The 56,291-nt window shown below is 70.6% G+C and carries 54 protein-coding genes, 6 tRNA genes and 1 pseudogene; 36 read left to right on the forward strand and 25 right to left on the reverse strand.

Translation table 11 applies throughout. The features are described 5' to 3' along the window. On the forward strand, positions 1–583 hold a 583-nt coding region (locus tag ACWC1K_RS43970), incomplete at its 5' end, for a DUF1349 domain-containing protein (RefSeq protein WP_450839115.1). Between the two features lie 494 nt (positions 584–1,077). Here the strand turns inward: ACWC1K_RS43970 and ACWC1K_RS43975 are convergent. The 5 genes and pseudogenes from ACWC1K_RS43975 to ACWC1K_RS43995 all read right to left on the reverse strand — a co-directional run bounded on the left by ACWC1K_RS43975 (position 1,078) and on the right by ACWC1K_RS43995 (position 7,194). Further along, on the reverse strand, positions 1,078–1,701 hold the full coding sequence (locus ACWC1K_RS43975; RefSeq protein WP_450839186.1) for a hypothetical protein: 624 nt from the start codon (positions 1,699–1,701) through the stop codon (positions 1,078–1,080). 795 nt (positions 1,702–2,496) lie between these two features. Next, a pseudogene (locus tag ACWC1K_RS43980) lies at positions 2,497–2,937 on the reverse strand (TniQ family protein); the annotation flags it as partial. A gap of 14 nt (positions 2,938–2,951) precedes the next feature. Further along, positions 2,952–4,235: a TniB family NTP-binding protein gene (locus ACWC1K_RS43985; RefSeq protein WP_450839117.1), complete on the reverse strand. Its 1,284-nt coding sequence runs from the start codon at positions 4,233–4,235 to the stop codon at positions 2,952–2,954. Then, on the reverse strand, positions 4,232–6,517 hold the full coding sequence (locus tag ACWC1K_RS43990; protein WP_450839119.1) for a transposase: 2,286 nt from the start codon (positions 6,515–6,517) through the stop codon (positions 4,232–4,234). Before ACWC1K_RS43990 ends, ACWC1K_RS43985 begins: the two co-directional genes overlap by 4 nt. Beyond that, positions 6,517–7,194, reverse strand: a complete 678-nt coding sequence (locus ACWC1K_RS43995; RefSeq protein ID WP_450839120.1) for a TnsA-like heteromeric transposase endonuclease subunit — start codon at positions 7,192–7,194, stop codon at positions 6,517–6,519. Before ACWC1K_RS43995 ends, ACWC1K_RS43990 begins: the two co-directional genes overlap by 1 nt. Positions 7,195–7,547: 353 nt before the next feature. Between ACWC1K_RS43995 and argC the strand changes: the two genes are divergently transcribed. Genes argC through ACWC1K_RS44020 form a run of 5 tightly spaced genes read left to right on the forward strand, consistent with a single transcriptional unit; the run spans position 7,548 to position 12,372 of the window. Next, positions 7,548–8,576: an N-acetyl-gamma-glutamyl-phosphate reductase gene (gene argC, locus ACWC1K_RS44000; protein WP_450839122.1), complete on the forward strand. Its 1,029-nt coding sequence runs from the start codon at positions 7,548–7,550 to the stop codon at positions 8,574–8,576. Then, positions 8,573–9,724, forward strand: a complete 1,152-nt coding sequence (argJ, locus tag ACWC1K_RS44005; protein ID WP_450839124.1) for a bifunctional glutamate N-acetyltransferase/amino-acid acetyltransferase ArgJ — start codon at positions 8,573–8,575, stop codon at positions 9,722–9,724. The genes argC and argJ overlap by 4 nt, the downstream gene beginning before the upstream one ends. After that, positions 9,721–10,635, forward strand: a complete 915-nt coding sequence (gene argB / locus ACWC1K_RS44010) for an acetylglutamate kinase (protein ID WP_450839126.1) — start codon at positions 9,721–9,723, stop codon at positions 10,633–10,635. The genes argJ and argB overlap by 4 nt, the downstream gene beginning before the upstream one ends. Then, positions 10,632–11,825, forward strand: a complete 1,194-nt coding sequence (locus ACWC1K_RS44015) for an acetylornithine transaminase (protein WP_450839127.1) — start codon at positions 10,632–10,634, stop codon at positions 11,823–11,825. Before argB ends, ACWC1K_RS44015 begins: the two co-directional genes overlap by 4 nt. A gap of 7 nt (positions 11,826–11,832) precedes the next feature. Next, a complete protein-coding gene (locus tag ACWC1K_RS44020; RefSeq protein ID WP_115909266.1) occupies positions 11,833–12,372 on the forward strand; it encodes an arginine repressor in 540 nt (179 codons plus the stop codon). A gap of 87 nt (positions 12,373–12,459) precedes the next feature. Here ACWC1K_RS44020 and ACWC1K_RS44025 read toward each other — a convergent pair whose 3' ends face one another. The 5 genes from ACWC1K_RS44025 to ACWC1K_RS44045 all read right to left on the reverse strand — a co-directional run bounded on the left by ACWC1K_RS44025 (position 12,460) and on the right by ACWC1K_RS44045 (position 17,413). After that, positions 12,460–13,200, reverse strand: a complete 741-nt coding sequence (locus ACWC1K_RS44025; RefSeq protein WP_450839183.1) for an FAD:protein FMN transferase — start codon at positions 13,198–13,200, stop codon at positions 12,460–12,462. A 55-nt stretch (positions 13,201–13,255) separates the two neighbouring features. Next, positions 13,256–14,074, reverse strand: coding sequence for an FMN-binding protein (locus ACWC1K_RS44030; protein WP_450839129.1), 819 nt, complete (start codon positions 14,072–14,074; stop codon positions 13,256–13,258). A gap of 30 nt (positions 14,075–14,104) precedes the next feature. Then, entirely contained in the window at positions 14,105–15,487 is a 1,383-nt protein-coding gene (locus ACWC1K_RS44035) for a ferredoxin reductase family protein (protein ID WP_450839131.1), read from the reverse strand. A gap of 75 nt (positions 15,488–15,562) precedes the next feature. Beyond that, positions 15,563–16,042: an FMN-binding protein gene (locus ACWC1K_RS44040; RefSeq protein WP_450839132.1), complete on the reverse strand. Its 480-nt coding sequence runs from the start codon at positions 16,040–16,042 to the stop codon at positions 15,563–15,565. A gap of 18 nt (positions 16,043–16,060) precedes the next feature. After that, on the reverse strand, positions 16,061–17,413 hold the full coding sequence (locus ACWC1K_RS44045) for a ferredoxin reductase family protein (protein ID WP_450839133.1): 1,353 nt from the start codon (positions 17,411–17,413) through the stop codon (positions 16,061–16,063). Between the two features lie 151 nt (positions 17,414–17,564). Here ACWC1K_RS44045 and ACWC1K_RS44050 point away from each other — a divergent pair, with 151 nt between their 5' ends. Both ACWC1K_RS44050 and ACWC1K_RS44055 read left to right on the forward strand, forming a co-directional pair. Then, entirely contained in the window at positions 17,565–18,305 is a 741-nt protein-coding gene (locus ACWC1K_RS44050) for a response regulator transcription factor (protein WP_450839134.1), read from the forward strand. Beyond that, a complete protein-coding gene (locus tag ACWC1K_RS44055; RefSeq protein ID WP_450839135.1) occupies positions 18,302–19,762 on the forward strand; it encodes a sensor histidine kinase in 1,461 nt (486 codons plus the stop codon). Before ACWC1K_RS44050 ends, ACWC1K_RS44055 begins: the two co-directional genes overlap by 4 nt. Here ACWC1K_RS44055 and ACWC1K_RS44060 read toward each other — a convergent pair. The 3 genes from ACWC1K_RS44060 to ACWC1K_RS44070 form a co-directional block, all read right to left on the reverse strand. Beyond that, the gene (locus ACWC1K_RS44060) at positions 19,749–20,459 is read right to left on the reverse strand and encodes a L,D-transpeptidase family protein (protein ID WP_450839137.1); all 711 of its coding nucleotides are present in this window, start codon (positions 20,457–20,459) and stop codon (positions 19,749–19,751) included. The genes ACWC1K_RS44055 and ACWC1K_RS44060 overlap by 14 nt on opposite strands. A 3-nt stretch (positions 20,460–20,462) precedes the next feature. Next, complete coding sequence (locus ACWC1K_RS44065; protein WP_450839138.1) at positions 20,463–21,050, reverse strand: pyridoxamine 5'-phosphate oxidase family protein; 588 nt, start codon at positions 21,048–21,050, stop codon at positions 20,463–20,465. Positions 21,051–21,176: 126 nt separating this feature from the next. Further along, complete coding sequence (locus ACWC1K_RS44070) at positions 21,177–22,055, reverse strand: hypothetical protein (RefSeq protein ID WP_450839140.1); 879 nt, start codon at positions 22,053–22,055, stop codon at positions 21,177–21,179. A gap of 281 nt (positions 22,056–22,336) precedes the next feature. Between ACWC1K_RS44070 and argH the strand changes: the two genes are divergently transcribed. From argH to ACWC1K_RS44095, 5 genes are all read left to right on the forward strand, one after another. Then, a complete protein-coding gene (argH, locus tag ACWC1K_RS44075) occupies positions 22,337–23,767 on the forward strand; it encodes an argininosuccinate lyase (protein WP_450839141.1) in 1,431 nt (476 codons plus the stop codon). Positions 23,768–23,962: 195 nt separating this feature from the next. After that, on the forward strand, positions 23,963–24,781 hold the full coding sequence (locus ACWC1K_RS44080) for an alpha/beta fold hydrolase (RefSeq protein WP_450839143.1): 819 nt from the start codon (positions 23,963–23,965) through the stop codon (positions 24,779–24,781). A 94-nt stretch (positions 24,782–24,875) separates the two neighbouring features. Beyond that, a complete protein-coding gene (locus tag ACWC1K_RS44085) occupies positions 24,876–25,847 on the forward strand; it encodes an aldo/keto reductase (protein ID WP_450839145.1) in 972 nt (323 codons plus the stop codon). Positions 25,848–25,927: 80 nt separating this feature from the next. Beyond that, complete coding sequence (locus tag ACWC1K_RS44090; RefSeq protein ID WP_450839146.1) at positions 25,928–26,476, forward strand: TetR/AcrR family transcriptional regulator; 549 nt, start codon at positions 25,928–25,930, stop codon at positions 26,474–26,476. After that, complete coding sequence (locus ACWC1K_RS44095) at positions 26,473–27,996, forward strand: MFS transporter (RefSeq protein ID WP_450839147.1); 1,524 nt, start codon at positions 26,473–26,475, stop codon at positions 27,994–27,996. The genes ACWC1K_RS44090 and ACWC1K_RS44095 overlap by 4 nt, the downstream gene beginning before the upstream one ends. A 56-nt stretch (positions 27,997–28,052) precedes the next feature. Here ACWC1K_RS44095 and ACWC1K_RS44100 read toward each other — a convergent pair whose 3' ends face one another. Further along, a complete protein-coding gene (locus ACWC1K_RS44100) occupies positions 28,053–28,727 on the reverse strand; it encodes a lysophospholipid acyltransferase family protein (RefSeq protein WP_361259634.1) in 675 nt (224 codons plus the stop codon). Positions 28,728–29,101: 374 nt separating this feature from the next. Between ACWC1K_RS44100 and ACWC1K_RS44105 the strand changes: the two genes are divergently transcribed. The 3 genes from ACWC1K_RS44105 (at position 29,102) to ACWC1K_RS44115 (ending at position 31,390) form a co-directional block, all read left to right on the forward strand. Then, positions 29,102–30,265, forward strand: coding sequence for a glycerophosphodiester phosphodiesterase (locus ACWC1K_RS44105; RefSeq protein WP_450839149.1), 1,164 nt, complete (start codon positions 29,102–29,104; stop codon positions 30,263–30,265). Positions 30,266–30,339: 74 nt separating this feature from the next. Beyond that, positions 30,340–30,846: a sigma-70 family RNA polymerase sigma factor gene (locus ACWC1K_RS44110; protein WP_450839150.1), complete on the forward strand. Its 507-nt coding sequence runs from the start codon at positions 30,340–30,342 to the stop codon at positions 30,844–30,846. A gap of 46 nt (positions 30,847–30,892) precedes the next feature. After that, on the forward strand, positions 30,893–31,390 hold the full coding sequence (locus ACWC1K_RS44115; RefSeq protein WP_450839152.1) for a GNAT family N-acetyltransferase: 498 nt from the start codon (positions 30,893–30,895) through the stop codon (positions 31,388–31,390). Here the strand turns inward: ACWC1K_RS44115 and ACWC1K_RS44120 are convergent. Together ACWC1K_RS44120 and ACWC1K_RS44125 are read right to left on the reverse strand one after the other, a co-directional pair. Continuing rightward, the gene (locus tag ACWC1K_RS44120) at positions 31,380–31,802 is read right to left on the reverse strand and encodes a hypothetical protein (RefSeq protein WP_450839153.1); all 423 of its coding nucleotides are present in this window, start codon (positions 31,800–31,802) and stop codon (positions 31,380–31,382) included. The genes ACWC1K_RS44115 and ACWC1K_RS44120 overlap by 11 nt on opposite strands. A gap of 1 nt (position 31,803) precedes the next feature. Next, entirely contained in the window at positions 31,804–32,163 is a 360-nt protein-coding gene (locus ACWC1K_RS44125; RefSeq protein ID WP_450839155.1) for a hypothetical protein, read from the reverse strand. A 380-nt stretch (positions 32,164–32,543) separates the two neighbouring features. On the opposite strand from ACWC1K_RS44125, the gene ACWC1K_RS44130 reads away from it, so the two are divergent. The 9 genes from ACWC1K_RS44130 to ACWC1K_RS44170 all read left to right on the forward strand — a co-directional run bounded on the left by ACWC1K_RS44130 (position 32,544) and on the right by ACWC1K_RS44170 (position 44,645). Continuing rightward, positions 32,544–33,581, forward strand: a complete 1,038-nt coding sequence (locus tag ACWC1K_RS44130; protein ID WP_450839157.1) for a methionine ABC transporter ATP-binding protein — start codon at positions 32,544–32,546, stop codon at positions 33,579–33,581. After that, a complete protein-coding gene (locus ACWC1K_RS44135) occupies positions 33,578–34,315 on the forward strand; it encodes a methionine ABC transporter permease (protein WP_450839159.1) in 738 nt (245 codons plus the stop codon). The genes ACWC1K_RS44130 and ACWC1K_RS44135 overlap by 4 nt, the downstream gene beginning before the upstream one ends. Before the next feature lie 66 nt (positions 34,316–34,381). Then, on the forward strand, positions 34,382–35,218 hold the full coding sequence (locus ACWC1K_RS44140) for a MetQ/NlpA family ABC transporter substrate-binding protein (protein ID WP_450839160.1): 837 nt from the start codon (positions 34,382–34,384) through the stop codon (positions 35,216–35,218). A gap of 142 nt (positions 35,219–35,360) precedes the next feature. After that, positions 35,361–35,999 carry a GNAT family N-acetyltransferase gene (locus ACWC1K_RS44145; protein ID WP_450839161.1) on the forward strand — a complete coding sequence of 213 codons (639 nt, stop codon included), beginning with the start codon at positions 35,361–35,363 and terminating at the stop codon, positions 35,997–35,999. Between the two features lie 84 nt (positions 36,000–36,083). Beyond that, positions 36,084–37,304: a precorrin-6y C5,15-methyltransferase (decarboxylating) subunit CbiE gene (cbiE, locus tag ACWC1K_RS44150; protein ID WP_450839162.1), complete on the forward strand. Its 1,221-nt coding sequence runs from the start codon at positions 36,084–36,086 to the stop codon at positions 37,302–37,304. Positions 37,305–37,695: 391 nt separating this feature from the next. Then, a complete protein-coding gene (gene cobT / locus ACWC1K_RS44155) occupies positions 37,696–41,862 on the forward strand; it encodes a nicotinate-nucleotide--dimethylbenzimidazole phosphoribosyltransferase (protein ID WP_450839164.1) in 4,167 nt (1,388 codons plus the stop codon). 270 nt (positions 41,863–42,132) lie between these two features. Next, positions 42,133–43,365: a uroporphyrinogen-III C-methyltransferase gene (gene cobA / locus ACWC1K_RS44160; protein WP_450839165.1), complete on the forward strand. Its 1,233-nt coding sequence runs from the start codon at positions 42,133–42,135 to the stop codon at positions 43,363–43,365. 64 nt (positions 43,366–43,429) lie between these two features. Beyond that, positions 43,430–44,248, forward strand: a complete 819-nt coding sequence (locus ACWC1K_RS44165; protein ID WP_450839167.1) for a TrmH family RNA methyltransferase — start codon at positions 43,430–43,432, stop codon at positions 44,246–44,248. A 4-nt stretch (positions 44,249–44,252) separates the two neighbouring features. Beyond that, the gene (locus tag ACWC1K_RS44170) at positions 44,253–44,645 is read left to right on the forward strand and encodes an NUDIX domain-containing protein (RefSeq protein WP_450839169.1); all 393 of its coding nucleotides are present in this window, start codon (positions 44,253–44,255) and stop codon (positions 44,643–44,645) included. 4 nt (positions 44,646–44,649) lie between these two features. Here ACWC1K_RS44170 and ACWC1K_RS44175 read toward each other — a convergent pair whose 3' ends face one another. Beyond that, complete coding sequence (locus ACWC1K_RS44175; protein WP_450839185.1) at positions 44,650–46,020, reverse strand: protein kinase domain-containing protein; 1,371 nt, start codon at positions 46,018–46,020, stop codon at positions 44,650–44,652. A 196-nt stretch (positions 46,021–46,216) separates the two neighbouring features. Between ACWC1K_RS44175 and ACWC1K_RS44180 the strand changes: the two genes are divergently transcribed. From ACWC1K_RS44180 to ACWC1K_RS44195, 4 genes are all read left to right on the forward strand, one after another. After that, the gene (locus ACWC1K_RS44180) at positions 46,217–46,492 is read left to right on the forward strand and encodes a hypothetical protein (protein WP_344405710.1); all 276 of its coding nucleotides are present in this window, start codon (positions 46,217–46,219) and stop codon (positions 46,490–46,492) included. Positions 46,493–46,690: 198 nt separating this feature from the next. Then, positions 46,691–46,885, forward strand: a complete 195-nt coding sequence (locus tag ACWC1K_RS44185; protein ID WP_450839171.1) for a hypothetical protein — start codon at positions 46,691–46,693, stop codon at positions 46,883–46,885. 790 nt (positions 46,886–47,675) lie between these two features. Then, positions 47,676–48,611: a phosphotransferase family protein gene (locus ACWC1K_RS44190; protein WP_450839172.1), complete on the forward strand. Its 936-nt coding sequence runs from the start codon at positions 47,676–47,678 to the stop codon at positions 48,609–48,611. 80 nt (positions 48,612–48,691) lie between these two features. Then, entirely contained in the window at positions 48,692–48,994 is a 303-nt protein-coding gene (locus tag ACWC1K_RS44195) for a TFIIB-type zinc ribbon-containing protein (RefSeq protein WP_450762913.1), read from the forward strand. 49 nt (positions 48,995–49,043) lie between these two features. On the opposite strand, the gene ACWC1K_RS44200 is transcribed toward ACWC1K_RS44195, so the two are convergent. The 5 genes from ACWC1K_RS44200 to ACWC1K_RS44220 all read right to left on the reverse strand — a co-directional run bounded on the left by ACWC1K_RS44200 (position 49,044) and on the right by ACWC1K_RS44220 (position 49,514). Further along, positions 49,044–49,118 (reverse strand) — tRNA-Val (locus ACWC1K_RS44200). Between the two features lie 29 nt (positions 49,119–49,147). Then, positions 49,148–49,219, reverse strand: a tRNA-Val gene (locus ACWC1K_RS44205). Between the two features lie 36 nt (positions 49,220–49,255). Then, positions 49,256–49,327, reverse strand: a tRNA-Val gene (locus ACWC1K_RS44210). Between the two features lies 1 nt (position 49,328). After that, positions 49,329–49,402 (reverse strand) — tRNA-Cys (locus ACWC1K_RS44215). 39 nt (positions 49,403–49,441) lie between these two features. Further along, positions 49,442–49,514, reverse strand: a tRNA-Gly gene (locus tag ACWC1K_RS44220). A gap of 178 nt (positions 49,515–49,692) precedes the next feature. Here ACWC1K_RS44220 and ACWC1K_RS44225 point away from each other — a divergent pair. From ACWC1K_RS44225 to ACWC1K_RS44235, 3 genes are read left to right on the forward strand one after another with little or no spacing between them, the layout of a single operon-like run. Continuing rightward, positions 49,693–50,739: a chorismate-binding protein gene (locus tag ACWC1K_RS44225; protein ID WP_450839173.1), complete on the forward strand. Its 1,047-nt coding sequence runs from the start codon at positions 49,693–49,695 to the stop codon at positions 50,737–50,739. Beyond that, the gene (locus ACWC1K_RS44230; protein WP_450839175.1) at positions 50,736–51,557 is read left to right on the forward strand and encodes an aminotransferase class IV; all 822 of its coding nucleotides are present in this window, start codon (positions 50,736–50,738) and stop codon (positions 51,555–51,557) included. The genes ACWC1K_RS44225 and ACWC1K_RS44230 overlap by 4 nt, the downstream gene beginning before the upstream one ends. A 54-nt stretch (positions 51,558–51,611) precedes the next feature. Next, positions 51,612–52,436: a GNAT family N-acetyltransferase gene (locus ACWC1K_RS44235; RefSeq protein WP_450839176.1), complete on the forward strand. Its 825-nt coding sequence runs from the start codon at positions 51,612–51,614 to the stop codon at positions 52,434–52,436. A 190-nt stretch (positions 52,437–52,626) separates the two neighbouring features. On the opposite strand, the gene ACWC1K_RS44240 is transcribed toward ACWC1K_RS44235, so the two are convergent. Further along, positions 52,627–53,151, reverse strand: a complete 525-nt coding sequence (locus ACWC1K_RS44240) for a DsbA family protein (RefSeq protein WP_450839178.1) — start codon at positions 53,149–53,151, stop codon at positions 52,627–52,629. Between the two features lie 233 nt (positions 53,152–53,384). On the opposite strand from ACWC1K_RS44240, the gene ACWC1K_RS44245 reads away from it, so the two are divergent. After that, complete coding sequence (locus ACWC1K_RS44245) at positions 53,385–53,828, forward strand: hypothetical protein (protein ID WP_450839179.1); 444 nt, start codon at positions 53,385–53,387, stop codon at positions 53,826–53,828. Between the two features lie 154 nt (positions 53,829–53,982). Continuing rightward, positions 53,983–54,135, forward strand: a complete 153-nt coding sequence (locus ACWC1K_RS44250) for a hypothetical protein (protein ID WP_180292031.1) — start codon at positions 53,983–53,985, stop codon at positions 54,133–54,135. A 76-nt stretch (positions 54,136–54,211) separates the two neighbouring features. Here the strand turns inward: ACWC1K_RS44250 and ACWC1K_RS44255 are convergent, their stop codons facing one another. Together ACWC1K_RS44255 and ACWC1K_RS44260 are read right to left on the reverse strand one after the other, a co-directional pair. Beyond that, positions 54,212–54,772, reverse strand: coding sequence for a CGNR zinc finger domain-containing protein (locus tag ACWC1K_RS44255; RefSeq protein WP_450839181.1), 561 nt, complete (start codon positions 54,770–54,772; stop codon positions 54,212–54,214). Positions 54,773–55,014: 242 nt separating this feature from the next. Next, positions 55,015–55,428 (reverse strand): SsgA family sporulation/cell division regulator, encoded by a 414-nt coding sequence (locus ACWC1K_RS44260; RefSeq protein WP_004002642.1) that lies wholly within the window; start codon positions 55,426–55,428, stop codon positions 55,015–55,017. Positions 55,429–55,629: 201 nt separating this feature from the next. Between ACWC1K_RS44260 and ACWC1K_RS44265 the strand changes: the two genes are divergently transcribed. Further along, on the forward strand, positions 55,630–56,094 hold the full coding sequence (locus ACWC1K_RS44265) for a TIGR02611 family protein (protein WP_450839182.1): 465 nt from the start codon (positions 55,630–55,632) through the stop codon (positions 56,092–56,094). A gap of 88 nt (positions 56,095–56,182) precedes the next feature. Then, positions 56,183–56,254: transfer RNA gene (locus ACWC1K_RS44270), tRNA-Val, on the forward strand. Positions 56,255–56,291 lie beyond the last annotated feature (37 nt).

The raw sequence follows: 56,291 nt of genomic DNA on the forward strand, positions 1-56,291 counted from the left end.
CTTCAGCAAACTGCAGATCCTCACCTCGCCATGGCTTGCCTACAGCTCCATCCCCGCCGCAGTGAGCCAGAGCCAGGGAGTGACCTCCCTGACCAACGCGGGCATCGACACCTGGGAAACGACCGCGCTGCACGACGACGAGTACTCCGCGGCCTACCAGCCGACCGCCGCGGGAACCTCCTCCACTGTCACCGTCCATGTCGACAGCCAGGACAACACCAACGCCTGGGGCAAGGCCGGCCTGATACTGCGCAACAGCATCGCCGGAGCCGGCTCGTCCACCGGGTACGCCTCCCTCGCCGTCACTCCCAGCAACGGCGTCAGCCTGGCGTGGGACTCCGACAGCGACGGCTACGTCGACAAGATCACCACCAAGACCGGTCGCTCCGCCCCTGTCTGGCTCCGGCTGGTCAGGAGCGGCACATCGCTCACCGGCTCCTACTCCACCGACGGCACCACCTGGACCACCGTCGGCACCGCCACACTGACCGGAGCGAACAGCAGCCTGGACGCGGGCACGTTCTTCACGGCCCACGGCCCCACACCCGGCACCGCGAGCTTCAGCCAGTTCTCCATCAGCTGACGAAGCGGAAGGGACACCGGGACTGCCGCAGGACCGCCAGGCTCAGCGACGCCTGGCGGTCCTGCGCCACACCGAGGATGAGACGCAGACGTCGCGCTGCCCGGGACCGGCATCGTCCCGGCCGGCGGGCAGCTCTACAAGATCGTGAACAGGAACAGCGGCAAGCTCTCGACATCAACGGCTTCAGTCACCGGAGGGGACGGAGAGATCGCGGAAGCCGTGTGTATCTGGCCTCCGATGCCTCGGCCTTCACCGTGGGCCGGCTGGGGTCCGTTGTCGACATCAACCGCCCCAGGTTCGGACGAGCCGAGCAAACGCCGGGTGAGAATGCCTTGGCCAAGTTGTGTCCGGAGCTGTACTGCTCCCTCTCTGTGACGCGTGCGAGCTCTGCCTGCAACGCTGTGACCGGATTCTTGGTGGGCAGATCATGCTCTGAACCATGCACGTTGGCAGTCCCTGGGAAATCCTTGTTGGCGGATCGTGGCAGTTGGCTTTTACTGTGCGTGAGCGTCGGGCTGTTCGTTGACTGTCGGTGATCTGCCTGTACCCGAGTCGATGTTTCGGGCGAGCTGTTGGGCATATTCGGCGAGGAGTTTCCGTAGGTCGGCGTAGTGCCGAAAGGTATCTGGCCGGACGAGGTTGTACCAGGTGGTGTTGCGGCGCAGGGCCCATTCGCGCTGGATGTGTTGAGGCTGTTCGGCCTCGATGGGGCGTGGGGCGAAGAGGTGCTCGCCTTGTGTGACCTGTACCCAGATGTAGACGGAGGCGTCCTGGCGTTTGCGGTCGCCGACCGGTGGCCGGATGGGGCCGGGAAGCGGTGGCAACTCGCTGACCAGGGCGTCCCATTCGTCCGGAGGAAGAGCCCAGTCCCTGAGTGCCTCGCGTCGGCGCTGGTAGTCGATGAGTGGTCGCCGGGGTGCTCGGAGTTCGGCGCCGAGCTCGCGGAGGACTCGTTCGAACTCGGCTGGACTGCGTCCTGCGCGCTCCCAGCGTTTGAAGTCGGTGTTGGTTCTGAACCGCACCAGGCTTGGGGTGATGCCGAGGTAGGCCGCGGCCTCGTCGAGGGGTCCGCCTATGGCCCACTGGACGAGCCGGACTGCAGCGGTTCGGCGTAGCACCTTCGGGGCAATTCCGGTAATAGGCGCGAAGTATCTTTCATACCAGTCCAGTTCCAGGTATGCGGGGATGTGTTCTGGTCGGTAGTCGTCCCGCAGGGGTGCTCGGAATCCCTGTGGGCCGCCGATTTTGCGGTAGGTGCGGGTCAGGGGTTCGGCTGCGTCTCGGAATCGTGGTGAGCACGAGTTTTCATGTCGGGCGTAGATGCGTACCCAGGGCGTACGTGTCGGCCGTTCCCCGGGGGTGTGGACGAGGTGGGAAAGGTGTTCGGAGAGATCGTCTGCTTCGAGTAAGGCGTGTGCGGCGCGCAGGAGTCCGGCACAGGCGATCGAGTCACGGGGCGGTACATCGCGCAAGCGAGAGTGCTGCAGACCGTTGCTGGTACTCGAATTCCCTGAAGCGGAGTGGACGTACGCGGCCACGTGCCCGGCGAAGGTGGTGTCGAGAAGATGCTGCCCTACGGGCCAAGTAGTAGCGATCAGTGCGGTGGCCAGCCGGAGATCCGTGAGGTACTCGGATGCGTCCGAGGCTGGGGTCAGCGGGTCTAGGCGGGCAAGCAGGGACTGCTGGAAGCGAAGGATGCCCGGTGTCGGGTGTGGCCGACGGTAAGGATCTGTAGCAACTCGTTGATCGAGTCTGCCGCCGCAGGCGCGGGACTTTCGTTTCTGGGTTGGGGTGCCGATCGTCCACCGGCATTGCGCTGGGTGCAGGGTGTGATCGTTGGCCCGCTCAATCAGGCGCCCTGATATAGCGCGCGGCTGCCCACAGCGCGAGCAGCTTGCTTCCAGATAGGTCTGGTGTTCTACGCAGCTGAAGACAAAGGGTAGGTGCCACAGCTTGCGCCAGGGACCGCCGTGGAGTTGCTGGGCTGGGGTGCAGTCGCCCGCTAGACAGGTGGGGCAATACCGTGGGGAGCCGACGAAGAGCCATGGGTCCGGCCTCTGTCCGGGCACGGACGACCAGGCGATGGGGGGATACCGGTCTCGCCACTGTGTCAGTGTTAGTGCCGACACTTCCTCGGCTGTCTGGCGGGTCACTCGGGCGAATCCTTGGGCCTCCGGCCCGGTGAGATTCAGAAGCAGACTGCCTGGGATGTGATGAGCTTGGACGCGATCGGTCCAGCCCGCCGCACGGATCAGTTGCAGAGGCGGGAGGCTTAGGCGATGCCCTAGCCGAAGCAGGTAGCTGACAAGGGACTCTCCTGAGGCAGGTTCGAGACTCCGGGGCAGTGGATGCATCACGGCTCCATCCGTCAGGCGCCCGCGCGGGCAGCCGGGCCAGGGTCATCGAAAACCGTGTTCCGGGGTCGCTTCGCCTGCGTGGTCTTCTTGGCGGCCGTCTGCGGGTCGGGCGGGATGACGGGTTCGTCCGGCGGCTGCTCTGGCTCGTCCCGCCGGAGCACGATCTCGTCCAGCAGGCTCTCGTCGATCATTTCCTTCCCGGACTCCATGGCTTCCTGGGCGCCGTCTTCGAGCAGGCGTCCCAGCAGGCCGATGACACCGCCGGTGCGACGCATCAAGTACTCCGGCATACCGCCGCCGGTGAGCATGCCCTGCGTCGCGTTCATCAGCCGCAGGTGCTGCTCGATCCCCTTCAGATGATTGACGAAGGCCGTGATCTGCTTCGGGGTGATGTAGCGGAACCGGTCGATCTCGATGAGCTCGAAGCGGTGTTCCGTCTGGGTGACCTCCAAACCGTGGATGCGGGTCGACTCCAGCGGTGGCATCTCCCATTGCCGGGTCTTCTTGTTCCACTTCGCCTCACGCAGCAGCCCGACGCCCTGGATGTTGACGCCGGTCAGGATCAGAGTGACGTCCAGGCTCATAAAGGCCCGCATCAGGTCGAGGACGTCCTGGTCGTCGGCTCTGTGCATCCTTAGTCGGCTGATGTCGTCCAGAATCAGAGCTTTGACACCATGGTCATAGAGAGAGTCGGCGACCTGCCGTACCAGTTCCGGCACCGTGGCCGACTTGCGGGTCGGAGCCCGGAAGAAGCCTAAGATCGACATGCAAAGGCTTTTCGGGGTTGCTGTCACCGGGGTCGAGACATAGACGACTGGTGCGTGGAGATCACGGGTGCCCGGCAGAGCCTGGGGGTTGAGGTGACTGTGGAGTTCCAGCCACTGCTTTTCGAAGACGGCCCCGGCGGAGCAGACAGACGCGGTCTTGCCGTAGTTGCCCCAGCCGCTGATCATGACGCCGGCGCGGGTCGGGTCGTTCTTCTTCCTCGTGTTGCCGCTCAACCGGCGCCGGATCAGCTTGCCGACCTTGTCGTGCATGGGGGTGTCCTGCAGCGGGAGGTTCGCGTTCGTCAGCTCCCGGTAGAGGTCGTAGTCGTACTGGCGGCTCTCAGGGAGCATCGACCATTGCTGCGGGGAGATCGTCTGAGCGGGGACGAGTAGGTCGTAGTGGGTGCGGTAGTGCTGCCAGCCGGCGTAGGTGTCGAGGGGCGGGCGGCTGCCCAGGATCAGCTCGGCGATCCTGGCTCGTGAAGGCAGACCGTCCAGCGGATCATCGTGAGAGAGGGCTCGGGTCACGTGTCGTCCTCCTGGACAGGAGTATCGGCTTCCGAGTCGTCGGGGGGCGGAAGCCGGAACATGGGACGCCGGTTCAGGGCCTCGTGCAGCGTTGCCGGGGCCACGGGCTTGACGTCGGCGAGGGCTTCTTCGCGTCGTCGACGGCGGTCGGCGTCGACCGCGTGGTCGATCGTGCGGGCGTGCTCGGCCCAGGCCGCGGGCATCTCAGCCGGAGCTGGCTCATCCGCGATGGCGGGTGCGGCGGGGCGGTCAGCGGCCGCAGCCTGTGCGCGGGTGATCTCGCGGGCTTGGGCGACGCGCTGCTTCTTTCCGGCCTTCCTCTTGGCCTGGCTGGGCCATTGGTCGACTGGGGTGACCGAGCCGAGGATCCCGAGCAGATCTTCCAGGAGCTCGCTCTCGGAATGGATCCTGATCTTGTTCGCCCTCACGCGTGTCAGCAGGGCGTCGGCAGTCTTGTCCGAGAAAGCAGGGATCTCACCTTCGGGCGGCAGTCCTCTCCAGCGCAGAATGTGCCAGGTCTCGTGGTCGGCAGGGTCCTGGAAGTACACCTGCCGGCGGTCCCTCCGGTCACTGCGGACAACCCACTTGCCCGCGTGTTTGCCGCCCCGGGCGGAGGGCTGCTGGAAGCGCGGCTCGTCGAAGACCGGGTGGTGATACCAGAGCCCGAGGATCTTCACCCCGCGACGAGGATGGATCTTCACGTGGTGTTTGCGCAGGACCTTGTAGTAGAAGCTCGGTTCGGGGAAGTCCAGGTCGAAGCCGCCCTGTTCCATCGCGGCAGCGAACAGGGTGTTGGGGCTGTGGTCTTCACCCGGCGCCCAACTCGGGGCGTATTCGCCTAGTTTACGGTTCTGCCAGATCTGGACGATCCAGGTCGCGATGATGTGCTCGGCTTGCGCGAGCGTGAGGCTCGCATCTCGTTCCGGGTCGGCCCCGCGGTCCGCGACGTCACCGCCGGTGAATCCCAGCAGGTGCTCGAAGAGCATGGTCTGGATGGTGAGGAACTGGCGCTCGACCGCGAACTTGTCGGTCTGCCGCAGGACGCGAGCAGGCAGGATCCGGCAGCCGATCTCCGTTTCGGCTTCCACCAGGTCGTGATTCTTGTAGGGGCCGCCGTGGTCGGTGGTGACCGTCTCCGGGGCGAAGAACGGCAGAGCGGCGACACGGTGACCGGTGAACTCGGCGATCACCTCGGCCGGCACCCCTGCGTAGGGCCATTCCATGTCCTCACCCCAGCCGTCCCGCATCGGAAGCGGCAGCATCACGTCCCTCAGCAGCATCGCGATGTCGACCGAGGTGTCGGACTGGAGCGTAAGCCGGAAGGCCGGCAGCCCGTGCGTGTAGAGATCGAGTGCGAGCGTCAGCGTCGCGGTGATCGCGTCGCCGAACACGGTCTCGCGCAGCTTCACCGGCATCGGGGTCGAGTCCAGCACCAGAACCTGGCCCGGCCGGTGGACCACCATCCGGCCGGAGACCCCGGCCTCCGCGGCCGCCTCCGCCGTCCGCCCGTAACGCGGCCGGGCTCCGCCGGGCCCGAACCACTCGTTCCAGACGGCCGCGAGCGTCCAGCGGGAAGGGATCTTCTCAGTGGGAAACGTCGGGAACCGCTCACGCATGTACTGGTGCATCAACCGGTGCTTGGCACCCTGGCTCAGGCGGGCGCGTGGGCCGCACTCGGCCTTTACTGCGAAGATCGCCTCCCGGATCTCCTTCGTGATGGTGCGGTGCCCGCTGCGTCGCCGCGTCCAGCGCCCGTCCGCGCAGGCCAGCAGGAGACTGTCACCCACCAATCCCGACAGACGTACCAGCGTCCGGTAGCTGAGGTGCTGCAGACCGCACCGGACCGCCTCCGGACGGGGCATCGCCTCCATCTCCGCAGCCTTCGCGTACCGACGCTGAGTCAACGTCGTGCGGTCCGGGTCGTAGGCCGGCCGGGGCTCACCCGGCAGGGCCCGAGCCGGGTGGCCCTCCCGGAACCCCGTCTCGGCCTCCAGCACGTGCGCCGCCCGCAGCCGGGCCCGCTCTAACTGGTCCTTGGTCAAGTCGGCCAGTGTCCTCGGCTGCCGGGCGACCGGCGGTGGGCGCCCTGACTCGACTGCCGGAAGAAGCCGCAGGTCAGCATGGTTGATGAGCCAACGGAACGAGCGGGTCTCCGCGCGGCCGTCGTCATCCACGAGGACGAGCCGGCCGAGTTGGCCGTGGACGTCGTCAACCGTCCACTCGACGCCATTGAGTGCGACCCGCCTACCCGGCGCGATCTGCAAGAACCCCCTCGCTGCCATCACACCGCCCAGATCAGTGAGCTGTGGCGCAAGGGACTGCCCAGGTCAACGCCGAGCTCGCGGTGCCAGAGCAGCCGGACGATGTTTGCCCGGCCAACGGAAGGCACGCTGGTCGCCTCCGCCAGGTCGGAGAACGTCATCTCCTGCCCCTGCTGCCCGCTGATAGCGGTGAGCAGCTGCTCGCGCATGCCGAGAAGGTCCCTCGCCGGCCGCCGGCGCGAGGACAGGTGGTCAAGGACGCTCCAGACATGCGGTCGCCAGCCCGCGACCACCGAGTACCGCCAGCCGCAGGCAGCCGCCACTTCCCTGGCCGCCGCGAACTTCAGCGCGTCCTCTTCCTTGATCAGCTCCATCGGGCGGACGTCCAGCAACCACATCCCACCGCCGATCACGGCCAGGAAGTCCGGGATGTGCCAGGCATGCCCGCCCGCATGCTCGAAGTCCAGCCGGAACGGCTGCGACAACACTTCCGATGCCCTCAAGAAGTCAAGCGCGACCAGCAGGCTCACTTCCTTCAGCGACTCGAAGCCATGCTTCCCGCCCGCTGACGCCATCGCCTCCAGGCCGGGGCGGTGCCGCTGCTTCGCCCGCCACGTGAACCCTCGCATTGGCCGGGACGACATCACCGGTACGTGAGCCATGTCCCGGACCGGCCAGCAGACCTCGTCGGCGCCCACCTGCCACGTCGAACTCCACCGACGCGGCCAGTCGTCCCCGAGCCGCAGCCGATCCCGCAGTCCGGCGTCCCCGTCGTACGCCGTGACAAGGTGGTCCAGCTGACTTGAATCCGATGGGATCTTCGCTCTCGCTGCCTCGCCCACCCATCCAGAGAAGCATCACTCGACCGGCAACGGGGGCGTTTTGCCGGTACTGCCCGCAACACAGCGTGACGGGACCGAGATTTGCCAACCAGCTTGCTCCATGTGCCAACTAAAATTCTCCGTCACACATGCTCCCGAAGGCGGACCCCGCACCGATTGCATAAACGTGCATCGATACGTATAGTCATGCCATCCAGGAGGAGGATGACATGGCGGTACGTGCGGCAGTGGCCGGAGCGAGCGGGTACGCGGGCGGAGAACTCCTGCGTCTGCTCCTGGCGCACCCCGAGATCGAGATCGGGGCCCTGACCGGCAACTCCAACGCGGGCCAGCGGCTCGGCGCGCTGCAGCCGCATCTGCTGCCGCTGGCCGACCGGATACTCCAGGAGACCACCCCCGAGGTCCTCGCCGGGCACGACGTGGTGTTCCTCGCCCTGCCCCACGGCCAGTCCGCCGCCGTCGCCGAGCAGCTCGGCCCGGACGTGCTCGTCGTCGACATGGGCGCCGACTTCCGGCTCAAGGACGCGGCCGACTGGGAGAAGTTCTACGGCTCCGCGCACGCCGGGACCTGGCCGTACGGCCTCCCCGAACTGCCGGGTGGCCGCGCCGCGCTGGAGGGGTCCAAGCGCATCGCGGTACCCGGCTGCTACCCGACGGCCGCCACCCTGGCCCTCTTCCCGGCCTACGCCGCCTCCCTCGCCGAGAACGAGGCCGTGATCGTCGCCGCCTCCGGCACCTCCGGCGCGGGCAAGGCGCCCAAGCCGCACCTGCTGGGCAGCGAGGTCATGGGCTCCATGGCGCCGTACGGCGTCGGCGGCGGCCACCGGCACACCCCCGAGATGATCCAGAACTTCAGCGCGGCGGCGGGGGAGCGGGTCTCCGTCTCCTTCACGCCGACCCTCGCGCCGATGCCCCGCGGCATCCTCGCCACCTGCAGCGCGAAGGCCAAGCCGGGGGTGTCCGCCGAGTCCGTGCGCGCCGCCTACGAGAAGGCCTTCGCCGACGAGCCCTTCGTCCACCTCCTGCCCGAGGGCCAGTGGCCCGCGACGGCGTCCGTCTACGGTTCCAACGCCGTTCAGGTGCAGGTCGCATACGACGAGGCGGCGGGCCGCATCATCGCGATCAGCGCCATCGACAACCTGACCAAGGGCACCGCGGGCGGTGCCGTCCAGAGCATGAACCTCGCCCTCGGACTCGACGAGTCCACGGGGCTTTCCACGATCGGAGTCGCACCGTGAGCGTCACGGCAGCCAAGGGATTCACGGCGGCCGGCATCGCCGCCGGAATCAAGGAGAACGGCAACCCGGACCTGGCCCTCGTGGTCAACAACGGTCCGCGCCGCGCCGCCGCCGGTGTCTTCACCTCCAACCGTGTGAAGGCCGCGCCGGTGCTGTGGTCCGAGCAGGTCCTCAAGGGCGGCCAGGTCTCCGCGGTCGTCCTCAACTCCGGTGGCGCCAACGCCTGTACGGGTCCCAAGGGCTTCCAGGACACGCACGCCACCGCCGAGAAGGCCGCCGAGGTCCTCGGCCGGGGCGCCATCGAGGTCGCGGTCTGCTCCACCGGTCTCATCGGCGTACTGCTCCCGATGGACAAGCTGCTCCCGGGCGTCGAGACCGCCGCGGCCCAACTGTCCGAGCACGGCGGCGAGAAGGCCGCCATCGCCATCAAGACCACCGACACCGTCCACAAGACGTCCGTCGTGACCAAGGACGGCTGGACCGTCGGCGGCATGGCGAAGGGCGCCGGCATGCTCGCGCCCGGCCTCGCCACCATGCTCGTCGTCCTCACCACCGACGCGGCCCTCGACAGCGACGTACTGGACAGGGCGCTCCGGGCGGCGACGCGCACGACCTTCGACCGCGTGGACTCCGACGGCTGCATGTCGACCAACGACACGGTGCTGCTGCTCGCCTCGGGTTCGGCCGAAGTCACCCCGGAGTACGAGGAGTTCGCGGAGGCCGTACGGCAGGTCTGCGACGACCTCGGCCAGCAGCTGATCCGGGACGCCGAGGGCGCCAGCAAGGACATCAAGGTCGAGGTGATCAACGCGGCGAGCGAGGACGACGCCGTCGAGGTGGGCCGCTCCATCGCCCGCAACAACCTCCTCAAGTGCGCGATCCACGGCGAGGACCCCAACTGGGGCCGTGTGCTCTCCGCGATCGGCACCACCAAGGCCGCCTTCGAGCCCGACCAGCTCAACGTCGCCATCAACGGCGTCTGGGTCTGCAAGAACGGCGGCGTCGGCGAGGACCGCGAGAAGGTCGACATGCGCTACCGCGAGGTGCACATCGTCGCCGACCTCGCCGCCGGGTCCGAGACCGCCACCATCTGGACCAACGACCTCACCGCCGACTACGTCCACGAGAACAGCGCCTACTCGTCATGAGCACTACGCGTAAACACACCGCGCTCCCCAAGGCCCAGATCCTCATCGAGGCGCTGCCCTGGCTGGTCAGGCACAACGGCAAGACGGTCGTCATCAAGTTCGGCGGCAACGCCATGATCGACGAGGACCTGAAGGCCGCCTTCGCGCAGGACGTCGTCTTCCTGCACCACGCCGGTCTCAAGCCGGTCGTCGTGCACGGCGGCGGCCCGCAGATCAGCGCCGCCCTCGACCAGCACGGCATCGTCAGCGAGTTCAAGGCCGGCCTGCGCGTCACCACCGAGGACGCCATGGACGTCGTACGCATGGTGCTCGCCGGACAGGTCCAGCGCGAGCTGGTCGGGCTGCTCAACCAGCACGGCCCGCTGGCCATCGGCCTCACCGGCGAGGACGCGCACACCATCACCGCCACCAAGCACCAGCCCGAGATCGACGGCGAACTGGTCGACATCGGGCGGGTGGGCGAGATCACCGCGATCGACACGGGCGCGATCGAGGCACTGCTCGCCGACGGCCGGATCCCGGTCGTCTCGTCGATCGCCCGTAGCCAGGACGACGGACATGTCTACAACGTCAATGCTGATACGGCGGCTGCGGCACTCGCTGCTGCTCTTGGAGCGGAGACTCTCATGGTCCTCACGGACGTCGAGGGTCTCTATGAGGACTGGCCGAACAGCGACGAGGTGATCAGCCGCCTCTCCGCTTCCCAGCTGGAGAAGCTGCTGCCGGAGCTGAGCTCCGGCATGGTGCCGAAGATGGAGGGGTGTCTGCACGCCGTGCGCAACGGCGTCACCACCGCCCGCGTCATCGACGGCCGGGTCCAGCACTCGATCCTGCTGGAGATCTTCACCGACGAGGGCATCGGCACGATGGTCGTGCCCGACGAGAATCCGCACGTACAGGGGGAGTCGTGAGCAACCAGGAACTGACCGCGCGATGGCAGGGCGCGCTCATGAACAACTACGGCACCCCGCTGCTGCCCCTGGTGCGCGGCGAGGGCGCCAAGGTGTGGGACGCCGACGGCAAGCAGTACGTCGACTTCGTCGGCGGCATCGCGGTCAACGCGCTCGGCCACGCCCACCCGGCGGTCGTCGAGGCCGTCAGCACGCAGATCGCGTCCCTGGGCCACATCTCCAACTTCTTCATGTCCGAGCCGACCGTGACCCTTGCCGAGCGGCTGCTGCAGCTGTTCGGGCGGGACGGCAGGGTGTTCTTCTGCAACTCGGGCGCCGAGGCCAACGAGGCCGCCTTCAAGATCGGCCGGCTGACCGGGCGGACGCACATCGTCGCCACCGAAGGCGCCTTCCACGGCCGCACCATGGGTGCCCTCGCGATGACCGGCCAGCAGGGCAAGCGGGAGCCGTTCCTGCCGCTGCCGGGTGACGTCACGCATGTGCCGTACGGCGACGCGCAGGCCCTTGCGGCCGCGGTCACCGAGGAGACCGCGCTGGTGATCCTGGAGCCGATCCAGGGCGAGATCGGCGTCGTCGTACCGCCCGCCGGTTATCTCAAGGCCGCCCGTGCGATCACCGCCGCGACCGGTGCGCTGCTGGTCCTCGACGAGGTCCAGACCGGAATCGGCCGCACCGGCCACTGGTTCGAGTACCAGGCCCACGAGGGCGTCCTGCCGGACGTCGTCACGCTCGCCAAGGGCCTCGGCGGCGGGCTGCCGCTCGGCGCGACCGTCGCCTTCGGGCGGGCCGCGGAGCTGCTGCAGCCCGGACACCACGGCACGACCTTCGGCGGCAACCCGGTCGCCTGCGCCGCAGGGCTCGCCGTCCTGGACACGATCGCGAACGAGGGCTTGCTGGAGAACGTCAAGCAGCAGAGCGAGAAGCTGCGGGACGGAATCGAGTCACTGGGCCACCCGTTGATCGCCCATGTCCGGGGCGCGGGCCTCCTCCTGGGTATCGTGCTCACCGAGCCGCTCGCGCCCCAGGCGCGCCAGGCGGCTCAGGAGGCCGGATTCCTGGTGAACGCACCCGCCCCCGACGTCGTACGGCTGATGCCGCCGCTGACTCTCGGAGACGACGAGGTGGACGCGTTCCTCCAGGCGCTGCCCGGCATCCTGGACCAGGCCAACGGGGACGGATCCGGAGAATGAGACGACGATGAGTCACGCGCAGGACGACGCACAGCACGCCGGGCCTGCCGTGCCGCAGACCCGCACCGCACGCCACCGCCGGATCGTGGACATCCTCAACCGGCAACCGGTGCGCTCGCAGAGCCAGTTGGCGAAGTTGCTGGCCGACGACGGCCTGAACGTCACGCAGGCGACGCTGAGCCGGGATCTCGACGAGCTGAACGCGGTGAAGATCCGCAACAACGACGGCGACCTGATCTATGCGGTGCCCAGCGAGGGGGGTTTCCGGACCCCCCGGGCGCCGCTGGGGGAGTCCGCCAAGGAAGAGCGGATGCGGCGGCTGTCGCAGGAGCTGCTGATCTCCGCGGAGGCGTCCGCGAATCTTGTGGTGCTGCGGACGCCGCCGGGGGCCGCGCAGTTCTTGGCCTCGGCGATCGACCAGGCGGAACTGCACGACATCCTTGGCACGATTGCCGGTGACGACACGTTGTTGCTGATCAGCCGGGATCCGAGCGGGGGGAATGCGTTGGCCGAGCATTTGCTGAGGTTGGCTCAGAACGGGCACTGAGAGGGGTGGTTGCTGCCGTCCGCCGACTGCGACTTCGTCGTGGCTGGTCGCGCAGTTCCCCGCGCCCCTGAAAAAGGGGCGGTGCAGTCAGCCCAGGCGGGCAGCGAGGCCCCCCGTGCATCTCACCTCGTCGCCCGCCGTGATCAGCAGGGCCTCCACGTCCGGGAGGGACTCCAGCCAGCGCAGGCCCTGGTTGGAGCCCATGGCGAAGGCGGCTGTGGCCCAGCAGTCCGCCCAGGTGAGCTTGGGGGCCACCACGGTCACTGCCACCAGGTCGGTCACCGCGGAGCGGCCCGTGCGGGGGTCGACGATGTGGGCGCCCCGCTCGGCGGTGCCGGAGGTGGCCACCGCCAGTTCGTCCGTGCCGGCCGCGGAGACGACCGCCGCGAGCCCGCCCGGGCGCAGCGGGTCCGCCACCCCGACCCGCCAGGGCCGGTGCGCTTCGGGCATGCCGAGCAGTTGGACGTCCCCGCCCCCGTTCATGCTCACGCCGCTCACGCCGGGGATCGCCGCCAGCAGCCGGGCCGCGCGCTCGGCGGCCCAGCCCTTGACGATGCCGGTCGGATCCAGCCGCCCTTCGTAGCGCATGCTGAACCAGCCGTCGCTCACCCGCTCCGCCTCGGCGCCCAGTGCGAGCACCTCGGCGACCTCGGGGGCGCACTGCTCCACGGTCAGCTCACCGCGCGCGAGCCGGGAGACCTGGCTGTCGTCGCGGTAGGTGCTGAACACCTCGTTCACCCGGTGCAGTCCGGCGATCGCCTCCTGCAGCGCCGCCTGCACCGCACCGGGCTCCCCGCCGCGGACGTCGAAGGAGAAGACGGTCCCCATGACCTCCTCCGCATGACGCACCGCGGCGGGAGCTTCTGCCGACTCGGCCACCGACTCAGCCACCGGCCTGGTCCAGTGCCGACTGCAGCGACTGCATATAGCCGCTGCTCGTGTACGTGGCACCCGAGACCGCGTCGATCTTCGCGCTGCCGGCCGCCACCGCCTCCTGGTTCAGCTTGGGGATGGCCATCGCCGTCTTCTGGTCGCTGAGCCCGCCCTTGGGCGCCTGCACCGCATCGGCCTTGGTGATCTTGCCGTTGCTGACGGTGATACGGACCTGGACCGGCCCGTACTGGGTCTGCGCGACACTGCCGGTGACGGTCTTGGCCTGGGTGCTCGCGGAGCCCGAGCCCTGGGAGCTGCCGGACGCGGAGCCCCCGCCGCTCTGCGAGGAACCGCCGCTGCCCTGCGCGGAGCCGGCGCTCGCCTTCATCTTGTCGATCGCCGACTGCAGCGACTGCTTGTAGCCGTTGCTCGTGTACGTCGCCCCGGAGACCGAGTCGATCTGCGCGCTCTGCGCGGCGACCGTCTCCTTGGTCAGCTTCGGTATGGACAGCGCGGTCTTCTGGTCGCTGGTGCCGCCCTTGGGCGCCTGGATCGCCTCGGCCTTGGTGATCTTTCCGTTGCTGACGGTCAGCCGGACCTGGACGTTGCCGTACTGGGTCTGGGCCACACTGCCGTCGACCGTGCCGCTCCCGGCGCCCGCGGTGCCGCCCTGGGGCGACTCCTGCGCGGCCGCGGTCTGCTGCGGGGCCGCACCGGCCGCCTGGGCGTTCGGGTCGGACGCCGGTTTCAGCGACAGCAGCAGTACGACGCCCGACACGGTGGCGGCGGTGGCCAGCACGACACGCCGGATGGGGTGACTCTTCTTCATCGCTTTCCCAGACTCCTGAAGTCCCGTCGCTCACATCTCGAACGACTCGTGATGGATGCGGCGGGCGGGCACTCCCGCGCCGCGCAGTGCTTCGTACACGCCCTGCGCGAACCCGGCAGGGCCGCACATGAAGACGTCGTGCTGTTCGATGTCCGGCAGTTTCTGCCGCAGCCGCTCCGCCGAGATGTCCGGGCGCTCCCCGTCCGGACTGTTGACCGCGTACATCAGCCGGGCGCCGCGGTCGTCGGCGATGGCGGCGAGCTCGTCCCAAAGGGCGAGATCCTGCGTGGTGTTGGCCCGGTAGAGGAGGGTGATGTCGCCGGAGGCACCCGGGAGCGTCTCGAACAGCGCCCGCATCGGCGTGATGCCGACGCCGCCCGCCACCAGCAGCACCTTGCCGCGGCTGCGCCGCTGCGCGGTCATCGCACCGTACGGACCCTCGGCCCACACCTTGGTGCCGGGCGTCAGCTCGCGCAGCCGGGCGCTGTGGTCGCCGATCGCCTTGACGGTGATCCGCAGCATGTCGGGGCGGGGCGCCGCCGACAGCGAGTACGGGTGGGAGGAGAACCGCATGCCCGGCGCGAGGAACCGCCACCGGAAGAACTGCCCGGCCTCCGCGCCCATCCGGTGCAGCTTCCGCCCGCCGATCAGCACCGACACGATGCCCGGGGTCTCCTCGATGACCGCCTCGACGCGCATGCGGTGCCGCATGTTCAGCCGGATCGGCGTGAGGATGCGGTACCAGACGACCAGCGCGGTGACCGATCCGTACAGCGCGTACCAGAAGGTCTTCGCGGTCGGCTCGACGGCGAAGTCGTTGCCGGTGGTGATCTGGTGCCAGAACGTCAGGAACACGGCGCCGTACGTCAGCAGGTGGACGTGGTACCAGGTGTCGTACGGGATCCTGCGCCGCACCGGGCCGATCGAGGTCAGCCCGATGAGCACGAACAGGCCGGTGCCGATGGCCGCCTTGCCCATGTCCGGCAGCTGGTTGATGGAGTCGATCGTCTGCTGGACGATGTCACCGAGCGACTTGCCCGCCTGCAGCGCATAGCCCCACATGATGAGGAAGACATGCGCGAAGACCAGGCAGAGCGTGTAGCGGCCGCTCATCGCGTGCCAGCGCGCCACCCGGTCGGAGCCGACGCGCCGTTCGAGGGCCGGCACGCGGGCCATCTGCAGCACCACGAGCGCCATCAGATAACCGGCCAGCAGACCGGTGATCCGGCCCGCGTTGAGGATCTTGCCGTTCTGGTCGGCGATGGACGGAGTGTTGTGCCACCACAGCCACAGCACACCGACCGCGCCCGCCCATACGGCGAGCAGCAGGACGGTCGCCGGGGAGCGGCGCGGACGGATGCGGCGCATCGTCTGGCGGCGGGCGGCGCGGCCGCCTGCGAGCGTGGTGGTCACTGTTCCTCCGGGGCGGGGGCAAGGGGGCTGTCGTGGTCCCTTGGCCCTGAGATACGTGCCGCGACGCCGGTGTGTTCAGCCGCGTGCCGAGTCCAGTGCGGACTGGAGTGACTGGCGGTAACCGTTACTTGTGTACGTGGCGCCGGAGACGGTGTCGATGCTTGCGCTCTGGGCCTGCAGCGCCTCGCTGCGCAGCCGGGGGAGTGCGTAACTGTTGATCTCCTGGTCGCGTGGGTTGTCCGTCGGGTACTGGACGGCCGTCACTTCGGTGAGCTTCCCGCTCTTGAGGGTGATCCGGACCTGGACGGGGCCCCAGCGGGTCTGGATCGTGTCGCCGGTGACGGTCTTTGTGGCGGTCGTGGTCGAGCCTCCGGAGCCGCCGGACCCGGTCGAGCCGCTCGAAGCGCTCGAACTGCTGCTGGGCGCGGGCACCGCCAGTGCCGCCTCCGGCGAGGAGTGCGGCTTCAGCGACAGCAGCAGCACCATGCCGGAGACGGTGGCGGCGCTCGCGAGCACGATGCGGCGCAGCGGACGGTTCTTCTTCAGCGCGTGCACTTGACGGCCTCACAGCTCTCAGAATTCGAACGACTCGTGGTGGATACGACGGTCCGGCACACCCGCGTCGCGCAGCTCCTCGTACAGGTCCCGGGCGAAGCCGTGCGGGCCGCAGATGTAGACGTCGTACGCGGCCAGGTCCGGGAAGGTGGCGCGCAGGTTCCGCGCGGTCAGGCTGGGGCGCCGGCCGTCCTGTCCGTTGAGCGCGTACAGCACCTTCGCGCCGCGCCAGCGGGCGATGGCCTCCAGCTCGCCGCCGAGGGCGAGGTCCTCGGCCGTGCGCGCCCGGTACAGGAGGGTGACCTCTCCGGGCAGCGTCTCGAACAGCGCTCGCATCGGTGTGATGCCGACACCGGCGGCGATCAGCAGGGACTTCGGGGAGGTCTGCCGATCCTCGGTCAGCGAGCCGTACGGCCCCTCGGCCCACACCCGGGTGCCGGGTCGCAGCAGGGAGACGGCCGCGCTGTGGTCGCCGAGCGCCTTCACCGTGATGCGCAGCAGGTCACGGCGGGGCGGGGCCGACAGCGAGTACGGCGTCGACGTCCATCCCATGCCCTCGCCGAAGAACCGCCAGCGGAAGAATTGGCCTGCCCGTGCCCCCATCTCGTCCAGCCGGTGTCCCCGCACGACGACCGAGTAGACGCCCGGCGCCTCGCGGTGCACGGACTGGACCCGAAGCCGGTGCCGCAGGTTCAGCCGGACCGGGGCCAGGATCCGGAACCACAGCACCAGCGCGGCGACGCCCAGGTACAGGGCGTACCAGGCGGCCGTGGCGAACGCGTGCCCGTTGAAGTCGTTGCCCAGCGCAAGCTGGTGGCCGAAGGCCAGGAACACGGCCGCATAGGTGAGCAGGTGGACGTAGTACCAGAACTCATACGTGGTCCTGTGCCGCACGGCCCGGACCGAGGTGATGCCGACCGCGAGGAGGATGACCGTCCCCGCCGTGGCCTTGAGCATCTCCGGATAGTCCAGGACCACCGTGACCGTCTCGTGCACCAGCGAGGCCTGGTCCTGGGCGGCGTACCCGAGCAGGATCAGCACGACGTGAGCCACCAGCAGGCTGATCGTGTACCGGCCGGCCATCGCATGCCAGCGGGCCACCCGGTCCGAGCCGATCCGCCGCTCCAGCAGCGGCACCCGGGCCATCAGAGCGACCAGCACGGCGCAGGCGTAGCCGCACAGCAGCCCCGCGATCCGCCCGGCCCCGGTCAGCCAGCCGGCCGTCCCCACCACCGAGCCGGTGTCCGTCCACCACAGGGCGACCACGGCGGCCGCCCCGGCCCACAGCAGGGCGAGCAGCGGGCCCGCTGGGGAGCGCCGCGCGGCCGGCGCCACGGCCGGTGCCGTCCGCCGCTCGTACACGGTGGTCATGTGTGCGTCCTTTCGCCTGTATCCGGACGCAACTGTGCCGCCGCAACCTCTCAGCCCGCTCTGAACCGGCACCCTCTGAGCCCACTCAGAGGAAACTCAGAGCATCCGCGCACGCCCGTCCGCCCCGGCGAGGGGTGATCCTGGTAGGGCGATGAACACCACCCGCTCCGGCCGCCCCGCCCTCACCCGCCCCGACGGCACCCCGCTGCGCGTCCTCGTCGTCGACGACGACCCCGACCTGGCCGAGGTGCTCTCGGGTGCCCTGCGCTACGAGGGCTGGCAGGTCCGCTCGGCCGGCGACGGCGCCACCGCACTGGCCGAGGCGCGGGAGCTCATGCCGGACGCCGTGGTGCTGGACGTGATGCTGCCCGACACCGACGGCTTCGCCGTGCTGCGCTCCCTGCACACCGTGAAACCCGATGTGTGCGTCCTCTTCCTCACCGCCCGGGACGCGGTCGAGGACCGCATCGCCGGCATCACGGCGGGCGGCGACGACTACGTCACCAAACCCTTCAGCCTGGAGGAGGTCGTCGCCCGCGTCCGCGGACTGCTGCGCCGCGCCGGCATGGCGCGCCAGCTGGACGAGGGCCCGCGACTGACGGTGGGCGACCTGGTGATGGACGAGGAGGCCCGTGAGGTGACACGGGCGGGCGAGCTGGTCGAGCTGTCGCCCACCGAGTTCGAGCTGCTCCGCTTCCTGATGCGCAACCCCCGCCGCGTGCTCAGCAAGGCCCAGATCCTCGACCGCGTCTGGTCCTACGACTTCGGCGGCCGCGCCCATGTCGTCGAGCTGTACATCTCCTACCTGCGCAAGAAGGTGGACGCGGGCCGCGAGCCGATGATCCACACCGTGCGGGGGGCCGGATACGTACTCAAGCCGGTGGCGCCATGAGGCTGCGGTGGGGGCGCCTGCCCCGGCCACGGACGCTCCGGGCCCGGCTCACCGTCGGCCTGGTGGTGCTGCTCGCGGTCAGCTGCGCGGCGGTGGGCCTCGCCGCAGTGATCGAGCTGAACGGCTTCCTCACCAGCCGCCTCGACGAGCAGCTGGGCCAGGTCGGACCCCGGTTCGCCGCCAGCCTGGAACACGGAGGCAAGCTCCCCGACGACCACGACGGCGACGAACACGGCGACGACCGCAGACAGGCCACCGGCACCTTCGGCGCCCGCCTCGTCGACGGCTCGGCCACCAACGCCGCGGTCATCCGGACCGGCGGAGTCGTCCACGTCACGCTGACCGCCAGGGACACCAGACAGCTCGCCGCGGTCCCGGTCGACGGCAGGGGCCACAGCGTCCGGCTCTCCGCCCTGCACGGCTACCGGGTGACCGCGTCCAGGGGCCTCGACGGCGACGTGCTGATCACCGGGCTGCCCCTGGAGCCCGTGGAAGCCACCGTCCACCGCCTCGAACTGGTCGCCGGAATCGTCTTCGGCGCCGCCCTCACCCTCACCGGCGTCGCGGGCGCCCTCTGGGTGCGCTGGTCCCTGCGGCCGCTGAGCCGGGTCGCCGCGACCGCCACCCGGGTCAGCGAACTCCCCCTTGCCAGCGGCGAAGTGGCCCTGCCGCCGCGCGCCCCCGAGTCGGACCCGCGCAGCGAGGTGGGCCGGGTCGCCGGCGCCTTCAACCGTATGCTCGGCCATGTCGAGGACGCCCTGACCAAGCGGCACGCGAGCGAGGAGCGGCTGCGCAGCTTCGCCGCCGACGCCAGCCACGAACTGCGCACCCCGGTCGCCTCCGTCCGCGGCCACGCAGAGCTGGCCCTCCTTCACCCCGGCCCGGTGCCCCCGGAGATCACCCGGGCCCTCGAACGCATCGCCGCCGAGTCGGGCCGCATGGGTGCGATGGTGGACGACCTGCTGCTCCTGGCCCGCCTGGACGCGGGCCGCCCCCTCGAACGCCTTCCCGTCGACCTCACCCGCCTGGTCCTGGACGCCGTTTCCGATGCCCGCGCCGCCGGCCCCGACCACCGCTGGACCCTGGACCTCCCCGAGGAACCGGTCACGGTCACCGGCGACGAGCACCGCCTGCACCAGGTACTGGCCAACCTGCTGGCCAACGCGCGTCTGCACACCCCGGTCGGCACCAAGGTGACGGTGTCACTGGAGACCGACGGCCCCTCGGCCGTCCTCAAGGTCCACGACGACGGCCCGGGCGTCCCCGAGGACATCCAGCCGGGCGTCTTCGAACGCTTCACCCGAGCCGAACACCGCCGTCGCAAGGACGCCCCGGGCGGGGGCGCCGGTCTGGGGCTGTCGATCGTGGCGGCGGTGGCGGAGGCACACGGCGGGAGCGTCGGCCTGGAGAGCACAGCGGGCTCGACCACCTTCTCCGTACGGCTCAGTACCGAGTGATCGCCGTGCTCCCGCTCGCCGTGCCGACGGCGATGTGCGGCTCCTTCCCCGGAACCGCCCACCCGAGAATCGCCCGCATCGCGGACCTGGGCACGGACACACAACCCGCGGTGGCCCCACGCCCGTTGACATGCAGGAAAATGCCGGCGCCCCGCCCCCGTACGCGCTGGTGGTAGTTGAACCCGATGACGAACGCATAGGCGTACTGCGTCGTGTAGGAGGCAAGGTGCTCGGACTCGGACGCGCGGCAGTCGGCCGGACGCGGATCGGTCCAACGGTTGTAGGACGCCGAGGCGATGTCCTCGCACCACCATGAACTCTGCTTCACCGCACGGTACTTGGACCGGGTCCCGTGCGGCGCGGCCTCGATGCCGAAGGCGTACGGCAGGTCGTACAGCCCGGTCGGAGTCGTGTTCGTGTTCTGTCTGCGCGAGGCACCCTCCACGAGCCCCTTCGCCCCGAACCGCGCGGACGCCGAACCGGCCTTCACCCAGCGGCCGTCCCGCAGGTCCCACCAGGTGACCTTGCCGGTCGTCGAGCTCGTCCTCGGGGCCACGGCGGTGATCAGCTGCGTACCGCCGCCCGTGTCGGCCATCCGGGCGGGAAGGGGCGCACCGGAGGCCGAGGCGGCCGGCACGGCACCGAGGACCAGGAGCGAGGCGCACACCAGAGCGCCGGCGGCGAGAGCTGATCGCATGGCTCAGACCGTAGACGGGGGGAGCGGCAACGGCAGCCCGGGTAGGCCATCCAGGCTCGTGGCGATGTGCTCCTTCTTGGCGAAGTACGCGCCGAGCGAGGCGTCGTCCTCCCGCGCGAAGCGCTTGCCGTGCAGGTCGCGGTCCTCGTCGTAGGTCATGAAGGGCACGGCGTAACCGCAGGTGTCCCGGACGAGTTCGGCCGTTACGACGATGACCGCCCGCAGGCCGTGCGGGGTCGGGTCGATGTCCGGGAAATGGGCGAGCAGTTCCTTGAAGCGCGGGTCGTCGCGGAAGACGGGCTCTCCGCGGCCGTGTACCCGCACGATGTTCGGCGGGCCCTGGAAGGCGCACCACATCAGGGTGATGCGCCCGTTCTCCCGCAGATGCGCGATCGTCTCCGCGTTGGATCCCGCGAAGTCCAGATAGGCCACGGTGAGTTCGTCGATCACCGCGAAGGAGCCCTTGAGGCCCTTGGGGGAGAGGTTGATCGTGCCGTCGCCGGAGAGGGGCGCGGTCGCGGTGAAGAAGAGCGGCTGCGCCTCGATGAAGGAACGCAGCCTGCCGTCTATGCGCTCATAAGTCTTTCCCACGCCTCACGATTATGAACGCAAACCTTTCGCCTGTCTAAAGGAATTACGGGCTCCACTTGCAGGCCGTCGGCCGTGGCCACCCCGGCCGGCGCTGCATCGGGGCGGCCACAGCGCCTGTCACGCCCGTTACTTGGTGAGCGTGCAGGCGGCCAGGGAGTCCAGGCCGGTCGGCTTGGCGGAGGTGCGGCCGATGGCGATCGCGATGCGGTCGATGGTCGACTTCCGCTTGTCGGTCAGCGGGCCGAGGATCGCGTTGTTCACGAAGTTCGGGCCGCCCTGGCCGACGGTGCTCTGCAGCCGGTTGTTGGCCTCCTGGATCTGCGTCTGCAGCAGGGTGAGGTTGCGGGTGACCTCGTTCTGCGCGGAGGCGGGGATCGCCGGGAGCTTGGAGGCGACGTCCGGGCAGGTGATGGTCCCGGCGGCGGAGGCGCCGGAGCCGGCCGCCTGCCCGCCCGCCGCGGTGTTCGCGGCGGCACCGGAGCCGGCGTTCCCCTTGTTGGCGTTGCCCTTGCCCTTGCCGGTGTTGCCCTTGGCGGCGTTGCCGGCGTTCGCACCGGCGGCGTTGAGGGTGCACGGCGCCAGCGCGTCCAGGCCGGTCGGCTTGGCCGCCGTACGCCCGATGGCCGTGGCGATGCGGTTGATCGTGGCCACCCGCTTGTCCTTCAGGGGCCCCAGGATGGCGTTGTTCACGAAGTTCGGGCCGCCCTGGCCGACGGTGCTCTGCAGCCGGTTGTTGGCCTCCTGGATCTGCGTCTGCAGCAGGGTGAGGTTGCGGGTGACCTCGGCCTGCGCGGAGGCGGGGATCGCCGGGAGTTTCGAGGCGACGTCCTGGCAGGTGATGGTGCCGGGGGACGCGGCCAGGGTCCGGGCGTTGTTCCCGCTGCTCTTGGACGGCGTCCCGGCGAGGGCGGAACCGGCGATCACCGCTCCGGACAGCGCCACCGCGGCAGCGCCGCCGATGATCGCGACGCGACGCTTGTTGTACTTCGGAAGAGCCCTGGACATGCGGATGCCTCACTTGGGTCAGGAGTGGGTGTACAGACGCGGCGCCGGTGTTCGGGGTGAAGTACGGGTAAGCGGTTTCGTTTGTTCAACCGTCCTTCAGCACTTCTCCACAGCCCTCCTGCCGCCCGAGGTCGATTGACGAATCATGCATGACACTGCATACTCATGCATGTCGTCCGCAGTCGAAGATCGCAGCCCGGCGTCCATGGCGGGCGCAGCCTGACGTGACCTCGCGTGAGCGAGACTGTGCGCAAGACCAACCCTCCCTAGGAGCTACGCAAGTGAGCAGCAACAGCGGTGACGTACGGCTCTGGGGCGCCCGTTTCGCCGACGGTCCCTCCGAGGCCCTGGCGAAGCTGTCCGCCTCCGTCCACTTCGACTGGCGGCTGGCGCCCTACGACATCGCCGGTTCGCGAGCCCACGCGCGCGTGCTGCACAAGGCGGGCCTCCTCACGGACGACGAGCTGACCCGCATGATCGCCGGACTCGACCAGCTCGAGGCGGACGTGGCCGACGGCTCGTTCGTGGGCACGATCGCCGACGAGGACTGCCACACCGCGCTGGAGCGGGGTCTCCTGGAGCGCCTCGGCCCCGACCTCGGCGGCAAGCTCCGCGCGGGCCGCTCCCGCAACGACCAGGTGACGACCCTCTTCCGGATGTACCTCCGGGACCACGCCCGCACCATCGCCGGACTGATCGCCGAGCTCCAGGACGCCCTGATCGGTCTCGCCGAGGCCCACCCGGACGTGGCGATGCCCGGCCGCACCCACCTCCAGCACGCCCAGCCGGTCCTCTTCGCCCACCATGTCCTGGCCCACGCCCAGGCGCTGTCCCGGGACGCGGAGCGCCTGCGCCAGTGGGACGGGCGCACGGCGGTCTCGCCGTACGGCTCGGGCGCCCTCGCGGGCTCCTCCCTCGGCCTGGACCCGGAAGCGGTCGCCAAGGACCTCGGCTTCGAGCACGGCAGCGTCGGCAACTCCATCGACGGCACGGCCTCCCGCGACTACGTCGCCGAGTTCACCTTCATCACCGCGATGATCGGCGTCAACATCTCCCGGATCGCGGAGGAGATCATCCTCTGGAACACGAAGGAGTTCTCCTTCGTGACCCTGCACGACGCGTTCTCCACGGGCTCGTCGATCATGCCGCAGAAGAAGAACCCGGACATCGCCGAGCTGGCGCGCGGCAAGTCCGGCCGTCTGATCGGCAACCTGACCGGCCTCATGGCCACGCTCAAGGCCCTGCCGCTCGCGTACAACCGTGATCTGCAGGAGGACAAGGAGCCGGTCTTCGACTCCATCGACCAGCTGGAGCTGCTGCTCCCGGCCTTCACCGGCATGATGGCGACGCTCACCGTGCACCGCGAGCGCATGGAGGAGCTGGCCCCGGCCGGCTTCTCCCTCGCCACCGACATTGCCGAGTGGCTCGTCAAGAAGGGTGTCCCGTTCCGCGTGGCGCACGAGGTCGCCGGCGAGTGCGTGAAGGCCGCCGAGGCCGAGGGCAAGGAACTGGACGAGCTGACCGACGAACAGTTCGCCAAGATCTCCGCCCATCTGACCCCCGAGGTGCGGACGGTCCTGAACGTGCCGGGTGCCCTGGCCTCCCGCAACGGCCGTGGCGGTACGGCGCCCAGCGCGGTCGCCGTCCAGCTGGCCGAGGTCAAGGCGGACGTGGCGGTACAGCACGCATGGGCCACGGCCAAGCAGGCCTGACGGCCGCATCGCAGCACACAGCAGGGCCCGGACAGCGCGTCCGGGCCCTTCGTGCTGCCCGCGCCGACGGATAACGGATGAGATTCAGCCACTGGCCGAAACCTTGACGTGGCTCTACTCGGAGGTAACTATTCCGGTTACCCGGTCGACAATGCCGAACACCGGTCGATCGCCGCCGAGCATGAAAGGGACGTCATGCGCGCCCGAGGTTCCAGACGAACAGCCCGCCTTCTCGCCGTCACCGCCATAGCCGCCTTGTGCGCCTTCGGGCTCACCGCTCCCGCGGGCGCCGCCGACACCCCACCGCCCGGCTCCAACGACTGGTCCTGCAAGCCGGACTCGGCCCATCCGCAGCCGGTGGTCCTGGTGAACGGCACCTTCAAGACCTCGTACGAGAACTGGCTCACCCTCTCGCCCGCGCTGGCGAACGCCGGTTACTGCGTCTTCTCCTTCGAGTACGGCGGCCTGGAGACCGCCCCGATCCCGGACTCGGCGGCCGAACTGCGGGACTTCGTGAACGCCGTGCTCGGCGCGACCGGCGCGAAGAAGGTGGACATCGTCGGGCACAGCCAGGGCGGCATGATGCCCCGCTACTACGTGAAGTTCCTCGGCGGCGCGACCAAGGTCGACGACCTCGTCGGCATCGTGCCGTCCAACCACGGCACCACCAACCCCCTCGCCCTCGCGGCCGGCGCCACCGTCTGCGACTCCTGCGTCGACCAGACCGCCGGCTCGGACTTCCTGCAGAAGCTCAACTCCGACCCGGAGACCCCGGTGGGCCCCGACTACACGGCGATCGCCACCCAGTACGACGAGGTCGTGGTGCCGTACACCAGCGCCTTCCTCAAGGGTCCCGGCTCGTACGTGACCGACGTCCTCCTCCAGGACCGCTGTCCGCTCGACTCCACCGAGCACGACCAGGCGCCCAAGTCGCCACTGGTCGAGCAGTGGGTGCTCAACGCCCTGGGGCGCAAGGGGCCGGCCGACCCCGGGTTCGTGCCGCGCTGCGTCTGATCAGGGCGGGCTGAACCCCACGGGGCTGGGTAGATTGGTGCGAGATCCCCCTCCTGAGGTGGGATCTCCTCCACCGATCGTGCAGGGAGCCACCATGCCCTTCAGCCGCCTGGCCCACGCGACCACGCCCACCGCGCACATCGGACTGGGTCTCGCCGCCGTCGGCCGTCCGGGCTACATCAACCTCGGCCGGGAGGACGACCTCCCGGCCGAGCGCACCGTCGACGCCCTGCGCCTGCGCACCCACGAACTCCTCGACGCCGCCTACGTCCAGGGCGTCCGCTACTTCGACGTGGCCCGCTCCTACGGCCGCTCCGAGGAGTTCCTCGCCGACTGGCTGAACGCCCGCCCTTCCTTCGACGACATCGTCGTGGGCAGCAAATGGGGCTACACCTACACCGCCGACTGGACCACCGACGCCGAGAAGCACGAGGTCAAGGACCACAGTGTCCAGACCTACGAGCGCCAGCGCGCCGAGAGTGCCGAACTGCTCGGCGACCGCCTCGACCTGTACCAGATCCACTCGGTGACCCCGGACAGCCCGGCCCTCACCGACAAGGAGCTCCACGCCAAGCTGGCGGAGGCCGCCGCCCAGGGCACCACCATCGGCTTCTCCACCAGCGGCCCGGCGCAGGCCGAGGCCATCCGCGCCGCCCTCGCCGTGACGGTCGACGGCGAGCCCCTCTTCCGTACCGTCCAGTCGACGTACAACATCCTGGAGACCTCGGCCGCCCCCGCCCTCGCCGAGGCGCACGACGCCGGGCTCACGGTGATCGTCAAGGAGGGCATGGCCAACGGCCGCCTCGCGGACCCGTACGCACCGGACGCCCTGAAGGCCGTCGCCGCAGAAACGTCTCTGGGCTGCGACGCGGTGGCTCTCGCCGTGATCCTGCGCCGGCCCTGGGCGGGAGTCGTGCTCTCCGGCGCGGCGACCGCCACCCAGCTCGGCTCCAACCTGCATGCGGCGGTCGTGGACCTGGACGAGGACCAGCTGGCCCGCCTGGCCGAACTGGTGGAGAAGCCGCAGGCGTACTGGGAGCGGCGCGGGCAGCTGCCCTGGCACTGAAGTCGAACAGGACCCCCTTCCTGTGAGACGCGCATGCCCATAATGAGACATCAATGTCTCACATGCGCTACGCTCGTCTCATGGCCGTCGACCGTGACCACGTACTGCGCACCGCCGCAGCCCTGCTGACCCGTAAATCCACCGCGACCATGGACGAGGTCGCCAAGGCCGCCGGGATCAGCCGCGCCACGCTGCACCGCCACTTCGCGGGCCGTGACGCACTGGTACGGGCGCTCGAGGCGCTCGGCATCGCGGAGTGCGAGGCGGCGCTGGACGCCGCCCGGCTGGACGAGGGAACCGCGAGTGAGGCCGTGCGCCGGCTGGTGAGCGAGCTCCAGCCCGCCGCCGGACTGCTCGCCTTCCTGTACGGCGAGAGCCAGCTCTGGGAAGCCGGCCAGGACGCGGGCTGGCAGCGGCTCGACGCCCGCATGGGCGCGCTGTTCGTGCGCGGACAGCAAGCGGGCGAGTTCCGTATCGATCTCACCCCCGTCTGGCTCACCGAGGCGCTCTACGGACTGATCGCCTCGTGCGCCTGGGCCATGCACGACGGCCGCGTCGCCCCCAAGGACTTCACCCACATGGTCGCCGAGCTGCTGCTCGGCGGCGCGCTACGGAGAGAGGAATCATGACCAGCACCCTGCAGCCGGCGACCACGACCGAGGCGGTGAAGCGCCCGGGCCGCTGGCTCGCGCTGTCCGTCCTGGTGCTCGCCGTGCTGCTGGTGGCCGTCGACGCGACCGTCCTCGGTCTCGCGACCCCCTACATCAGCGAGGACCTGAAGCCGTCCGGTACCCAGCTCCTGTGGATCGGAGACGTCTACTCCTTCGTCATCGCGGGCCTGCTGGTGTCGATGGGCAGCCTCGGCGACCGAATAGGCCGCAAGCGGATCCTGCTCGGCGGCGCCACGGCGTTCGGCGCGATATCCGTCCTCAACGCCTACGCGACGACACCGGAGTTGATGATCCTGGCCCGCGCGCTGCTCGGCGTCGCGGGCGCCACCCTCATGCCCGCCACCCTCGCCCTGATCCGCAACCTCTTCCACGACCCGCGCGAACGCAGCCTCGCCGTCGGCGTCTGGGGCGCCACGGCGTCCGCGGGCACGGCGATCGGCCCGATCGCCGGCGGTTTCCTCCTCGAACACTTCTGGTGGGGCTCGGTCTTCCTGATCAATCTCCCCGTGATGGTGGTCCTGGTCCTCGTCGGCATCCGCACGCTGCCCGAGTCCCGCAACCCGAACCCGGGCCCGTGGGACCTGACCAGCGTCACCCTGTCACTGGTCGGTGTGATCGGCGTCGTCTACGCGGTCAAGGAGGCCGCCACCCACGGCTTCGAGTGGCCCACGCTCGCCGCGGGCGCACTGGGCGCGGCGGCGCTGTACTGGTTCATCCGCCGCCAGCTCACGCTCCCCACCCCGCTGCTGGACATGCGCCTGTTCCGCAACCGCGGCTTCAGCGCCGCGGTCCTCGCCGACCTGCTGACCATCCTCGGCCTGTCCGGCCTGGTCTTCTTCCTCTCCCAGTACCTGCAACTCGTCCAGGGCATGCACCCGTTCGAGGCGGGCCTGGCCGAACTGCCCGCGGCGGTGGGTGCGGTGGCCGCGGGCCTGGTCGCGGGCCGCGCGGCGCGCCGCTTCTCAGTACGGGCAGTCGTATCGGGCGGCCTGGCAGCGGTGGGCCTCGCCCTGGCGGCCCTGACCGTCATCGACCAGTCGACCGGCTACCCGCTCCTGGGTACCGCGCTCCTGGTCGTCGGAGTGGGCGCCGGCTTCTCCTTCACGGTGACGGCCGACGTCATCCTCTCGTCGGTACCGAAGGAGCAGGCGGGCGCGGCGTCGGCGGTCTCGGAGACGGCGTACGAACTGGGCGCGGCCCTCGGAATCGCCGTACTCGGCTCGATCGTGACGGGCATCTACCGCGGCTTCACCGCTCCGACGGGAACGCCGTCAGGGGCACATGAGTCACTGGGCGGCGCGGTGGAGTCGGCGTCGGGCATGCCGTCGCAGGCAGCCCAGGAGATGTTGACGTCGGCGCGAGAAGCCTTCGTCAACGGCCTCAACCTCGCGGTGGGCGTGGGCGCGGCGGTTCTGTTGGTGGCGGCGGCAGCAGCCTGGTTCATGCTGCGAGACCAGCGGTTGGACAGCCGCCCTTAAGGGGCGCGGGGAACTGCGCGACCAGCCACGGACAAGCCGCACCCGACAACGAACCCCTACGCGGCTTCCTTGGCCTTGGTCGCATACATGTCCACGTACTCCTGGCCGGACAGCCGCATGACTTCAGCCATCACGGAGTCGGTAACGGCCCGCAGCACATACCGATCCCGGTCCATCCCGTCGTAACGGGAGAACTCCATCGCCTCACCGAACCGCACAGTGACGCGGCCGGGCCGCGGCATCCCCGCCCCGCCCGGCTGCAACTTGTCGGTGCCGATCATCGCGAAGGGAACAACAGGCGCCCCCGTCATCAGCGTCAGCCGCGCGATGCCGGTGCGCCCCCGGTACAGCCGTCCGTCGGGCGACCGCGTGCCCTCGGGGTAGATCCCGAAGACCTTGCCCTCCTCCAGCACGCGGCGCCCGGTCATCAGCGCGGCCACCCCGCCCCGGCCGCCGTCGCGGTCCACCGGGATCATGCCGACACCGGTGAAGAACCAGGCCATCAGGCGGCCCTTGAGGCTCTTGCCGGTGACGTACTCGTCCTTGCCGATGAAGAACACCTGGCGGTCGCAGACGAGCGGAAGGATCATCGAGTCGATGAAGGTCAGGTGGTTGCCGGCCAGGATGACCGGGCCGTCGCCCGGGATGTGCTCCGCGCCCTCCACCCGTGGGCGGAACATCAGGCGCATGATCGGTCCGAGCACTGCCTTGATGAGCGCGAAGCGGGACAACGGGCCCTCCGGTGTCAAGGGATTCGGTATGAGTATGTGCAGGTGAGGACGATACTCGCGGTCCCCGGGGTCTTGCACATCGGGTTCACGGAGGTCTTACGCACTGTTGACGCGGGTTTACCTGGGGTGACGCGGCGTTGCCTGCCGGTAACAGGCCGGAACGATGTGACGGACGACTCGCCGCCGAACGGGCGAGCCGAGCGGGCGAGCCGAGCGGGCCCGTTCGCCCCTCGTCGCATCCCGTTCCCGTACGACCCCATACGACATCCCGAGTCACCCGCATGTTCCGGCCAACGCCTCCCTCGCGTCATGTCCACGCCCCTACGATCGGCGCGCTGACAGAACAGATCGAGCCGACGTCAGGGGAGGCGCTCATGGGAACGCAGGAGAACGAGCAGACAGGCGGCACCGGACGACGGGCACTCCTCGGCGCGGCCGTACTCGGTGCGGGCGGAGCCGTACTCGGCCTGTCCGGCACGGCGAGAGCCGCGGACGCGAGCTACGGGAAGGGCGGGCTGAAGAGCCTGCCCAAGCCGACGATCATCGGCCACCGCGGGGCCAGCGGCTACCGGCCCGAGCACACCTTCGGCTCGTACAACCTGGCCCTCGACCTGGGCGCCGACGTCGTCGAGGCCGGCGACCTGGTCCCCACCAAGGACGGCCATCTGGTCTGCCGGCACGAGCCGGAGATCGGTGGGACGACGAACGTCGCCGACCACCCCGAGTTCGCCGACCGCAAGACCACCAAGGTGCTGGACGGCGTCTCCGTCACCGGCTGGTTCACCGAGGACTTCACCCTTGCGGAGCTGAAGACGCTGCGCGCGATCGAGCGGATTCCGGCCAACCGCCCGCACAACACGCTCTACAACGGCCGCTGGGAGATCCCCACCTTCGAAGAGGTCCTGAAGTGGCAGGACGAGCAGACCCGCAAGCGCGGCAAGCAGGTGTGGATCTACCCCGAGACCAAGCACCCCACCTACTTCCGCAAGCTGGGCCTCGGCCTTGAGGAGCGGGTCGCCAAGCTGCTGCACAAGCACGGCAAGGACAGGCGGAACTCGCCGGTCATCCTGCAGTCCTTCGAGCCGAGCAGCATCCAGCGCCTGAACAAGCTGGTCGACAACCCGCTGGTGGTGCTCCTGTCCGCCGCGAACAGCCGTCCCTGGGACTTCGTCGAGACGGGCGACCCGCGCACCGTCGCCGACCTGATCACCCCGAAGGGCCTCAGGGAGATAGCCGGTTACGCACAGGGCCTCGGCCCGACCCTCGACCTGATCATCACCAAGAAGGCGGACGGCAGCCTCGACAAGCCGACCACCCTCGTCGCAGACGCGCACAAGGTCGGCCTGATCCTGCACCCCTACACCATGCGCAACGAGAACCCGTTCCTGCCGGCGGAGTACCGGAAGGGCACGGCCGCGGACGCGTACGGCGACCCCTTCGGCGCCTTCAGGACGTACTTCGCCACCGGCATCGACGGCGTCTTCACGGACAACGCCGACACCGGTGTGCTGGCCCGCGAGGATTTCGTCAACGGCTGAGCCCCCGACCCCGGTTGGGGTGAACCGTCGGCCGTCCGGGCAACTGGGCCCCGGGCGGCCGCGTCGAACCGCATATGACGCACGACCTGGTTGCCGCTCTGCGCCCGCTGCTCACCGCCGAGGCCTCCGCCGAGGCGCATGCCTCCGGAGCCGAGCCCGGCGACCTGGAACAGGCGGTCTGGCTCCGCCTCCTGGAACACCTCCAGGCGGACGGCCCGCCGCACGACCCCCAGCGCTGGCTGCGCAGCGCCGTCCGCTCCGAGGCGCGCCGCACCCGCCGTACGACCCGACACGAACGGCCGTACGACATCGACCCGGCCGACGACGGCGAGCGCGACCCCGAACAGCTCGCCCTCGCGGCGGCCCGCCGACGGGCTCTGCGGGAGGCTGTCCGCCGCCTGCCCGGCCGCTGCCCCCGCCTGATGGAGGCCCTGCTGTCCCCGAAGGACCTGACATACCGGGAAATCGCGGGGGAGTTGGGTATCTCACAGGGCAGTCTGGGCCCGGAACGTTCCAGATGCCTGGGATGTCTCCGTCGTTTGCTCTCGCCGGAGGTTGCGGCCCGCGAACCGCGGGGATAGGAGTGAGGGACAACGTGGCGATCAGGTGAGCGGGAGGCGTGCGCACATGGGCATGAGCGTGACCATCTCGGTGGCGACCGAGCAGGATGCAGAGCAGATCTTCAGGCTCCAGTACCTGTGCTTCCAGAGCGAGGCGGCGCTGTACGGCAACTACCGCATCGACCCGCTCGTCCAGAGCCTGGACTCGGTCCGCCAGGAGGTGGCCGCCGACTGCGTCTATGTGGCGCGGCTGGGCGAGGAGGTCGTCGGCTCGGTCCGCGGCCGCGTCACCGAGGACGGCTCCGCCGCCATCGGCAAGCTCTGCGTCCACCCCCGCCTCCAGGGCCACGGCATCGGCGCGCGGCTGCTGCGCGCGGCCGAGTCGGCGCTGGCGGAGGAGCGCGGCGCCAAGGTCTTCCGCCTGCACACCGGCCACCGCAGCGAGGGCAACCTGCGCCTGTACCGCCGGGTGGGCTACCAGGCCGTGGGCACCTCGCAGGGCAGCGACGGGGTGCCGATGATCGTGCTGGAGAAGCCGGCCGAGGCGTACGTGGCTACCGCGTGACGGCGCGGTTCCTGCGCAGCCAGTACAGCGCGGACAGCGGCAGCAGTACGGGGATGAAGACGTACCCCATGCCGTAGTCCGACCACACCGTCGCGTCCGGGAAGGCGGAGGGCTCGACCAGGGTCCAGGTGCCGACCACCAGTACGCCCGCGAGTTCGGCGGCGCAGCACACCTGTGCCGCCTTGCGGGCGGTTTCGCCGCCGCGGACCAGTGAGTACGTGATGAAGCCGTAGACGACGCCCGCGACGGCGGACAGCGAGTAGGCGAGCGGTGCCCGGTCGAACTCGGTCGCGATCTGGTAGACGGACCGTGACACGGCGCCGACGACCATCACGCCGTAGAACCAGACCAGCAGCATCCCCGGCCCGCCGATCAGCCGCGTCCTCGTGGGCTTCTCCTGCACCGAGGTCACCTCAGCCTCCCCAGATGTCGTAGAGCCGCACTTCGAGAACGGCCAGGACGATACCGCCGGCGGCCACCGTCACCGAACCCCAACGGGTGCGCTCCGCCAAGGACATGAACCCCGCCGCCGGCACACACGCGAACGCGCCCAGCAGATAGGCCACGAAGATCGTCGTGCCCTGCTCCGGCTTCTCGCCCCGCGCCAGCAGCACGATCCCGATCACCAGCTGCACCACGGCCAGCACCGACACCACGGCCATGCCGATGAAGTGCCAGTCCTTCGTCGGCTGGTCTCGATAGGCGGCCCACCCGCACCAGGCGGCGAGCAGCAGCGCGGCGACACCGGTCACCAGCGTCAGGGCATCAAGCATGGAGCGACCTTATTACGGCCCAAAAGGCCTGCCGCGCCCGGCCCGGGCGGTCCTCCGTGGCCGACGCCTGTCCATCGATGTCCGCCATGTGGACAGCGGGTTCTTGGTCGCTCCGATACGTCTGCTTTACTGATCGCATGACCACGACGAGCTGCCGCACCCTTGCGACCGAGGCGACCATGACGCCCGGTGCTCGTTGTATGTGTCGAATGCGCGCCTTCTAGAGGGCCCCTGCACCACCCTGAGTCTCGCGCCCCGAAGCGAGCCGCCGTGGCATGTCCGTACGCCGTCCGCCGTACGTGACCGAGCGCCCGCGCATGACTTTCCCTTCCGTACCAGGGCACACCCACGCCCGCGTACTCGACAGTGACGGAACCCCAGTGATCACGACTTCAGGCCTGACCAAGGTCTACCGCTCACGCGGCCGAGAGGTCACCGCCCTGGACGGCGTAGACCTGCACGTCCGCGAAGGCGAGGTCTACGGCGTCATCGGCCAGTCCGGCGCCGGCAAGTCCTCCCTCATCCGCTGCGTCAACCTGCTGGAGAGGCCCACCGCCGGGACGGTGACCGTGGCCGGGCAGGAGCTCACCGCCCTCGCGGGGCGCGGCCCCCGCGCCGGCAAGGAGCTCCGCCGGGCACGCAGCCGTATCGGCATGGTCTTCCAGCACTTCAACCTGCTGTCCACGCGGACCGTCCAGGGCAATGTCGAGCTGCCGCTGGAGATCCTCGGCAGGTCCGGCAAGGAGCGCTCCCGCAAGGCACTCGAGCTGCTCGACCTGGTCGGCCTCGCGGACAAGGCGAAGGCCTACCCCGCCCAGCTCTCCGGCGGCCAGAAGCAGCGCGTCGGCATCGCCCGCGCCCTGGCCGGCGACCCGAAGGTGCTGCTCTCCGACGAGGCGACCAGCGCCCTCGACCCGGAGACCACCCGCTCCATCCTCCAGCTGCTGCGCGACCTGAACCGGCAGCTGGGCCTGACCGTCCTGCTCATCACCCACGAGATGGACGTCGTGAAGTCGATCTGCGACTCGGCCGCCCTGATGGAGAGCGGCCGCATCGTCGAGTCCGGGACGGTGAGCGAGCTGCTCGCGACCCCCGGTTCCGAGCTGGCCTCCGCCCTCTTCCCGGTGGACGGCGAGGCCACCGGTGACGACCGCACCGTCGTCGACGTCACCTTCCAGGGCGAGGCCGCGACCCAGCCCGTCATCTCGCAGCTCTCGCGCACCTACAACATCGACATCTCGATCCTGGGCGCCGCCATCGACACCGTCGGCGGACTCCAGGTCGGCCGGATGCGCATCGAACTGCCCGGCCGCTACGAGGACAACGTCGTGCCGATCGGCTTCCTGCGCGAACAGGGCCTGCAGATCGAGGTGTTGGGCCAGGAGCCCGTACTGCTCAAGGAAGGTGCCGAGCTGTGACCTGGACGGAGATGCAGCCGCTGCTGTCGCAGGCGTGTGGGGACACCCTCTACATGGTCGGCTGGTCCACGCTGATCGCCGTCGCCGGCGGGCTCCCGCTCGGCATCCTGCTCGTTCTCACGGACCGGGGAGGACTGCTGCAGAACGTCGTCGCCAACAAGGTCATCGGGCAGATCGTGAACGTCGCCCGCTCCATGCCGTTCATCATCCTCATGGTCGCGCTGATGACCTTCACCCGCTGGATCACCGGCACGACCATCGGCCGCGAGGCCGCCATCGTGCCGCTCGCCATCGGGGCCATCCCGTTCTTCGCGCGTCTGGTCGAGACGGCTGTCCGCGAAGTGGACGGCGGGCTCGTCGAGGCCGTGCAGTCGATGGGCGGCAACACCTGGACCGTCGTCCGCAAGGTCCTCGTCCCCGAGTCGCTGCCCTCGCTGATCTCCAGCACCACCACCACGGTCGTCGCCCTCATCGGCTACTCCGCCATGGCCGGCACGGTCGGCGCCGGCGGCCTCGGAGACATCGCCATCCGCTACGGCTACCAGCGCTTCGAGACCGAACTCATGTGGATCACCGTGGCGATTCTCGCCGTCGTGATCTCGCTCATCCAGTTCGCCGGCGACTACGCGGCCCGCTCGCTCCACGGACGGGGCGGCCGCTCCGGCCCGGCGCCGAAGCTGCGCCTGCTGAAGGCCAAGAAGCCGGCCTCGGCCGACGTCGGCCACGCCGCGTAAGCACCCCACAGACTCCCCGCACCACCAACCGCGGGGTCGCTCCACCCATAAGGAAAGGCACTTTTCGTGCGTAACACCGCAAAGCTCACCACCGCCGTCCTCGCCGCCGGAGCCCTCACCTTCGGGCTCACCGCCTGCGGCTCGGGCTCGGACTCCGCCTCGAGCTCCTCCGACTACAGCGGACCGCTGGTCGTCGCCGCGAGCCCGACCCCGCACGCCGAGATCCTGGACTTCGTCAAGAAGAACCTGGCGAAGAAGGCCGGACTCGACCTGCAGGTCAAGGAGTTCCAGGACTACATCGTCCCGAACACCGCGACCGAGGACGGCTCGGTGGGCGCCAACTACTTCCAGAACCAGCCGTACCTCGACGACTTCAACAAGAAGCGCGGCACCCACATCGTGCCCGTCGTCACCGTGCACCTGGAGCCGCTCGGCCTGTACTCCCACAAGGTCAAGAAGGCCGACGCGCTGAAGAGCGGCGCCACCGTCGCCGTCCCGAACGACGCCGTGAACGAGGCCCGCGCCCTCAAGCTGCTCGCAGCGGGCGGCCTCATCACGCTCAAGGACGGCGCGGGCAGCGAAGCGACCCCCCAGGACATCGCCAAGAACCCGAAGAACCTCAAGTTCAAGGAGGTCGAGGCGGCCCAGACCGCGCGCTCCCTGGACGACGTGGACGCCGCGGTCGTCAACGGCAACTACGCCATCTCCGCCGGCATCAAGCCCGCCAAGGAGGCCCTCGTCCTGGAGTCCGCGAAGAACAGCCCGTACGGCAACTTCCTCGCGGTGAAGAAGGGCAACGAGAAGGACCCGCGCGTGAAGAAGCTCGCGAAGCTCCTCACCTCGCCCGAGGTGAAGAAGTTCATCGAGGACAAGTACCAGGGCTCGGTCATCCCGTCCTTCTAACCTCACGTATACGGCGTATCGCCACGCACGGGGTCCACTCGCTCACCGCGAGTGGACCCCGTGGTGCAGTTCCGTGCCCTGATGCTGCATGCTGGGCAGTTCAGCAGGCCCCGAAGGTTTTCCGAAGGTTACGGAGTGGCGCATGACTAGCACCTTCCCCAACATCTCCATCAGCACGGAGCGGTTGGTGCTGCGGCCCCTCGACGAGGACGACGTGAACGGGCTTGCCGAGATGATGAACGACGAGCAGGTCGGCGCCTGGACCGACGTCCCCCAGCCCTTCACCGAGGAGCAGGCGCGCCACTGGATCACCGAGTACGCGCCGACCGAGCGGACGGCGGGCCGCGGACTCGATCTCGCCGTCACCGAGTTCCTCACGCAGCGCCTGGTCGGCATCGTCCAGCTGTCCAAGACCAACTGGCATGTGCGGTCCACCGAACTGTCCTACATCATCGCCCCGTGGGCACGCGGCGAGGGCTATGCCTCGGAGGCCGCGCTCGCCACCGCCCAATGGCTCTTCGGTGACCAGAAGCTGGAACGCATCGAGCTGCGCACGGCCGCCGACAACACCGCCTCCCAGCAGGTCGCCCAGAAGATCGGCTGTATCAGCGAGGGCGTCCTGCGCAACGCCTGCATAGCCCACGTCCGCGCCGAGGACGGGACCTGGAGCGACGTACGCACCGACTTCATCGTGTGGAGCCTGTTGCCGGAGGACCTCGACGGCGCGGGCGAGGAACTGGCCGACAGCGGCGGTTTCACGAGCTTCACCGACTGGAACTGAAACCTGGGGGCCCGAGGGCCCGCACCTGACACCAGGTACCCTCACGGAGCCCGACCTGCGTAAAACCCCTGGAGACCGACGACGATGGCCGACCGTGTCACGGTGATCGGCTGGGACGGCTCGCCCCTGACCGCCGCGGCCCGCTCCGCCCTGGGCGCCGCCACGCTGGTGGCCGGTGCCGCCCACCACCTGGCGCTCCCCGAAGTGCCGCCCCGCGCCGAGCGCATCCGCCTCGGCAGCGTCTCACTCGCCGCCCGCCGCATCGCCGGCCACCGCGGCACCGCGGTCGTACTGGCCGACGGTGACCCCGGATTCTTCGGCGTCGTACGAGCCCTGCGCGCACCCGAGTTCGGCCTCGAGGTCGAGGTCGTCCCCGCCGTCTCCTCGGTGGCCGCGGCCTTCGCCCGGGCCGGTATGCCCTGGGACGACGCACAAGTGGTCGTCGCACACCGCCGCACCCTGCGACGTGCGGTGAATGTGTGCCGCGCCCATACCAAAGTCGCCGTCCTCACCTCACCCGGTGCGGGCCCCGCCGAACTCGGCCTCCTCCTCGAAGGCGTCCACCGCACCTTCGTCATCTGCGAGGAACTCGGCACCGAACGCGAACAGGTCACCGTCGTCACCTCCGACAAGGCCCCCGACCACACCTGGCGCGACCCGAACGTCGTCATCGTCATCGGCGGACCCGCCGGACCCGGGGTCTCCGGCGAGGGCGGCGGCTGGCTGTCCGGCCGCGACCCGGCCGCCGGACCGCGCGGCTGGACCCAGCCCGCCGAGGCCTACGACGGCCCGCTCGGCGAGGGCGAGACGGATCTGCTGCGCGCCGCCCAACTCGCCCGGCTGGGCCCGCGGGTAGGGGACCTCGTCTGGGACATCGGCTGCGGCAGCGGGGCCTTCGCCACCGAGGCCGCACGCGCCGGGGCCGCCGTCATCGCCGTCGACCGTGCCCTGGAGGCCTGTGCCCGCACGGACGCCGCAGCCCGGCACTTCGGCGTCCAGTTGCAGATCGTGCAGGGAACGGCCCCGCACGTCCTGGAGAACCTCCCCGAGCCGGACGTCGTCCGCGTCGGCGGCGGGGGAGCGGCCGTGGTCTCCGCGGTCGCCGACCGCCGCCCGCAGCGCATCGTCACCCACGCGGCCACCCGTGACGCGGCCGAACTCGTCGGCCGGGACCTCACCGAGCACGGCTACCGGGTCGAGTGCGCCCTGATCCAGTCCGTCGAACTCGACACCAGGGCCTGGACGGAGACGGAGCGGAGCGTCGCGTTCCTGCTCAGCGGCACGCTCCCGGGGCGCGCATCGTGACCCTGGCGCCGTCCCAGTGATCCTGGTTTCTGCCGTCCCGGTGATCCTGTAGTCGTACCGCTCGCGGTAGGCTGGCCGACCGTTGTACCGCACCGGGTGGCCCGGCATTTCGTTCGTCAATGTCCGGAAAACGCACCCCTTTTGGGGTGGGTGCGGTACGGCAGAACCGGAGGACGCGCAACGTGGCGCAGTCCACAGCGGGTCGTCACGGATCAACCTGTCGTGACGGAGGAACGGCCGGGACAATGCCACTGAATGGCTTTGTCGCCTTTTGTGGGCGGGTCGTTCGTGCCGCTGGGCAGGCACGCTCGTTCTTCACTGCGGGGGCGGTCGGTGCGCCGCTCCCGGCGAGCTTGACGTGGAAGCACTAACCGATGGGCGAGGGGTACGCATGACCGACACCGGCCAGGTCCCGGGCGAGGGGCTGCCGGAGAGCGCAGGCATGGTGGAACAGCCGGGCGTCCATGCGCACGGTGCGTACACCTACCTCTCCGAGACCACCGCCGAGGACGAAGACCTGTTGCTGCTGCCGGGGGCCCAGAGCCCGTGGGGCAACGAGGTCGCCCCGCCCGCGCCCGAGCCGGTCGTCGAGGCCGTCCACGAGCCGGGCCCGCACGAGACGGCGGGCCGCGACAGCGGCTCGGTCGACCTCGGCGGCGTCCGCCTCCCCAACCCGACGCCGGCCCCCGGGCCGGTGACGCCACGTCGCCCCCTGCACCTCGGCCCGCCGATCCCCGACACCTCGGCGAGCCCGGTCCGCTCCCTCGCCGACCGCGGCCCCGCGGGCGCACCGGTACGCCAGCCCGCCACGCCGGCCACCGGCCCCGAGTACTTCGAGGCCCCCCAGCTGCACGAGATGCCGCCGCAGGGTGCGGCCCCTTGGGGCGCCCAGGCGCAGGCCGCGGTGCAGACGGCGGCACCGGTGAACGCCGAGGCACCGGCTGCCGAAACGGTTGTTCCGGCGGCCGAACCGAGCGCGGAGCCGGCGGCTGCCGCACAGCCCGCCATGGCCCACATCGCCACGGAGACCGCGCCGGCGGCGCAGGACGGTGCTGTCGGCGTGGCCCACGGCCCGGAAGGCGGGCACGTTCCGGTGGGGGTGTCCGCCGTGGAGGGCGGGCAGACCGCCGGGGCCGCCGCGGGTGCGCCGGCTGCGGACGGTGGGCCGGTGGCTGCCGGTGGACCGGTTGCCGGGGCCGGGCACGTCGCTCACGGCGGGTTCCCCGCCGCGGGGAGCGGGCACGGGGCTTCCGGGGAGTTCGCCGTGTACGGCGCGCAAGGGGCTCCGGTGGGGGCTGCCGCGGACGGTGCGCAGGCGGCTGAGCAGGGCGCGGTTGCCCCGGTTGCTTCGGACGCCGGGCAGAACGAACCGGCCGCTTCCGCACCGGAGGCCGGGCCGGCCCACGTTGCCGGAGTCGCCCCCGACGGCGGGCAGCCCGACGCTGCCGTGCCCGGTGTGGCGGCCGTATCCGCTCCAGGTCCCGAGGCCGTCCCGGCTCCCGGAGCGGCGCCTGCGCCGGAGGCCGCCGGCCAGGTTCCGGAGGCGACCCACGCGCCGCAAGAGGCGCCGACGGTTGAGGGCGCACCGGTCGACGAGGGCCTCGCGCCCGGCGCCGGCCCGGTCGCCGAGGGGCCCGCATCTGAGGCCGCGCCGATCATCGAGCCCGTCACGTCCGAGGTCGCACCGATCACCGAGCCCGTCACGACAGAGGGCGCACCGCTCGCCGAGGCCGTCGCGCCCGGCAGCGAGCAGCCCGCCGCGGCCGTGGTGCCCGAAGCACCGCAGGTCGCCGAGGCCGTGGCACCCGCGAGCCCGCAGTCGCCCGAGGCGGTCGCGGCCGGGACCGGGCACTTCCCCGAGGCGGTCACCCAGGAGGCCGGGCACTTCCCCGAGGCGGTCGCAAACCAGGCCGGGCAGTTCCCCGAGGCAGTGGCCGCCGAGGCCGGTCAGCTCTCCGAGACGAGCGCACCGGAAGCTGCGCAGCACCCCGAGACGGCCGCACCGCATACCGGGCAGGCACCTGAGGCAATCGCCCCCGAGGCCGTACCGGCACCCGAGACCGTGGCGCCGGACGCTGACCAAGTGGCTCACGCCGCCGACCAGGCCGCGGCCCAGCCCATCGTCCTTGAACCCGCTCAGGCCATCGCCGTCGAGCCCATGCAAACCGCCGAGGCGCCCGCGCACCTGCCCGCCACCGCGGAGGCCGCGGGAGCCGCCTTCCCGGCAGCCCCGGACGCGGCACAGCTCGCGCAGTCCGTGGCACCGGCCGGGGACGCCACCGCCGCCCCCGAGCCCGCGGCCCACGCCGTGGCAGCGGAGCACCAGATCAGCCCCGTCCAGACCGCGCCGGACGCGGAAGTGCAGCCCGAGGCCGCTGCCGTCGCCGAACCGGCCGACGCGGTCTCCCCGACGGACCAGGCGCACCCCGCGGAGCCCCTCGCACCCGAGCCCGCCGCAGACTTCACCGAGGTCCCGGCCGCACTCCCGACCGACGAGGCCGCGGAACCGGCGCCTCCCGGCCCCGGCACGGACACGCCCCAGCCGACGGTCGCGGAGCCCGCGGATCCGCAACCGGACGCGTCCGTCGGCCAGTTCGTCCTCGTCGACGGCTCGGTGCCGACCACCCCGCACCTCGCCCCGACCCCGCCGCACGCCCTCACCCTCCCCCCGGAGGAGGAGCAGGCGCCGGAGCCCGTCGTCAGGGTCCCCGCCCCGCGGGAGGCCGACCCCCACCTCGTACAGCACGCGGAGGACCTGGACACCAGGGCCGCCGACCAGGAAGAAGAGAGCACGGCCGCAGTGGAAGAAGCACGACAGTCCACCGGTCCGGCCGCGCCCGCCTACGACGACGCGGAGCGCGCGGCCGTCATGAAGGTCATGCGTGAGCGCCGCGACATCCGCAACGGCTTCCGCAGCGACCCCATCCCGCACGAGGTGCTGCTCCGCGTGCTGGAGGCCGCGCACACGGCGCCCTCCGTCGGCCACTCCCAGCCCTGGGACTTCGTCGTCATCCGCTCCGCCGACACCCGCCGCACCATGCACGAACTGGCCATGCGCCAGCGCGACGCGTACGCGAAGTCGCTGCCCAAGGGCCGGGCGAAGCAGTTCAAGGAACTGAAGATCGAGGCCATCCTCGACACCCCGGTGAACATCGTCGTCACCGCCGACCCGACCCGCGGCGGCCGCCACACCCTCGGCCGCCACACCCAGCCGCAGATGGCGCCCTACTCCGCCGCGCTCGCCGTCGAGAACCTCTGGCTCGCCGCCCGCGCCGAGGGCCTCGGTGTCGGCTGGGTCAGCTTCTTCGACGAGCGCGAGATGGTCCGCGCCCTCGGCCTGCCCGAACACCTGGAGGTCATCGCCTACCTGTGCGTCGGGTACGTCGACGAGTTCCCGGACGAGCCCGAGCTGATGCAGGCCGGCTGGTCCAAGCGCCGCCCGCTGTCCTGGGTCGTGCACGAGGAGACGTACGGCCGCCGCGCCCTGCCCGGCGAGGAGCCGCACGACCTGCTCGCCGAGACCGTCGCCCAGATCCGCCCGCTGGACGCCAAGGCGCTCGGCGAGGCCTGGGAGCGGCAGAAGCGCATGACCAAGCCGGCCGGCGCGCTCGGCATGCTGGAGATCATCTCCGCGCAGCTGTCCGGGCTGTCCCGGCAGTGCCCGCCGCCCATCCCGGAGCCCGCGGCCGTCGCGATCTTCGCGGGCGACCACGGCGTGCACGCCCAGGGCGTCACTCCCTGGCCGCAGGAGGTCACCGCTCAGATGGTGGCCAACTTCCTCGGCGGCGGCGCGGTCTGCAACGCCTTCGCCGGCCAGGTGGGGGCCGAGGTGTGCGTGGTGGACGTCGGCGTCGCGGCCGATCTGCCCGCCACCCCCGGGCTGCTGCCCCGCAAGGTCCGCGCGGGCACCTCCGACATGACCACCGGCCCCGCGATGACCCGCGAGGAGGCCAAGCAGGCCATCGAGGTCGGCATCGAGACGGCCCGTGACCTGGTGGCGGCCGGCAACAAGGCACTGCTGACGGGTGAGATGGGCATCGCGAACACGACGGCGTCCGCGGCCCTGATCTCGGTCTTCACGGACACCGACCCGGCCGAGGTGACCGGCCGCGGCACCGGCATCAACGACGAGACCCTGGCCCGCAAGACCGAGGTCGTCCGCCGCGCCATCGAGGTCCACCAGCCGGACCCGGCCGACCCCATCGGCGTGCTCGCCGCGATCGGCGGCTTCGAGCACGCGGCGATGGTGGGTCTTCTGCTGGGCGGCGCTTCGCTCCGTACCCCGGTGATCCTGGACGGCGTCAGCGCCGGTGCCGCCGCCCTGGTCGCCCGGGCGATCGCCCCCGAGGTCCTCGCGGCCTGCATCGCGGGCCACCGCAGCGCCGAGCCCGGCCATGTGGCCGCCCTCAACAAGCTGGGCCTGCGCCCCCTGGTCGACCTCGACCTCCGCCTCGGCGAGGGCACGGGCGCCCTCCTGGCCCTCCCGCTCGTCCAGAGCACGGCGAGGGCCATGCACGAGGTGGCGACCTTCGACTCCGCAGGGGTAACAGAGAAGTAGCGGCTGTCCCCACGGCGATGCCGGGAAGTTCCGCGCCCGTGCACGCTGGTCGCCGTCAGCCGTACGTGGGTCCGTGGGCTGTCGTTCCGCAGGGCGATGGGGTCCCCCGCTCGAGCGAGGCCGAGAGTGGGGGAGGGTGGGCACGGACCCGCGCACCCGCACCCGGCAACGACGCCCAGCCACCGGACACCTGAGCCGCCCTTCCCGCCCTGCGCCGTAAAATCCGCACGTCAGGGCCACCGCACCGCCGTAAAGAGGAGCCGCACCCTCATGGCCGAAAACCCCGCCTACCCCGTAGGCCTCCGCCTCACCGGCCGCAAAGTGGTCGTCCTCGGCGGCGGCCAGGTCGCCCAGCGCCGCCTCCCGGCCCTCATCGCAGCAGGCGCGGACATTCACCTCGTATCCCCCGAGGCGACCCCCTCCGTCGAGGCCATGGCCGACGCGGGCGAGATCACCTGGCAGCAGCGCCCGTACGCCGAAGGCGACCTCGCGGACGCCTGGTACGCCCTGATCGCCACCGGCGACACGGAGGCGAACACCCGGGCCTCCGCCGAAGCGGAACGCCACCGCGTGTGGTGCGTCCGCTCCGACGACGCCGACGCCGCCACGGCCTGGACCCCGGCGACCGGCCACAGCGAGGGCGTCACGGTCGCCGTCCTCACCACCGAGGCCCGCGGCCGCGACCCCCGCCACACCGCCGCCATCCGCGACGCGGTCGTCGAGGGCCTGCGCGACGGCACCCTGGTGGCGCCGCACCACCGGACCCGCACCCCCGGCGTCGCCCTCGTCGGCGGCGGCCCCGGCGACCCGGACCTCATCACGGTCCGCGGCCGCCGCCTCCTCGCCGAGGCCGACGTCGTCATCGCCGACCGCCTCGGCCCCCGCGACCTCCTCGCCGAACTCCCGCCGCACGTCGAGGTGATCGACGCGGCGAAGATCCCGTACGGCCGTTTCATGGCCCAGGAAGCCATCAACAACGCCCTGATCGAGCACGCCAAGCAGGGCAAGTCGGTCGTACGGCTGAAGGGCGGCGACCCCTACGTCTTCGGCCGGGGCATGGAGGAGCTGAACGCCCTCGCCGAGGCCGGCATCCCCTGCACCGTCGTGCCCGGCATCTCCAGCTCGATCTCGGTCCCCGGCGCGGCCGGTATCCCGGTCACCCATCGCGGCGTCGCGCACGAGTTCACGGTGGTCAGCGGCCATGTCGCCCCCGACGACGAACGCTCCCTGGTCGACTGGGCGTCCCTGGCCAAGCTCACCGGCACGCTCGTGATCCTCATGGGCGTCGACAAGATCGGAAAGATCGCCGAGACGCTCGTCGCACACGGCAAGCCGGCCGACACCCCCGTCGCCCTGGTCCAGGAGGGCACCACGGCCGCCCAGCGCCGCGTCGACGCGACCCTGGCGACGGTCGGCGAGACGGTGCGTACGCAGGAGGTCAAGCCGCCGGCGGTCATCGTCATCGGCGAGGTCGTCGGCGTAGGACCGCGATCTTCCGCGTAACCGCGGGTAACCCAACTCGTACACAGCCGTTGGCACCACACCCAGGACAAGGCAGTATCACCCTGTGGCCGATCTCATCACCGTTGAGGACCCCGACGACCCGCGCCTGCGCGACTACACAGGCCTGACCGACGTGGAGCTGCGCCGCAAGCGCGAACCGGCCGAGGGCCTGTTCATCGCCGAGGGCGAGAAGGTCATCCGCCGGGCGAAGGACGCCGGGTACGAGATGCGCTCGATGCTGCTGTCCGCGAAGTGGGTCGACGTCATGCGCGACGTCATCGACGAGCTTCCGGCCCCGGTGTACGCGGTCAGCCCGGACCTGGCCGAACAGGTCACCGGCTACCACGTGCACCGCGGCGCGCTCGCCTCCATGCAGCGCAAACCGCTGCCGACGGCTACCGACCTCCTCCAGACCACCCGCCGGGTCGTCGTCATGGAGTCGGTCAACGACCACACCAACATCGGCGCGATCTTCCGCTCGGCGGCCGCCCTGGGCATGGACGCGGTCCTGCTCTCCCCGGACTGCGCGGACCCCCTGTACCGCCGCAGCGTCAAGGTCTCGATGGGCGCGGTCTTCTCCGTCCCCTACGCCCGCCTCGACACCTGGCCCAAGGGCCTGGAGTCGGTCCGCGAGGCCGGCTTCACGCTCCTCGCGCTCACCCCCGACGAAAAGGCCAGGTCCCTCGACGAGGCCGCCCCGCACAAGATGGACCGCGTGGCGCTGATGCTCGGCGCCGAGGGCGACGGCCTGTCCACCCAGGCCCTGGTCGCCGCCGACGAATGGGTCCGCATCCCCATGTCCCACGGCGTCGACTCCCTCAACGTGGGCGCGGCGGCCGCGGTCGCCTTCTACGCGGTGGCCACGGGCCGCCCGGCGGGATAGTCCGGTGTCGAAGCGGCAGGCGATCGTCGCGGTCCTGCGCCGGAACGGCAGAGTGCTGGCGATCCGTCGCGGCCCCGGCGTCTCCCGCCCCGGCTACTGGCAGCCCCTCAGCGGCAAGGTCGAACCGGGGGAGACCCAGGAGCAGGCCGTGGTCCGCGAGGTCCGGGAGGAGGTCGGCCTGACCGTCTCCCCCCTCGCCAAGGTCTGGGAGTCGGAGACCGACGACGGTCTCTTCCGCCTCCACTGGTGGACGGCGGACGCGACCACCGGCGAGATCGTCCCCGACCCCGTCGAGGTCGCCGAGACCCGCTGGGTCACCCCCGAGGAGTTCCTCGCGCTCACCCCCGTCTTCGACGGCGACCGGGAGTTCTTCGAACGGATCCTGCCGGGGCTGTGACGCCTCAGTCCACCTGGGCGCGCCCCGGCTCCACGTGCTGTTGCTGCTGCGGCACCACGCCGTCGCCACCGCCCAGCCCCCGCGACGGCCCCTGGCACCCCTGCGCCGCGGCGATGCCGAGCGCCACCAGCAGCGTCACGACGACGAACACGAACAGCCGCTGCCGCAGCAACCGGGGATTGGCAGGCCGCCGCCCCGTCCCCGTGGGCCTGGGCGCCGGACGTCCGGTACCGCTGCGCGGCGCGGGCCGGGCCCCCGCGCCCTGGCGGCTCGTGTTCCGCGCCCCCGGGGCGGGCCGGGACCCGGAACGCTGGGGCGGCGGGGGCCCACCGCGGGAGACGTTGCCGCCCCGTGAAGGCGCGGCTCCGCCCCGCACCGGAGGCACCCCACGCGAGCCGGCGGAAGCACCCCGTGAGGGGGGAGCACCCTGCGGGCCCGGGGGACGACGGTGCTCGCGCTGCTGCTCCGGATAGGTGTCGGCGAGTCGCCCGGTGGGCCGGTCCGCCTCCGCTGAACGCGGCGCGGGCGGACGGGGGTCGGCGAGCCCCTGCGCCTCACGGGCGGCGATCTCCTTGAGCCGCAGCGACAGCTGAAGCGTGCTGGGCCGCTCCTCGGGGTCCTTCGCCAGACACGCCCGCACCAGCGGAGCCAGCGCGTCCGGGACGCCGTGCAGCTGTGCCTCTTCGTGTACGACCCGGTACAGCATCACCTCGGAACTGCCGTGCCCGAAGGGCGAGTCACCCATCGAGGCGTACGCCAGGGTCGCCCCCAGCGAGAACACGTCCGTGGCGGGGGTGACGGCGGCACCGCGCACCTGCTCCGGCGCGAGGAAACCCGGGGAGCCGACGGCCGTACCGACATGCGTCAGAGTGGACGCCCCGGTCGCCCAGGCGATGCCGAAGTCGATGATCCGCGGGCCCTTGGGGGACAGCAGGATGTTCGACGGCTTGAGGTCCCGGTGGACGACTCCCGCCTCGTGCACGGCGACGAGCCCCTCCGACAGGGCGGCACCCACAGCCGCGACATCGGCCGCCCCCAGCGGCCCCCCGTCGGCGACCTTGTCGTGCAGCGACGGGCCGGGCACGTACTGGGTGGCGAACCAGGGTCGTTCCGCGTCGAGATCGGCGGCCACGAGCCGAGCCGTGCACCCGCCCCTGATCCGCCGTGCGGCCGAGACCTCCCGCGCGAACCGGGAACGGAACTCCTGGTCCTCCGCCAGATCCGGCCGGATGACCTTCAGCGCGACCCGCTGCCCCTTCTTGTCGGAGCCCAGGTACACGACGCCCATCCCACCCGCGCCGAGCCGTCTGTGAAGCCTGAACGAGCCGACGACGCGCGGGTCCTCGCGCCTCAGGCGCATCATCGCCATGTTCATCCCCGCTGCCCGGTCCGTGTGACGTGGCACAGCTTACGTTTCCACGGCCGCCCGCGCGCAGAGGCCGCGCCCTCTCGCCCAGATCGATTGTCAGTGCCGGGTGGGAGACTTGAAGGGTGGTCAGGGACCGGTCGAGCAGGCGGACTTCACGGGTCCGGTGACCTCAACCACCCGTCGACGAAGGGGGATTGAACACGTGAAGGGTGATCGCGTGGAAATAGTCGTGGACGCGGGGGACACGACCCGCACCTACGAGGTGGTGGCCAGCAGGGCGGGCCGCCGGGTGGAGACGGCGGTACGCCGAGGTGTCGTGGAAGTGAGCGAAGTCACCCGCAACGGCTCCGTGGTCCGCACGGCCCGCTTCATGGCGAACCGGGTGCTGGCCCTGGTCGAGCAGCCCATCCCCAGGGAGGACGGCTCGGAAAAGGCCGGGCACACCGGGCGCCCCCTCCGGGAAGACCCTGAGACCTAGGACCTCGTCTCCACCCAGGGGAGTACGCCCCAGCTCACGGCTCATCCTCCGGGAGGCCCGGCAATCGGTACGAGGGCATGACGTGCGGCGAGCGCCGGACGCCTAGATTTGAGGTCAAGCGGCGGGTGCAGCACTCGTCCCCCGAGGTCAGACACCCGCCGCTGCCAACGACAACTGAGAACGGTCAGGAGAGGGACCATGGCCCTAACGGCACCGCGGACACTGATCCGCACCCAGGAGCGCACCGCACTCCACCGCCGCACGGGCCGCCGCCACCCCCTGGTGGCGACGCTCATGGTCCTCCCCCTGGCGGCCCTGCTCTTCTTCGTCTTCGACGGCTGGGAGACAGTGGCCACACAGGCGTCGTCCGTGGGCGTGATGCTGGGGCGCTGAGCGGCGACCCCAGGCCCGGAAGAGCGGTCCGGGCGGGGACATCCACCCATGAAACCCCGTGGGGACGGGGGTGCGGCGGACGGCAAAAATGCCGGCGCAGCTGGGGAGCTGCGCCGGCATTGCTTTTTCCCCTCCCCGACCACCCAGCCTTTCGAGAGCCGATGCGCCGCCGATGACGAGTGGCCACCCCGCCCCCCACAGGGGCGCACTCTCAGGCGCCGGTCAGGCACCTCCAGCCCGTCCGGCGTTCGAGGAGGAGGCCGTTCAGGCCGACAGGGGTCCGGGGCGGAGCCCCGAAACGGGGCGCTGGGGCGGAGCCCCGCGAGAGGTTCTTGGGATGCGGTGCCCCGGGGGTTCAGGGGCGGAGTCCGGCGGTGGGTCGGACAGGTCCGTGGAGCCGGGAGCTGGCCCGTGACTCGGGGTGCTGGGGCGGAGCCCCGGGAGGGGTGCAGGGGACGCAGTCCCCGCCGGGGTTCAGGGGCGGAGCCCCGGGAGGGGGCCGGGGTTCGGGGTGGAGCTCTGGTAGGGGTGCAGGGGACGCAGTCCCCGCCGGGGTGCCGGGGGAGCCCCTGATAGGGATGCAGGGGACGCAGTCCCCGCCCGGGTTCAGGGGCGGAGCCCCGGGTGGGGTCGAAGGGGCGGCAGCCCCTGGGGACGGGACGGGTAGGGGCGGCGGGGGCGCATCCCTCAGCGGCCCCACCACGGACGGCCCCGCCACTGTCGGGTGCCATACCCACCCCCACCACCCCGCCGTACCCTCGCGAAGAGACCCACCGCCCCAGGGAGCCCCGTGACCACCCCCTTGCTCACCGAACTGACCACCCGAGCCAAGGCCCAGGCCCACTCCCGCACGGACACCTGCCCCTGCGGCGCAGCCACCCTCGCCGACCGCCCCGACGCCACCGTCGTCCGCCACGCGGACACGGTCGCCAAGGCCCACGCCCCGAACACCCCCCGCGCCGACCTCACCCCCCGCCTCACCGCCGCCACCCACCTCCCCGGCATCCTCCTGCCCCCAGTCAGCCCGACCCCCGTCGACCTGCACGGCCGCCTCGTCACGTTCTGGCCCTACGGCACACCCGTGGACCCGGACACCCCCGACGCCGCCCCCTGGGAGCCCGCAGCCACCCTCCTCGCCCGCCTCCACCGCACCCCCGTCCCCACCCCCCTCCCGCCCATGCGAGGCCCCGCCAAGGCCGCCCGAGCCATCGCCCGGCTCAGGGCGACAGCCGCCGCCCACCCCGCCACCGCACCGGTCCTGCAGGCCTGGGACACCCTCCCGGCCTGGGCCCGAGCCGAAGCCCCCATGCCGGACACCACCACCCTGTGCCACGGCGACCTCCACCTCGGCCAGCTCGTCCGTCACCCCGCCCCCGACGGCCCGTGGCTGCTCATCGACGTCGACGACCTCGGCACCGGCGTCCCGGCCTGGGACCTGGCCCGCCCGGCCGCCTGGTACGCCTGTGGCCTCCTCCCACCGGACGAGTGGACCCGCTTCCTCACCGCCTACCGCACGGCCGGCGGCCCGGCCGTCCCCGCCGACGGCGACCCCTGGCCCGCCCTGGACGTTCCGGCCCGCGCCCTCACGGTGCAGACGGCCGCCCGCGCGACAGCCAAGGCGGCAGCGGAGAACCGCCCCCTGGACGAGGTCGAACTGTCCATGATCGACGCATGTGCCCGAATGGCTTCGCTCCCGCCGGAGTTGGTCCCGGGATTCGCGAAGTAGGGTGCAACCGACCGCAGCCTGACAGAGTCTGTCCTGGCGAAACGCGAAGCAGGACCGACCGGCGAGGAGTTGAGCCGACCATGCAGTGTCCGAAGTGCCATGCGCCGATGCACACGTACAACCGCAACGGTGTCCAGATCGAGCAGTGCAGCGGCTGCCGCGGGATCTTTCTCGACTACGGCGAGCTGGAGGCGCTGACCCGCCTGGAGTCCCAGTGGTCCCAGCCCGCGCCGCCGCCCCCGCCCGCCCCGCAGGCCTACCCGGCCCCGCCCGCGCCCGCCTGGGGCGCCCAGCACGGCGGCCACGGAGGCGGCCACTACGGTGGCCACCACGGCGGTCACCACCGCCACAAGAGCTTCGGCCACATGCTGTTCTCCAGCTGACGGCACACGACGAAGCCCCCGGCCGTACGAGACGGCCGGGGGCTTCGGCTGGTGCGCGATACTGGGATTGAACCAGTGACCTCTTCCGTGTCAGGGAAGCGCTCTCCCGCTGAGCTAATCGCGCAGGTGAACCTGCATGTGATGCGTACTGCGTGCGCGATACTGGGATTGAACCAGTGACCTCTTCCGTGTCAGGGAAGCGCTCTCCCGCTGAGCTAATCGCGCGGGTATGGATCTCGCCGTACGTGCTGGAAGATCCAGTGGACGATACTGGGATTGAACCAGTGACCTCTTCCGTGTCAGGGAAGCGCTCTCCCGCTGAGCTAATCGTCCTTGGAGGTGGAGACGGGATTTGAACCCGTGTAGACGGCTTTGCAGGCCGTTGCCTCGCCTCTCGGCCACTCCACCAGGAGTGCAGGGGCTCGGGAAGATCCCCTGTTTCCATCGAGCGGACGACGAGGCTCGAACTCGCGACCTCAACCTTGGCAAGGTTGCGCTCTACCAACTGAGCTACGTCCGCTTGTCGTTTCGATCCGCTCTCGCGGCCCGGCGACGAGTTGAACTCTAGCGGATTCCCGGGCCAGCACAAAAACGCGTTTGCGCAGCGTGCTGCGCTGCGCCTGCTGGCGTACGTGGTCAGGGCCCCCGAAGGGACATGCCCGGACCACCTTCACGACACCCGCCCTAGACTCGACTGCGTGCTCGACCTCCCTCCTCTCGCCCGCTTCGGTGACCGCGTCGCCACCGGACTCCTCGACGTCACCAGCGATCCCGCGGCCCTCGACTCCACCGGTTTCTGGGCCGTCGTGGCGGACTTCGAGGGCCGCCTGACCTGCGCCCGCTTCCGGGACGTACGAGTGGAGCCCGTGCCCGCCCCGGTGCCGGGGAAGTGGCGGGGACCGGCCGCCGGTGACTGGACGTCCTCCCTCGACCGCGGGGCGTACACGGCGGGTGTGCGCCGGATCCGCGAGCACATAGCGGCCGGCGAGGTCTATCAGGCGAACCTCTGCCGGGTGCTCTCCGCGCCCGTCGCGCCCGACGCCGACGTGGACGCCCTGACCGCGCTGCTGGCCCGCGGCAACCCGGCACCGTATGCAGGAACGATCCGGCTGCCCGCCCACGGGGTCGAGATAGCCACGGCCTCGCCCGAGCTCTTCCTGCGGCGCGGCGGCCGTGTCGTGGAGTCCGGGCCGATCAAGGGCACCGGACGTACCGAGGCGGACCTGCTGGAGAAGGACTACGCCGAGAACGTGATGATCGTGGACCTGGTCCGCAACGACGTCGGGCGTGTCTGCGCCACCGGCAGCGTGAGCGTCCCCGATCTGTGCGCCGTCGAGAAGCATCCGGGGCTCGTCCATCTCGTGTCGACGGTCCGCGGCGAGCTGTGCGCGGAAGCCGGCTGGCCCGAACTGCTCGACGCGGCCTTCCCGCCCGGATCCGTCACCGGTGCGCCCAAGTCCAGCGCCCTGCGGATCATCGAAGCCCTGGAGACGGCGCCCCGCGGCCCGTACTGCGGCGGCATCGGCTGGGTCGACGCGGACCAGGCGGCCGGCGAGCTGGCGGTCGGCATCCGCACCTTCTGGATCGACCGGGCCGAGGGCGTCCTGCGCTTCGGTACCGGCGCGGGCATCACCTGGGGCTCCGACCCGGAGGCGGAGTGGCGGGAGACCGAGCTGAAGGCGGCCCGACTGCTCGCGGTAGCGTCGGGGACGTACGAGGTGAGTGGAGAGGGACTACAGACGTGAAGATCTGGCTCGACGGCGGGCTGCAGGACATCGAGTCCGCCCGTGTCTCCGTCTTCGACCACGGGCTGACCGTGGGCGACGGCATCTTCGAGACGGTGAAGGCGACGGACGGGAAGCCGTTCGCGCTCACCCGGCACCTCGACCGGCTGACCCGCTCGGCGCGCGGGCTCGGCCTGCCCGACCCCGACCACGACGAGGTCCGCCGCGCCTGCGCCGCCGTCCTCGAGGCCAACCCGATGCCGCTCGGCCGGCTGCGCATCACCTACACCGGCGGCCACGGCCCGCTCGGCTCCGACCGCGGTGAGCACGGCCCGACCCTCGTCGTCGCCCTGGGCGAGACCACCCGCCGCCCCGACTCCACCGCGGTGATCACGGTCCCGTGGACCCGCAACGAACGCGGCGCCCTCACCGGCCTGAAGACGACCTCGTACGCCGAGAACGTCGTCGCCCTCGCCCGCGCCCACCAACACGGCGCCTCGGAAGCCCTGTTCGCGAACACCGTCGGCCAACTCTGCGAGGGCACAGGCTCGAACGTCTTCGTCGTCCTCGACGGCGAGATCCACACCCCGCCGGTCGCCTCCGGATGCCTCGCGGGCATCACGCGCGCGCTCGCCGTCGAGTGGACCGGCGCCAAGGAGACCGACCTGCCGCTCGACGTCCTGGAGCGCGCGGACGAGGTCTTCCTCACCTCCACCCTGCGCGACGTCCAGGCCGTGCACCGCGTCGACGACCGCGAACTGCCGCGCACCCCGGGCCCGGTGACCGCCAAGGCCATGCGGATCTTCGACGAGCGGTCCGGGAACGACCTGGATCCGTGAGAGCCCGGGAAAACAGGCTGCCAAGGGGCGGGTCAGGCGGGTAGAACACCCCTGATGACCACGACCCTGCGGCCGACCGAGCCGCTTCAGTGTGCCGAGGACGGGACACGTTCACGTCGCTACCAGGTGTGCGTGAACAGCCGGCCCGTCGGTACGGTCCACCTCGGCACCCTGCCCCAGTTCGGTGACTTCATGGCCCGCATCCTCGATCTGCGCATCGAGGAGCCTGACCGCCGCCGGGGCCGGGGCACGGTGGCCGCGCTCGCCGCGGAGGAGGTAGCGCGCGGCTGGGGATGCCGGCAGATCGAGGCACTGGTGCCCGCCGACGCCGAGGCGGCGCTGCGGCTCGTAGCAGCGCTCGGTTATGTCCACCGCAACCGCGGCATGGAGAAGCGGCTCGGCGACACACCGCCGCGGCTGCCGGCCGGCAGCCGCGGCCGTCCCATGACCGAGGCCGAGTTCGAGGCATGGCTCGCGGCTGAGATCGACGGGTACGCGCGCGTGTGGATCGAGCGGGGCGTGCCCGAGTCCGAGGCGTACGAGATGTCGCGGCGCGCCCACGCGATGCTGCTGCCCCGGGGGCTCGCCACCGAGGACATGCGGGTCAGCGTGCTGGAGCACGACCGGACCCGGGTGGGCACCCTCTGGGTGGCGCTGCCCGACGACGAGGCCTACGTCTACGACGTCGAGGCCGACACCGCCCACCGCGGACAGGGACACGGCCGCACGCTGATGCACCTGGCGGAGACTCAGGCGATCGACGCCGGCCGACGCGTCCTCGGCCTCAACGTGTTCGCCGGCAACACCCCGGCCGAGCGGCTCTACGAGTCACTCGGCTACCGGACGACGCAGTACGTCCTGTACAAGCCGCTGCTCTGAGCGGTCGGCCGAGGACCGCCGAACCTCGGCAACGCTCCCGAAGGGGCACGGGGCTGTGCCCGATATGCGGCTCCGCCGTGATGGGGGTCCCCCCGCTCGAGCGAAGCCGAGAGTGGGGGAGCGACCAGCCACGACGGCTCCGCAGACCACGCCGCATGGCCCCGCATCCCGCGGAGCGCCCGGGCGCCGGTCAGGCGCCCTGCCCGGCCAGCAGCCGGTCCACGATCTCCTCGATCCGCTCCCGCAGCCCCTCCTGGCTCTTGCCGCCGTCCAGGCGCTGACCGTCGACGACGTACGTCGGGGTGCCGGTCACGCCGATCGCCTTGCCCTCGGCCTGGTCGGCGTCGACGATCAGGATGTGCCGGCCGTCGATCAGCGCGGTGTCGAACTCCTCGGCGTCCAGACCGAGTTCGGCGGCCACCTCGACCAGGAAGGGTTCTCCCTTACGGCCCAGCTCCTCGACCCGCGCCAGCACGGCCTCGGCGTAGGCCCAGCCCTTGCCCTGTTCGAGGGCTTCCTCGGCGGCCTGTGCGGCGGCGAAGGCGTGCTTGTTCTTCTCCAGCGGGAAGTGCCGCAGCCGCAGCTCCAGCCGGTCGCCGTAGCGGGCGCGCAGGGCACGCAGATCGTCGAGGGCGCTACGGCAGTCCGGGCACTGGAGGTCGCACCAGACGTCGAGGACGGGCGCGGCGGGAGGCACGGGGGAGGAGTCGCTCATGCCGCCAGTCTCCCAGCCCGGACGCGGTCGACCCAATCGGACCCCGGCCTCGGTGACCTGCGCCCGGGACCCTGATCCACACCCGGGGGAGTGCCCCGGACCGGCACCTTCGGAGGAGCCGACCCGGAGATGTCCCTGATGTCCGCCCGGACCATGGCCGCACGAGGTCCGGGCGGTGCAGGATGGAAGGGACGAAGTGCCCCTGCCCGATCGAGCCCTGCCTGGAGGACCGGATGATTGCCGAGACCGTCTGTTCCGCCGTGTCCGCGGCCGGCCTGGGCATCGCGGTGGTCACGGCCTACCGCAAGCGCTTCCTCAAGGCCGCCCGCATCGCCGCCTACTCACTCGTCCCCATCGGCCTGGTGATGACCGGCACCGTGCAGTGGCTGGCGGACACCGCCTTCAGTCCGACGGCCTGGGCGGGCTTCGGCGTGCTCGGCGCCGCCTGGCTGCTGTTCTCCACCACGCGCGCGGTGGAGCGCCGCCGGGGTGGCACCCGCAAGGAGCGCAGGGAAGCCAGGGCCGCGGGGCAGCGCGAAGCGGTCGCTCCGACGGCTTCCGCGCCTTCCCTGGGCCCGGGGGCCCGGCAGGCGACCCGGCCCGCGAGCGCACCCCGCACCGAGTCGGCGGACGACTTCAGCGACATCGAGGCCATCCTGAAGAAGCACGGCATATGACCCGCGCATGACGACTGAAACGACACAGTGGATCAAGGCTGTGACGTGAAGTGATCACGACCGGAACCGGACTTCACGGGATCCGGCGAACTGCCGGTCATTCCGCGCGTGTTGAGCGCACCGGACGTGCGGAATGCGCCATCATCGCCGCGAGATGCTGGACACGGAACACGGCGATACCGCGCCGCCGAAGGACGAGCCGCGCGGATGCCTCTTCGCCCTTTCCCAGCCACCGCTAATGATCTTCCTTGCGGTGATCGGGTGTCTGCTGCTCATGGCGTCGTTGCACGACCTGCTGATGCTGTGAGCCGTACCCGTGGTCCCCGGCGACACCCGCGGGGGACCACGTCGACATCCCAGTCCGGACAGGCCCTGGACTTTGCCTAGCCCGCCGCCTCCTTGCGCCGTGCCCGGTACGCGGCCACGTGCAGGCGGTTTCCGCAGGTACGGCTGTCGCAGTAGCGGCGCGAGCGGTTCCGGGAGAGGTCCACGAAGGCACGCCGGCAGTCGGGGGCCTCGCAGCGGCGCAGCCGCTCCTGCTCACCGGCCACCACGAAGAAGGCCAGCGCCATCCCGCAGTCGGCCGCGAGATGGTCGGCGACGGAGGCGCCGGGCGCGAAGTAGTGCACATGCCAGTCGTAGCCGTCGTGGTCCGTGAGGCGCGGAGTGGTGCCCGCGGCGGCGACCAGCTCGTTGATCACGCCGGCGGCGGTCCGGGCATCGCGCGCCGCGAAGACCGAGGCGAACCGGCCGCGGATCTTGCGCACGGCCGAGAGGTCGAACTCCGAGAGAGTCCCCACATCGCTGATGTCGTGGTTTCGTACGAAATCCTCGAGAGCTGCGACGTCGGGCAGTCCGTCCGGTGCCGCGTTGTCCTCCGGTGCGGTGTTCACCAGATCCACCACGGTGTCGAGCGCGCACCGGGTGTCGTGGGTGATCAGCACGTTTCGCTCCCTGGCCTGGGGGGTCGGGCGGACGCCCGCCTCATGCTGGCCGATGTTAGTGGCTTGCCGCCCGGCTGCGGGCGGTCGTGCCGGCAGGCACCTTCCCCCTGCCCCGCCGCACACACCGGCGCCGCCCCACGACTGGATCGCGGCGGCGGCGCTGATGCGTACCGTATGCAGTTGTTCTGGCCCGAGCCGTCTCCCCGAGTCGACGGCGCCGGGCGGCTTCGTGCTGCCTCGCCCTAGCTCTCCGCCAGGATGTGCGAGAGCTCCTGGTCGAGATCGAAATGCCGGTGTTCCGTGCCGGGAGGCACGGCGGCGTCGGTTCGCTTCAGGAAGGACTCCAGTGCCCGCGCCGGGGCTTCCAGCAGGGCCTCGCCCTCCGGGGAGCTCAGCGCGATGCACACGACCCCCTGACCGTGACTGCGCGACGGCCAGACACGGACGTCGCCGGTGCCGGTGGGCCGGTGCAGCCCCTCCGCGAGGAGGTCGCGGGCGAACACCCACTCGACGGTCTCCTCGGCTCCGGTGTGGAAGGTGGCGTGCACGGCGTAGGGGTCGGCCGTGTCGTACCGCAGGCCTGCGGGGACAGGCAGGGAGGACTCGCTCGACACAACGAGGCGCAGGTGCAGCTCGCAGCTGACCGTGGTGTTCATAAGCGCCAGGGCCTTTCGCTCAGTGTGCGCTCGGGGATTCGCACGTCGGCGAAATCGACATGCCACCTACGGTGCCGTTGTAAACCCCTCTGAGTGTTTTGCGTGCCTTTACGTAACTCTTCCGGCCCATGGGTCGTTCGTGAGGTACGGCCATTCCGGTGACTGGTTTCCGCTCGGTAAAGTAAGGTAAAGTTTGGCCGTATGAATACGGGGAGTAACCGGACCGAGGGACTGCCGGGCGAGGCCATCGTGGCATCGGACGAGACGAGGTCGGACGGGGCGCAGGACGAGCACGGCCTCGGCTCCAGGGCGCCGGCGTTCATCAAGAGGCGTCGCGCCCTGCATCTGAGCTGGCAGGTCGGGGTCTTCGTCGTCGGTCTCGCGGTCGTGGGCGCCGGCATCGTCATGCTGCCGCTGCCCGGGCCCGGCTGGGTGGTGATCTTCGGCGGCATGGCCATCTGGGCGACCGAGTTCGTCTGGGCCCAGCTGGTGCTCCGCTGGACGAAGCGCAAGGTCACCGAGGCGGCCCAGCGAGCCCTCGATCCCAAGGTGCGGCGCCGCAACATCACGCTGACGGCGATCGGTCTCGTGATCGTGGGCGTGCTCGTCGGGATCTATGTGTGGAAGTTCGGCGTCGTGATGCCCTGGAAGATCAAGGACCAGTGATCCGCGCGGGCGCCGCGAGCGCCGGCGGGCGCCGCTTCGTGCTGGTCACAGGCACCCCCTGACATGGGGTAATGTTCTTCCTGCGTCCGGGCGATTAGCTCAGTGGGAGAGCGCTTCGTTCACACCGAAGAGGTCACTGGTTCGAACCCAGTATCGCCCACCCGGATCGGCGGGCCCCCGAGGGAGGCACAACCGCC

The organism is Streptomyces sp. NPDC001492, assembly GCF_053597275.1.

Coding starts and splice junctions, on each gene's coding strand:
- ACWC1K_RS43990 (WP_450839119.1), bottom strand. CDS start 6,517: ATGGCAGCGAGGGGGTTCTTGCAGATCGCGCCGGGTAGGCGGGTCGCA.
- argC (WP_450839122.1), top strand. CDS start 7,548: ATGGCGGTACGTGCGGCAGTGGCCGGAGCGAGCGGGTACGCGGGCGGA.
- argB (WP_450839126.1), top strand. CDS start 9,721: ATGAGCACTACGCGTAAACACACCGCGCTCCCCAAGGCCCAGATCCTC.
- ACWC1K_RS44020 (WP_115909266.1), top strand. CDS start 11,833: ATGAGTCACGCGCAGGACGACGCACAGCACGCCGGGCCTGCCGTGCCG.
- ACWC1K_RS44025 (WP_450839183.1), bottom strand. CDS start 13,200: ATGGGGACCGTCTTCTCCTTCGACGTCCGCGGCGGGGAGCCCGGTGCG.
- ACWC1K_RS44030 (WP_450839129.1), bottom strand. CDS start 14,074: ATGAAGAAGAGTCACCCCATCCGGCGTGTCGTGCTGGCCACCGCCGCC.
- ACWC1K_RS44045 (WP_450839133.1), bottom strand. CDS start 17,413: ATGACCACCGTGTACGAGCGGCGGACGGCACCGGCCGTGGCGCCGGCC.
- ACWC1K_RS44050 (WP_450839134.1), top strand. CDS start 17,565: ATGAACACCACCCGCTCCGGCCGCCCCGCCCTCACCCGCCCCGACGGC.
- ACWC1K_RS44055 (WP_450839135.1), top strand. CDS start 18,302: ATGAGGCTGCGGTGGGGGCGCCTGCCCCGGCCACGGACGCTCCGGGCC.
- ACWC1K_RS44060 (WP_450839137.1), bottom strand. CDS start 20,459: ATGCGATCAGCTCTCGCCGCCGGCGCTCTGGTGTGCGCCTCGCTCCTG.
- ACWC1K_RS44070 (WP_450839140.1), bottom strand. CDS start 22,055: ATGTCCAGGGCTCTTCCGAAGTACAACAAGCGTCGCGTCGCGATCATC.
- ACWC1K_RS44080 (WP_450839143.1), top strand. CDS start 23,963: ATGCGCGCCCGAGGTTCCAGACGAACAGCCCGCCTTCTCGCCGTCACC.
- ACWC1K_RS44085 (WP_450839145.1), top strand. CDS start 24,876: ATGCCCTTCAGCCGCCTGGCCCACGCGACCACGCCCACCGCGCACATC.
- ACWC1K_RS44090 (WP_450839146.1), top strand. CDS start 25,928: ATGGCCGTCGACCGTGACCACGTACTGCGCACCGCCGCAGCCCTGCTG.
- ACWC1K_RS44095 (WP_450839147.1), top strand. CDS start 26,473: ATGACCAGCACCCTGCAGCCGGCGACCACGACCGAGGCGGTGAAGCGC.
- ACWC1K_RS44105 (WP_450839149.1), top strand. CDS start 29,102: ATGGGAACGCAGGAGAACGAGCAGACAGGCGGCACCGGACGACGGGCA.
- ACWC1K_RS44110 (WP_450839150.1), top strand. CDS start 30,340: ATGACGCACGACCTGGTTGCCGCTCTGCGCCCGCTGCTCACCGCCGAG.
- ACWC1K_RS44115 (WP_450839152.1), top strand. CDS start 30,893: ATGGGCATGAGCGTGACCATCTCGGTGGCGACCGAGCAGGATGCAGAG.
- ACWC1K_RS44125 (WP_450839155.1), bottom strand. CDS start 32,163: ATGCTTGATGCCCTGACGCTGGTGACCGGTGTCGCCGCGCTGCTGCTC.
- ACWC1K_RS44145 (WP_450839161.1), top strand. CDS start 35,361: ATGACTAGCACCTTCCCCAACATCTCCATCAGCACGGAGCGGTTGGTG.
- cbiE (WP_450839162.1), top strand. CDS start 36,084: ATGGCCGACCGTGTCACGGTGATCGGCTGGGACGGCTCGCCCCTGACC.
- cobT (WP_450839164.1), top strand. CDS start 37,696: ATGACCGACACCGGCCAGGTCCCGGGCGAGGGGCTGCCGGAGAGCGCA.
- cobA (WP_450839165.1), top strand. CDS start 42,133: ATGGCCGAAAACCCCGCCTACCCCGTAGGCCTCCGCCTCACCGGCCGC.
- ACWC1K_RS44175 (WP_450839185.1), bottom strand. CDS start 46,020: ATGAACATGGCGATGATGCGCCTGAGGCGCGAGGACCCGCGCGTCGTC.
- ACWC1K_RS44185 (WP_450839171.1), top strand. CDS start 46,691: ATGGCCCTAACGGCACCGCGGACACTGATCCGCACCCAGGAGCGCACC.
- ACWC1K_RS44195 (WP_450762913.1), top strand. CDS start 48,692: ATGCAGTGTCCGAAGTGCCATGCGCCGATGCACACGTACAACCGCAAC.
- ACWC1K_RS44235 (WP_450839176.1), top strand. CDS start 51,612: ATGACCACGACCCTGCGGCCGACCGAGCCGCTTCAGTGTGCCGAGGAC.
- ACWC1K_RS44240 (WP_450839178.1), bottom strand. CDS start 53,151: ATGAGCGACTCCTCCCCCGTGCCTCCCGCCGCGCCCGTCCTCGACGTC.
- ACWC1K_RS44245 (WP_450839179.1), top strand. CDS start 53,385: ATGATTGCCGAGACCGTCTGTTCCGCCGTGTCCGCGGCCGGCCTGGGC.
- ACWC1K_RS44250 (WP_180292031.1), top strand. CDS start 53,983: ATGCTGGACACGGAACACGGCGATACCGCGCCGCCGAAGGACGAGCCG.
- ACWC1K_RS44260 (WP_004002642.1), bottom strand. CDS start 55,428: ATGAACACCACGGTCAGCTGCGAGCTGCACCTGCGCCTCGTTGTGTCG.
- ACWC1K_RS44265 (WP_450839182.1), top strand. CDS start 55,630: ATGAATACGGGGAGTAACCGGACCGAGGGACTGCCGGGCGAGGCCATC.